Genomic DNA, 57,671 nt, shown 5'->3' on the forward strand with positions numbered 1-57,671 from the left:
ACCGCCTCGACCGGAACCTGTTCGGCTGGCTCATGCCCATGGAGTGGGTCAACTCCATCAACCCGATCTTCATCATCGTGTTCGCCCCGGTGTTCGCCGCGCTGTGGACCAAGCTGGGCACCCGCCAGCCCGCCACCCCGGTGAAGTTCGGCATCGGCATCGTCCTGATCGGCATCGCCTTCCTGCTGTTCATCCCGGTGGCCGACGTCGTCGCCGTGCCGCTGCTGTGGCTGACGCTGATCCTCTTCGTCTGCACCATGGGAGAGCTGCTCGTCTCCCCGGTGGGCCTCTCCCTGGCCACCAAGGTCGCCCCGCGCAGCTTCCCGGTGATGATGGTGTCGCTGTACAACCTGTCCGTCGCCCTGGGCACGGCCCTGGCAGGCTCCCTGGCCGGCTCCTACTCGGAGCAGAACGAGGTGGGCTACTTCGGCACGATCGGTGCGGTCACCCTCGGCGTGGGCCTGCTCGTGCTGGCCATCGCCAAGCCGGTGCGTCGCGGCATGCGCGGCGTGCTCTGAGCGCGCCAGTGGCGCGAATCACGCGCCGCTCGGTAGTCTGCGAGACGACGTCATCACTCCCGACCACGCAAAGGACGCGCACTCCATGAGCTCCATCCCCGAAGGCCTGAAGTACTCCGCCGAGCACGAGTGGATCGCCGAGGCCGGTGCCGCCGGCACGGTCCGCGTGGGCATCACCGACTTCGCCCAGGATGCGCTGGGTGACGTCGTGTACGTGGACCTGCCGGAGGTCGGCACCGAGGTCACCGCGGGCACCGCGGTGGGCGAGGTCGAGTCCACGAAGTCCGTCTCGGACATCTACGCCCCGGTCTCCGGCACCGTGGCCGCCGTCAACGACGAGCTCGACGGCGAGCCCGGCCTGGTCAACTCCGCCCCCTACGAGGGCGGTTGGCTGTTCGAGATCACCCTCGCGGACGAGGCCCAGCTCGAGGGCCTCATGGACGCCGAGGGCTACGCCTCGCACACCAGCTGAGCCCCGTCCGCCGTCGCCCCGCCGCTGGCCGGCGGGGCGACGGCGTCCCCTTCGTCTCTCCCTCCGGCGCCACGGCGCCGGCCCCCGCACAGGAGCACCCCATGAACCAGCCCGGACATGAACCGGACCTGTCCACCTCCGCCATCAACCTCACCGAGCTGGCGCCGCTGGTCTCGGCGGACCTCACCCGTGAGGAGTCGGACGCGATCCGCGCCCTCCCGGCCGGTTCCGCGCTGCTGCTCGCCCACGACGGCCCGGACCAGTCCGCCCGCTTCCTGCTGGACGAGGACGTGGTCTCCGTGGGGCGCCACCCGGACGCGGACATCTTCCTCGACGACGTCACCGTCTCCCGTCGTCACGCGGAGTTCCGGGCCGAGGACGGCGGCCATCGGCTCGTGGACCTGAACTCCCTCAACGGCACCTTCGTGAACCACGACCGGGTGGACGAGATCCTGCTGCGCTCCGGGATGCACGTGCAGATCGGCAAGTACCGGCTCACGTACTACGCCGCACCGGCGCGGGGCTGAGCCGTCATCCTCGTGACCGATCCGCGCCCGCGCCCCGACGCCGTCCCCACCGCCCGCCCTACGGGCCGGCTGGGCATCGGCGAGGTCGTGGCCGCCCTCGAAGCCGAATTCCCCGGCGTCACCGCGTCCAAGGTGCGCTTCCTGGAGGACCGCGGCCTCGTGCTGCCCGAGCGGACCCCCGCCGGCTACCGGCGCTTCCGGCCCGAGGACGTGGACCGGCTCCGGTTCATCCTCGCCCTGCAGCGCGACCACTTCCTGCCGCTCAAGGTGATCGCCGACCACCTGGCCGCGCTGGACCGCGGCGAACGCCCCATCGGCCTGCCCGGAACCGCAGCGGTCCCGGCGTCCTCGGACGCGGAGCGGCTCGGCCGCGAGGTCGCCGGGGACCGCCGGTCGTGGACCCGCGCCGAGCTCGCCGCCGAATCCGGTGCGGGCGAGGAGCTGCTGGCCGAGCTGGACCAGTACTCGCTCCTGCCCGTCGATCCCGACGGCGGCTACCCGAGCCACGCGATGGACGTGGCCCGGGCCGCCGTCGTGCTCGCGGGCCACGGCCTGGAGCCCCGGCACCTGCGCCCGCTGCGGGCCGCCGCCGACCGCGAGCTGGGCCTGGTGGAGCGCGCCGTCGCCCCGCTGCAGGCCCGCCGCGACGCCGGCACCCGCCCCCGCGTGGCCCGCTCGGCACGCGAGATCGCGCAGGCCAGCCTGCGGCTGCATGCGGCCCTCGTGGCCGTGGGGCTGGAGCAGTGGGATGACTGAGCCGCGCCCCGTGCCCGCCGACGACGTGCCGCTCTCCGTGCTCGGCGTGCGCGTCGAACTGCCCGAACAGCACCACGTGATCCTGCTGGTGGATCCGCCCGGCCGCACGATGGTCCCGCTGTGGGTGGGCGCGCCCGAGGCCGTCGCCGCCGCGCTCGCGCTCGAGGGCGTCCGCGCGCCCCGGCCCCTCACCCATGAGCTGCTCCTGGCCGCCGTCGACGCCCTGGGCGCCGAGGTCGTGCGGGTGCGGCTCACCGAGGTCCGGGACGAGGTCGTGCACGCCGAGCTCGTGCTCTCCACGGGCGCCCGGGTCGACGCCCGCGCGTCGGACGCCGTCGTGGTCGCCCTGCGCGCCGACGCCCCCGTGCTCGGCAGCCCCGCCGTGCTCGCGGACGCCGGCATGCCGGCGCGGACGGGGGAGGAGGACGCCGGCCAGGAGCGCGCCGTCGAGGACTTCCGCGACTTCCTGGACACGGTGCGCCCCGAGGACTTCGCCTGAGCGGAGCCGGCGCGACACGGCGCGGTCTCGCCGCCGGCGTCGTTGACCACCCTCGGACCCGCGCGTACCTTCGAGGGGAAGAGGGCCCCGCCACCCGGGGCGCCTCCGTCGTCCTCCCCACGGTCACCGGGGAGCGCCGCCACGGTCACCGGCGGCACATGACGGTCGCGTCCCCTTCCCGCACCGGGGGCCCCGCACCAGGAGGTTCCCCGTGACACCCACTGCAGGTCCTGGCCGGCCCCCCGCGCTCGGCACCCAGGGCACGCTCTTCGACGAGGGCGCGACCCGGGGCGACGACGTCGGCTTCCGCGGACCCACCGCGTGCAAGGCCGCCGGCATCACGTATCGCCAGCTCGACTACTGGGCCCGCACGGACCTCGTGGTCCCCACGGTCCGCAGCGCCTCCGGCTCCGGCTCCCAGCGGCTCTACTCGTTCCGCGACATCCTCGTCCTCAAGGTGGTCAAGCGCCTCCTGGACACTGGCGTCTCGCTCCAGCAGATCCGCACCGCCGTGGGCCACCTGCGCGAGCGGGGCGTCGAGGACCTGGCGCAGATCACCCTGATGAGCGACGGCGCCTCGGTGTACGAGTGCACCTCGGCGGACGAGGTCGTGGACCTCGTCCAGGGCGGCCAGGGCGTCTTCGGGATCGCCGTCGGCCGCGTGTGGCGCGAGGTCGAGGGCAGCCTCGCCGAGCTGCCGCGCGAGAGCGTGGTGGGCGCCCCCGAGCCGGGAGACGAGCTGGCCGGGCGGCGTCGGGCCCGCCGCTCCGCCTGACCCTCCACCGCGGGGCGCCCGCGGCCGACGCCGGCCCCGGCACGAGGCCGGGCCGGCGTCGGCGCCCCACAGCGCCGAACCAGTCATCTTTCGTCTCGCAACGGTGACTGTGCGCGACATGAGGCGGAACTCCGGCGCGGTGTGACACACTCCCAACCATGACCGCACCTGTCGAGAACTTCACCCCTCCAGAGGACGCGGCCGGGTCGACCGGAGCCGGCGCCGTCTTCTCCAAGGTCTTGGTGGCCAACCGCGGCGAGATCGCCGTCCGCGCCTTCCGCGCCTGCTACGAGCTGGGCGCCCGCACCGTCGCCGTCTTCCCCTATGAGGACCGCAATTCGATCCACCGCCAGAAGGCGGACGAGGCCTACCGCATCGGTGACGAGGGCCACCCCGTGCGTGCCTACCTCGACGTGGACGAGATCATCCGCGTGGCCAAGGACGCCGGGGCCGATGCGATCTACCCGGGCTACGGCTTCCTGTCGGAGAACGCCGGCCTGGCCCGCGCCGCGGCCGAGAACGGGATCACCTTCGTCGGCCCGCCCGCCGACGTCCTCGAGCTGACCGGCAACAAGGTCGAAGCCCTGCGCGCGGCCAAGCGCGCGGGCATCCCCACCCTGGCCTCCTCGGACCCGAGCGCCGACGTCGAGTGGCTCCTGGAGCAGGCCGAGGAGATCGGCTTCCCCATCTTCGTCAAGGCCGTCGCCGGCGGCGGCGGCCGCGGCATGCGCCGCGTCGAGCGCCGCGAGGACCTGCGCGGCTCCCTCGAGGCCGCGATGCGCGAGGCGGACACCGCCTTCGGCGACCCCACCGTGTTCCTCGAGCAGGCCGTCCTGCGGCCGCGGCACATCGAGGTGCAGATCCTCGCCGACGGCGAGGGCAACGTCGTGCACCTCTTCGAGCGGGACTGCTCGCTCCAGCGCCGCCACCAGAAGGTCATCGAGATGGCCCCGGCCCCGAACCTGGACGAGGAGATCCGGCAGGCCCTGCACCGGGACGCCGTCGCCTTCGCCAAGGAGATGGGCTACGTCAACGCGGGCACCGTCGAGTTCCTCGTGGACACGGCGGGCGAGCGCGCGGGCCAGCACGTGTTCATCGAGATGAACCCCCGCATCCAGGTGGAGCACACCGTGACGGAGGAGGTCACGGACGTGGACCTGGTGGGCGCGCAGCTGCGCATCGCCGCCGGCGCCACCCTGCCCGAGCTGGGCATCACCCAGGACGCCCTCCAGGTCCGCGGCTTCGCCATCCAGTGCCGCATCACCACCGAGGACCCGGCCAACGGCTTCCGCCCGGACACCGGCACCATCACCGCCTACCGCTCGGCCGGCGGCTCCGGTGTGCGCCTCGACGGCGGCACCATCTACGCCGGTGCGGAGATCAGCCCCCACTTCGACTCCATGCTGGTCAAGCTCACCTGCCGCGGACGTGACTACGCCACGGCCGTGCGCCGCGTGCGCCGCGCCCTGGCCGAGTTCCGCGTGCGCGGCGTGGCCACCAACATCCCGTTCCTGATGAACGTGATGGACGACCCGCAGTTCGTCAGCGGCGACGTCGCCACGGACTTCATCGACAAGCACCCCGAGCTGGCCACGGTGAACCGCTCCCAGGACCGCGGCTCCAAGGCCCTGCAGTACCTCGTGGACGTCACGGTCAACCAGCCGCACGGCCCGCGCATCGAGGGCATCGACCCCCGCGACCGCCTCCCGGAGCACCCGGGCGACAAGCACCAGGAGCCGGACCGCTCGCCCTTCGACGGCCCGAGCCGGAACGAGGACGCGGCGCCCCCGCACGGCTGGCGTCAGGTGCTGCTGGAGCAGGGCCCCGAGGGCTTCGCCCGCACCCTGCGCGAGCAGACCGCGCTGGCCGTCACGGACACCACGTTCCGCGACGCCCACCAGTCCCTGCTGGCCACCCGCGTCCGCACGCGCGACCTGCTGGCCGCCGCGCCCGCCGTCGCGCACACCCTGCCGGGGCTGCTGTCGGTGGAGGCCTGGGGCGGGGCGACGTACGACGTCGCGCTGCGCTTCCTCCACGAGGACCCGTGGCAGCGCCTCGAGCTGCTGCGCGCGGAGCTGCCGAACATCCCGATCCAGATGCTGCTGCGTGGCCGCAACACGGTGGGCTACACGCCGTACCCCACCGAGGTGACGGACGCGTTCGTGACCGAGGCCGCGGCGTCCGGCGTCGACGTGTTCCGCATCTTCGACGCCCTCAACGACGTCGAGCAGATCACCCCGGCCATCGAGGCGGTGCGTGCCACGGGCACCGCCGTGGCCGAGGCGGCCCTGTGCTACACGGGCAACATGACGGATCCGAAGGAGACGCTCTACACGCTCGACTACTACCTGGGCCTCGCCCGCCGGATGGTCGACGCCGGCGCCCACGTCCTGGCGATCAAGGACATGGCCGGCCTGCTGCGGCCCGCCGCCGCGCGCGAGCTCGTCACGGCCCTGCGCGCCGAGTTCGACCTGCCCGTGCACCTGCACACGCACGACACCGCCGGCGGGCAGCTGGCCACCCTGCTCGCGGCGGCGGAGGCCGGCGTGGACGCCGTCGACGCGGCCACCGCGTCCATGGCGGGCACCACGAGCCAGGTGCCGCTGTCCGCCCTGGTCGCGGCGCTCGAGCACACGGAGCGGGACACCGGTCTCGGCCTCGAGGCCGCCACCGCGATGGAGCCCTACTGGGAGTCCGTCCGCTCGGCGTACGCGCCCTTCGAGGCGGGGCTGCCCGCCCCGACCGGCCGTGTGTACCACCACGAGATCCCGGGCGGCCAGCTGTCCAACCTGCGCACGCAGGCGATCGCGCTCGGCCTGGGGGAGCGGTTCGAGGCCATCGAGTCGATGTACGCCGCGGCCGACGACCTGCTCGGCCACCTCGTCAAGGTCACCCCGTCCTCCAAGGTGGTGGGCGACCTGGCGCTCCAGCTGGTCGGTTCCGGCGTGGACCCGAAGGAGTTCGCGGAGCGTCCGCAGGAGTTCGACATCCCGGACTCCGTGATCGGCTTCCTGCGCGGCGAGCTCGGCGACCCGCCCGGCGGCTGGCCGGAGCCCTTCCGGACCAAGGCCCTCCAGGGTCGCCGCGAGGGCGCGGGCATGGTGGAGATCTCCGCGGAGGACTCGACGGCCCTCGCCGAGGCCGGACAGACCCGCCGCGCGGTGCTGAACCGCCTGCTCTTCCCCGGCCCCACGAAGGAGTTCGAGGCGCACCGCGAGGAGTTCGGGGACACCGTCACCCTGCACACCCGCGACTTCCTCTACGGCCTCGTCCCCGGGCGTGAGCACGTCATCTCGCTTGGACGCGGTGTCCGGCTGCTCGCCACCCTCATGTCCGTCTCCGAGCCGGACGAGAAGGGCATGCGCACGGTGATGGTCACCCTGAACGGCCAGCTGCGCCAGATGACCGTCCGGGACCGCTCGATCGAGTCCACCGTGCGGACCGCGGAGAAGGCGGACCCCGGCACCCCCGGCCACGTCGCCGCCCCGTTCGCGGGCTCGGTCACCGTCCAGGTGGCCGAGGGCGACGCCGTCGAGGTCGGCCAGGCGGTGGCCACGATCGAGGCGATGAAGATGGAGGCCACGATCACGGCCCAGGCCGCGGGCACCGTGCGCCGCGTGGTCACGGAGGGCGTCACGCCCGTCAACGGCGGAGACCTGCTGCTCGTGATCGAGTGAGCCCCGCGTGAGCCCGCCGCCGGCGGGCCGCCCCACGGGCCCGGACGCCACCGCGTCCGGGCCCGTGCCTATCCTGGGAGGCATGGCCACCTCTGCGGAACACCACGACCTGCTCATCATCGGCTCCGGATCGGGGAACTCCCTGATCAGCGAACACTGGAAGGGCCGGAGCGTCGTGATCGCCGACTCCGGCACGTTCGGCGGCACCTGCCTGAACGTCGGCTGCATCCCCACCAAGATGTACGCCTACCCGGCCGGCCTGGCCGCGCTGCCCCCCGAGGCTCGGAGCCTCGGGGTGGGGCTGGAGTTCACGGGCGCCGACTTCCCGGCCATCCGGGACCGCATCTTCACGCGCATCGACGGCATCAGCCGCGACGGGCTCCGCTACCGCCGGGACGATCTGGACTACACGAGCGTGATCCAGGAGGAGGTCCGCTTCGTCGGCCCCCGCCGCGTGCGCACCGCCTCGGGCCGGGAGATCACGGCGGACCAGGTGGTGGTCGCCGCGGGGTCGCGGCCCACCCTCCCGGCGATCCCAGGCCTGGACCTGCCGTCGGTGCACACCTCGGACACCGTGATGCGGATGGATCGGCTGCCGCGGCGGCTGCTCGTGGTGGGCGGCGGGTTCATCGCCTGCGAGTTCGCCTCCGTCTTCGCCGGGCTGGGGACCGAGGTCGTCCAGGTCAACCGCGGCCACCGGCTGCTCAAGCAGCACGACATGTCCGTGTCCACGACGTTCACGAAGATCGCTGCCCGACGGTGGGACCTGCGCACGGGGTGGACCCCGGCCGGGATCGAACCGGTCGAGGACGCCGAGCGGGCCGCGGACGGCTGGGTCCGGGTGCGCCTGGATCGCGCTGAGGGCCAGGAGCAGACCGGCATCGTGGAGGAGGCCATCGAGGCGGACGCGGTGCTGATCGCGGTCGGCCGGACGCCGAACACGGACCGCCTCGACCCCGCCGCCGCGGGACTGGACGTCACCGACGACGGCGTCCTGGCCAGCGACCAGCACCAGCGCGCGCTCTCCGACGGTGCGCCGGTGGAGGGGGTCTACGTGCTCGGGGACGTCGCCAACACGTGGCAGCTCAAGCACGTGGCCAACCACGAGGCCCGCGTCGTCGCGCACAACCTGGAGCATCCGGACGACCTGCGCGCCAACACGCTCGGTCCCGTGCCGGCGGCCGTGTTCACCCACCCGCAGGCGGCCTCCGTCGGGCTCACGGTGGAGCAGGCGCTCGCCGACTACGGCGCGGACGCGATCACGGTGAAGACCCAGTCCTTCGGGGACGTCGCCTACGGTTGGGCCATGGAGGACACCGAGGGCGTGTGCACGGTCGTCGCGGAGAAGGCCACGGGACGGATCCTGGGTGGGCACATCCTGGGGCACGAAGCCGCGAACCTCATCCAGCCGCTCGTGACCGGCATGGCGTTCGGCATCGACGCCCACCGGCTCGCGCGGGGCCAGTACTGGCCCCACCCGGCCCTCACCGAGGTCGTCGAGAACGCGCTGCTGGGCCTGGACGTGCCGGACTCCGGTCTGCTCTGACCGGACCCGCGGGGACGACGACGCCCGGCCGCGGGGGCCGGGCGCCGTCGTCGAAGGGGGCGTTCAGTTCTGCGGGGCGGGCTCCCCGTAGATGTCCGCGATCTGCGCGGCGAAGTCCTTCATGATCGCCGACCGGCGCATCTTCAGGGACGGGGTCACATGGCCCTCCTCCAGGGAGAAGTCGCGGTCGAGGATGCGGAACTCCCGGATCCCCTCGGCGCGCGAGACCAGGCTGTTGGCCTTGTCCACGGCCTCCTGGATGTGGCGGCGCACCGCGTCCTCGCGTGCGGCCGCAGCGACGTCGAGGTCCTTCGGCAGCCCGTTCGCGGCGAGCCACGCGGGCAGGGTGTCGGTGTCGAGGGTGACGATCGCCGCGATGAAGGGCTTGCCGTCGCCGACCACCATCACCTGGGAGACGAGCGCGTCGCTGCGGATCGCGTCCTCGAGCATCGCCGGTGCCACGTTCTTGCCGCCGGCCGTCACCAGCAGCTCCTTCTTGCGGCCGGTGATCGTGAGGAAGCCGTCGTCGTCCAGGGCCCCGAGGTCGCCGGTGCGGAACCAGCCGTCCTCGAAGGCCTCCTCGTTCGCCTCCGGCCGGTTGTGGTAGCCGCGCATCAGCGACGTGCCGCGCGTGAGGATCTCGCCGTCCTCGGCGATCCGCACCTGGTTGCCGCCGAGGGGGTGTCCGACCGTGCCGATCTTCAGCCGGTCCGGCCGGCCCACGGTGATGGGGGCCGTCGTCTCGGTGAGGCCGTAGCCCTCGAGGATGGTCACGCCCACGCCGCGGAAGAAGTGCGCCAGGTCGGTGGAGAGGGGGCCGCCGCCGGAGACCGCGTACGCGAGCCGGCCGCCCATGGCCGTCCGGATCCGGCGGTAGACCAGCGCGGAGTAGAACGCGCGCTGCAGCCGCAGGGGCGCCGTCATCCGGCCCGAGTCCAGCGCCCGGGACCAGCGGATCGCCACGTCCGCGCCACGGCGGAAGATCTTCTCCTTGCCGCCGCTCTGCGCGTTGAGCAGCGCCGCGTTGTAGATCTTCTCGAACACGCGCGGCACGGCCAGCACGAAGCTCGGCTGGAAGGTCTGCAACGAGACCGAGAGCCGCTTGATGTCCGAGACGTGCCCGCAGCGTGCGCCCGCGGCGACGGTGAGCACCGAGACGAAGCGCGCGAACACGTGCGCCAGGGGGATGAACAGCACGGTGGAGGTGTCCTGGCGGACGACGTCGCCGAGCGAGGAGGACAGGGTCTGGTTGACGAGCTCCGCGAAGTTCTCGTGCGTGAGCTCGCAGCCCTTGGGCCGGCCCGTGGTGCCGGAGGTGTAGATGATGGTCGCCAGGTCGGCCAGGCCGGCGGAGGACCGGCGCGTCTCGAGCTCCTCATCGGTGACGTCCGCGCCCAGGGCGACGAGCGCCTCAAGGCCGGAGCCGGGGGCGCCGTCGGCCGGGTCCATCGTCCACAGGCCGATCAGCTCCGGCAGGCCCTCGCGCTGCACCGCGTCCCGCACCGTCTTGGCGAGGTCCTCGTTCCCGGTCACGACGGCGCGCACGTTCGCGTCCTCGATGATCCAGGACACCTGGCTGACGGAGGAGGTCTCGTACACGGGCACGGTGACCGCGCCGGCATACCAGATGGCGAAGTCGACCAGGGTCCACTCCAGGCGGGTGGAGGCCAGGAGCCCGACCGTCTCCCCGGGCTGGATCCCGGCGGCGATGAGCCCCTTGGCCAGGGCCCGCACGCGCTCGCGGGCGTCCCGGGCGGAGACGTCCGTCCACTGATCCTGCGCGTCCGCCACCGCGAAGAGGCCGTGGTTGGGACGCTCCGTGGCCTGGCGTTCCAGGAAGTCCGTGATGTTCGCCTTCGGGGACAGGCGGGGCTGGTACGGCTCGCTGATCTCGTGCATGGGACTCCTCGGGCGTTGGGTCGGTTCCGCCGACCGGTGGGCGGCACAACGGAAGTAAGTGTGAGTCGTGTCACGCACACTGTACAACCGGGAGCGGTGGGGTCCGGGGCGCGACTCAGTGCGTCGTCATGGCGGCGACCGCGCTCCGGCCGTGGTCGATCAGCAGCGGCAGGTCGTAGTCGAGCGTGGCGACGTGGCGGCTGCGGGGCAGTCCCACCACCTCCACGGGGGCGTGGCGCAGGCCCCGCACCAGGGCCCGGTGGCTCGAGACGGGCACGACGGCGTCGCGGGCGGACCGGTAGACCGTCACGGGAGCGGTGATCCGCGGCAGGGCGCGGCGGGCGGCCCGCTGGATGCGGCCGAGGGCGGCGACGCCGGCCATCGGCGTGCGGGGGTAGGCGCGCTCGCGCGCCGTCGGGTCCGCGATGTCGTCCGCGATCGGGGCGACCGTGGGGACGAACGGGGCCAGCAGCGGGGCGAAGGGGGCGAGGGGGCTGGCGAAGCGCAGCGCGGGGTTCACCACGAGCACGCCGGCCACGGGTCGGTGGGCCGCGGCGTCGAGCGCGAGGGCGCCGCCCATCGAGATGCCCGCCATGACCACGCGGCCGTGTCGGGCGAGCTCGAGGTCCACGACGGCCCGGACGGCGGCGCGGATCTCGTCCGCACCCGTGGCGGCGAGGTCCTCCCACCGCGTGCCGTGCCCCGGCAGCAGGGGCACGCTCACGGGGGAGCCGCCTGCCGCGAGCCCCTCGGCCCAGGCGCGGACGGAGGCCGGAGTCGAGGTGAACCCGTGCAGGAGCACGACGCAGTGGTCGCGCCGGGCGGGAGCGGCGGGCATGAGACGCAGGGGCAGGTCTTCGGGGGCGACGGCGACGGGGCGGGGCATGGTGCCAGGGTAAGGCAGGCGGACCGTACGATGGGCAGGCACCCGACCGCCCCGACCGGAAGGCCCTCGTGTCCACGTTCTACTGGTCCGCCAAGACGTTCGCCGTGGCTCCGGCCACCCGCCTGCTGTTCCGCCCCTGGGTGAAGGGCCTCGGGAACGTGCCGGCCGAGGGCCCGGCGATCCTGGCCAGCAACCACCTGTCCGTCTCGGACTCGGTGTTCATGCCGGCCATGCTCGACCGCCAGGTGCACTTCCTGGCCAAGCACGAGTACTTCACCGGCCCGGGCGTGAAGGGGTGGGTCACCCGCCGGTTCTTCGAGGCGGCGAACCAGCTGCCCATGGACCGCTCCGGCGGAGAGGCGTCCCTGCGCTCGCTGGACGCGGGCCTCGAGGCGCTGCGGGAGGGCCGGCTGCTCGGGATCTACCCGGAGGGCACCCGCAGCCCGGATGGTCGGCTGCACCGCGGCAAGATCGGCGTGGCCAAGCTCGCGCTGGCCTCGGGCGCGCCCGTGGTGCCCATCGCGATGATCGGCACGGACCGGGTCCAGCCGATCGGCCACGTGCTGCCGCGGATCCGGCGCCTGGGCATGATCTTCGGTGAGCCGCTGGACTTCTCCGACCGTGCCGAGGCCGCCGGCGACCCCCGGGTGCTGCGGGAAGTGACGGACGAGATCATGGAGGCCATCCGGCGTCTGTCGGGCCAGGAGTACGTGGACACCTACGCGGCGGACGTGAAGGCGGGCCGCGTGGCCGCTCCGCCGCGCGCCCGCGACTGAGCGGGGTCCGCGCGTCGTCATCCGGGGACGCTCAGACCGGGGCGCGGCACGCGGCCCCCTAGCCTGGTGTGCATGACTGAAGACCCCCGCGAGAAGATCCTGGCCTTCGGCACCGCCATCTCGGAGGGCGCCGCCGACATCCCCGGCCTGGACCACTGGCGCTCGCTGCCGATCGCCCAGGCGCCGTCCTGGGCGGACGAGGCCGATCACCGCGCCGCCGTCGCCGAGCTGAGCGCCCTGCCCCCGCTCGTCTTCGCGGGCGAGGTCGACCTGCTGCGCGCCCGTCTGGCCGATGTCGCCCAGGGTCGCGCGTTCCTCCTGCAGGGCGGCGACTGCGCCGAGACGTTCGCCGGGTCCACCGCCAACCGGATCAGCGCCCGGGTGAAGACCATCCTGCAGATGGCCGCGGTGCTGACCTACGGCGCCTCCATGCCGGTCGTGAAGATGGGCCGGATCGCCGGCCAGTTCGCCAAGCCGCGGTCCTCGGACACGGAGACCCGCGACGGCGTCACGCTGCCCAGCTTCCGCGGCGAGATCGTGAACGGCTATGAGTTCACCGAGCAGGCACGCCGGCACGACGCCCGACGGATGGTGCAGGCGTACCACACCTCCGCCTCCACCCTGAACCTGGTCCGCGCCTTCACCCAGGGCGGCTTCGCCGATCTGCGCAGCGTGCACCAGTGGAACCAGGGCTTCATGGCCAACCCCGCCTACGCCCAGTACGAGGAGATGGCCGCCGAGATCGACCGCGCGGTCCGCTTCATGAACGCCGCGGGCGTGGACTTCGAGGCCATGCGCCGCACCGAGTTCTATTCAGCCCACGAGGCGCTCCTGCTCGACTACGAGCGCGCCCTGACCCGCGTGGACTCACGCAGCGGCGACCCCTACGCCACGAGCGCCCACTTCCTGTGGATCGGCGAGCGCACCCGCCAGGTGGATGGCGCCCACGTCGACTTCCTCTCCCGGGTCCGCAACCCGATCGGCGTGAAGCTCGGCCCGACCACCACGACCGCGGATGCCCTCGAGCTCGCGGAGCGGCTGGACCCGGAGCGCGAGCCGGGCCGCCTGACCTTCATCACCCGCATGGGCGCGGAGCGGATCCGGGACGTGCTGCCCGGCATCGTCGAGGGCGTCCGTGACGCGGGGCTGGAGCCGGTGTGGGTCACCGACCCCATGCACGGCAACACCGTGACCGCGGCCAACGGCTACAAGACCCGCCGGTTCGAGGACGTGATGGACGAGGTCAGCGGCTTCTTCGAGGTGCACCGCGAGCTCGGCACGCACCCGGGCGGCATGCACGTCGAGCTGACCGGCGACGACGTCGCCGAGTGCCTGGGCGGCTCCGACCCGATCAACGAGGCCGACTTCGACGCCCGCTACGAGACGCTGTGCGACCCGCGGCTGAACCACCAGCAGTCCCTGGAGATGGCGTTCAAGGTCACCGAGGCCCTCTCGCACCCCGAGCGTCGCGCGCCGCGGGCCTGACCGCGCGGCCGGGCACGCCCGGGCTCAGCCGACCCAGACGTGGACCGCGGTGCCCTCCGGCAGCGCGGTCCCGGCGGCGGGGGACTGGTGCAGGACCCGGGACTCGCCCCGGGCGGAGAGCGGCAGCGGCAGGCGATGCACGCGGGCGTCCCAGCCGTCGTCCGCCAGCGTCGTGCGCGCCGTCTCCGGATCCTGCCCGGTCACGTCCGGCACCGGGCGCACGGCGCGGCCCTCGGAGAGCACCACGCGGACCGCGGTGCCCGGCGTCGCCTGCTCGCCGGGGGCCGGGTGCTGCTCGATCACGGCCCCGGCCGGCACCGCGGGATCGGTGCGGCGCTCCGCGACCTCCACGGTGAATCGGGCGTCCCGGGCCACGCCGTGGGCCTGCCGGATCACGACGCCGGTCAGGTCCGGCACCGGCACCGGCGCGGGGCCGGCGGAGACGGTGAGCTCGACGGGGGTGCCGCGCCCCGCCGGCTCCCCGGCCGCGGGCGAGCTGGCGACGACCGTGCCCTCCGTGTGGAGTTCGTCGTGCCGGGCCGTGACCGCCGCGGTGAAGCCCGCGGCGGTCAGCCGTTCCTCCGCCGCCTCCCGGGCCAGCCCGTCGAGGTCGGGGACCACCGCCACGCCACCGACTCCGAGGCCGCCGGAGCCCAGCGTCCAGCCCAGCAGCAGGGCGACGCCGGTGAGCAGCAGGGTCACGGCCGCACCGATCGCGGCGGCCCGGCCGGTGCCCTGGCCGAGGTCGAGCGCGGGGCGGCGGGCCGCCCGACGCAGCCGCCGCCGGGAGCCGCGCCCCGGATGCCGGTCCGCCGGAGCGGGGTCGAGCCCGAGCGGGCCGATCGGCTCCGCCGGGCGCGCGGCGGGCCGCCGGTCGCCCCCGTGCGTCGCCGCACGGGTGTCGATGACGTCGGTCATGTCCTCGTCGAGGTCGGACTCGGTCAGGGCGGGGAGCACGCGCGTCGCGTGGTGGTCGCCGGCGTCGAGGGCCCGGGTCTGCAGGTTCCCGTCCGGGGCTGCGTCCTCGGGGCCATCGGCGGCGGGGGCGGCCACCGCCGGCTGCGCGCCCGGGCCCTCGGCGGGGTGGCGGTCCGGTTCGTCGGGGTCCAGGCCCGCCGCCACGGCGTCGATGCGGTGCAGGAGCTCGCCGGCACCGGCGGGCCGGTCGGCCGGGTCCGGCTCGGTGCACCACAGCACGAGGTCGTCGAGGTCCTCGGGGAGCCCGGGGTGCAGCGTGGACGGCACGGGGACCCGCTCGTGGACGTGCCGGTAGGCGACCTGCAACGCGGTCGCCGCGGTGTACGGCTGGCGGCCCGTGAGCAGCTCGAACAGGATGATGCCCACGGCGTACACGTCGGAGCGGGCGTCGGCGGGCGCCCCGGCGATGTGCTCGGGGGCGAGATAGGCGGGTGTGCCCACGACGGCCTGCCCGGCCATGGTGTGGGCCGTGGCGGCGCGGGACAGGCCGAAGTCCGCGACCGTCACCCGGCCGTCGTCGCGGACGAGCACGTTCTCGGGCTTCACGTCCCGGTGCACCAGTCCGGCGCGGTGCGCGGCGGCCAGGCCGTCGACGAGCGGACGCAGGAACCGCAGCGCCTCCCGGGGCGAGAGCGGTGCACGGTCCCGGATGACGGTGCGCAGCGTGCGGCCGGGCACGTGCTCCATCACGAGGTAGGCCAGCACGTCGCCGTCCTCGGCCTCGGTGTGGCCCTGGTCCAGGACCGCGACGACGTGCGGATGGGACAGCCGCGCCGCCGTCTTGGCCTCCTGCTCGAACCGTCCGACGAGGACGGGGTCCTCCGCCAGGTGCGGGTGCATGACCTTGAGCGCCACCTGGCGGTCGAGACGCTCGTCCACGGCCAGGTAGACGGTGGACATGCCGCCCCGGGCCAGCCGCTCGACGACCCGGTAGCGGCCGTCGACGATGCCCCCCACGAGGGGGTCCCGGCGTGCGCTGCTCATCGTCCCAGGGTAGGACAGGCGGCGGACCCCCTCGGGGCGGTCCGCCGCCGGCGGATCAGAACATCGCCATCGCGGCGCGCACCTTGGCCACGTAGTCCCGTGCCTCCGGGTTCAGGCCGCTGTCCAGCACTCCGCCGAGGCCCTGGTAGTAGGCCCCGATGCCCTCATCGAGGGTGGGGGTGCGGTCCTGCACGTACTTGATGAACGCGACGCCGGCCACCGCGTTGTCGTAGGGGTCCAGCAGGTTCAGTTCGCGGCCCACCAGCTCCGAGGCGAACTCGCCCGTGATCGGGATGACCTGCATCGCCCCCACGGCGTTGCCGGGGGAGACCGAGGCCATGCGGAAGCGGGACTCGGTGTACGCGTGGCCCAGGGCCAGGCGGGGGTCCACACCCATCCGCTCGGCGGTCTCGCGGATGATCTGCTGCATCTGCTCGGGGGTGGGCTGCGGGACGGAGCGCAGCAGGCGCAGGTTCTCGTTCGCCGAGGCCGTCACGTGCGGCGCGTAGGTGCGCCCGAGGAAGGTGTCGCCGACCGCCTGGACGGCGGAGACCGGCTCCACCTCGAGGGTGCCGTCGGAGATCACGAGCACGTCGCCGGGGTGCAGCGTCGAGGCCCGCGTCAGGTCGTTGAGCTCGCGCAGACGGGGGATGGAGACCTCGAACCGCTGGGAGATCCCCCAGAGGGAGTCGCCGGAGACCACGGTGTACCGGACCGTCTCGCCGGCGGCCGCCGGGGCCTTCGAGGCCGGCGCGGGGGCGGGGGTCGTGGTCGGGGCGGGCGACGCGGGGGTCTTCGGTGCGGCGGCCGTGCGCTGCGTGGTCAGGACCATGCCCGGGTGGAGCATGCTCGACGCGCTCATGCCGTTGAGGCGCTGCAGCTGCGCGGCGGAGACGCCGGTGCGGCGGGCGATGACCCACCACCCGTCGTTCGGCTGCACCGTGTAGGTCCCGGCGGCCGGGGCCGGGGCCGCCGCGCCGGTCAGGCGGAGCTCGTCACCCGGGTAGAGCACGGTCTCCAGGCCCAGGCCGTTGAACCGCAGCAGGTCGGCGACGGAGACGCCGCGGGCGGCCGAGATCCGGGTGAGGGTGTCGCCCGGGCGCACGGTGTGCACCGCCGCCTCCTGGGCGTGGGCCTGGGCGGGCAGAGCAGTGAGCAGCAGCAGGGGCACCGCGCCGCCGGTCAGGACGGAGCGCAGGCGGCGGGAGCGGACGGGGGTGTGGGACACGGCAGACCTCGGCATCGGATCGGACGGATGGAACACGACGGGGAAGTGACGGGTGGGACCCGTGGCCCCCCGCGGTCGACCGACGACGTCGGCACCCGACCGTGGAGCCTCGGCGATGTTATCGGAATGTGATCTTCGTGACCATACTGAGATCCATGCCGTCCGGGGCGCGGTGGGCCGGGCCCGTCGGCGGCCACGTAGGCTGGCGCCCGTGAGCACCACATCCTCCGACACCCCGGTCCCCGCTGACGCGATCCCCGCCGAGCTCGACGCCCTCGTGGGCGAGTGGCTCTCCGTGCCCGACGTGGCGGAGCGCCTCGACCAGCGCGTGACCCGCGTCCACAACCTCGTGCATGATCGCCGCCTGCTGGCCGTGCGACGCCCCGAGCCCGCGGTGCGGTCCGTGCCGGCCCTGTTCCTCACCGAGACCGGCGTGCTCGACTCCCTGCAGGGCACGCTCGTGCTGCTGGCCGATGCCGGCTTCTCCGACGAGGAGGCCCTCCGTTGGCTGTTCACCGAGGACGAGTCGTTGCCCGGCCGGCCCATCGACGCGCTCCGGGACGGTCGGAAGACCGAGATCCGGCGCCGCGCCCAGGCCCTGGCCTGGTGAGTCGGCCCCGCGGGCGACGATCCGCCCGCGGGGCCCGTCGCCGCTCAGTGGCGGCGCGACGTGTAGGCGTCGATCAGCCGCGTGAGCTCGGCGCTCACGTCCTCGGGGACGCCGTGCGCGAGCAGGCCCGCCACGGCCCCGGCCGCCTCGTGCGACAGCGCCGCGACCCGCTCTTCGACGGCCCGGCGCGCGCCGCACGCCTCGAGGACGCCCTGCCAGTGGGCCACCCGGTCCGCGCCGAGGTCCGGGTCGCCGAGGTCCGCGTCGAGCGCGGCGGCCTCGTCCGGGGCGAGCAGCTCGACGGCGCGGGCGATGAGCACCGTCTGCTTCCCCTCCCGCAGGTCGTCGCCCGCGGGCTTGCCCGTGGTCGCCGGATCGCCGAACACGCCGAGCAGGTCGTCCCGGTACTGGAAGGCCATGCCGAACGGCAGCGACACCCGGGCGAACGCGGTCACCAGCCCGTCGTCCGCCCCCGCCAGCAGCCCGCCGAGGGCCAGCGGGTGCACCGCCGAATAGCGCGCCGACTTGTGCTCCACCACCGCCTCGGCGGCCGCCTCGGCCTCGCGGGCATCGCGCGACGCCGGGGCCATCTCGGCCACCACGTCGAGGTACTGACCCGCCATCACGCCGAAGCGCATCCGCTCGAGCTCGGCCCGCGCCCGATCCTCCCGGGGCGTGCCGGCGAGGACGCGCGCGAAGGCCGTCTCGCTCATCCCCAGGGCGACGTCGCCGGCGAGGATCGCGGCGGAGACGCCGAAGTGCTCCGCGGCGTGGCGCCAGCCCGCCTCCCGGTGGAGGGACTCGAAGCGGCGGTGCACGCTGGGCATCCCGCGGCGGGTGTCGGAGCGGTCCAGGATGTCGTCGTGGATCAGCGCCGCGGCCTGGAACAGCTCGAACGCCGCGCCCGCCTCGGCGATGCGGGGGTCCTCCGCCTCGCCACCGGCCGCCCGCCAGCCGAGCCAGGCCAGGACGGCGCGCAGGCGCTTGCCGCCCGCGGTCAGGTCCGCGATCGCGTCCACGAGGGGCGCCGTCAGCGGGTGGACGTCCCGGGCGAGTTCGCGGTGCTCCGCCAGCAGGCGGTCGAGGGCGTCGGCGACGGCGGCGCGGAAGCGGTCCTGGTCGGCGGGACGGGGGCGGGGGACGGCGACGTCGGCGGGCATGGCCCCACCCTAGTCGCGCCGCGCGGCGCCTCGCCGGTCCCGGATAGGCTCGGTCCATGTCCGAGACCGCGCCCGCTGCACCCCGCGATGAGGCGACGATCCTCCACGTGGACATGGACGCGTTCTTCCTGTCCGTCGAGCTGCGCGAACGGCCCGACCTCGAGGGGCGTCCCGCCGCCGTCGCCGCCCCGAGCGGCCGGTCCGTGGTGCTCTCCGCCTCGTATGCGGCGCGGGCCTACGGGGTCCGCTCGGCGATGCCCCTGGCACACGCCCGCGCCCTGTGCCCGCCCCTCGTGGTCATCCCGCCGCGCCAGCAGCTCTACCGGGCCGTCTCCGCCGAGGTGATGGCCGTGCTCGCGGACGTGACCCCCGTGATGGAGCAGCTCAGCGTGGACGAGGCATTCCTCGACGTCGCCGGCGCCCGCCGCCGGCTCGGCCCGCCCGAGCACATCGGCCACCTGATCCGGGAGCGCGTCCGCTCCGCGCTGGGGCTGCCGTGCACCGTGGGCGGCTCGGCCGTGAAGTTCGTGGCCAAGACGGCGTCCACCGCGGCCAAGCCCGACGGCCTGCTGATCGTGCCGCCGGAGCGCACCCTGGACTTCCTCCATCCGCTGCCCGTGGGCCGGCTGTGGGGCGTGGGCCCCAAGGCGGCCGAGCGGCTCGCCCGGCGGGGGGTGGCGACCATCGGCGACCTCGCCCGGGTGGACCCCGCGCGGCTGGAGGCGTCGTTCGGGGCCGCCGGCCGGGAGTGGGCGTCGCTCGCCCGGGGCATCGACCCGCGCCCCGTCGCCCCGCGCCCGGCGGCCCGCAGCATCGGCGCGGACCACACCTTCGACGTCGACCCCGTCGACGTCGCGGGCGTCGACCCGGAGGTCCTGCGCCTGTGCCACCGGGTCGCGGCCCGGCTGCGCGCGGAGCAGGTCGCCGCCGGCGCGGTCACGGTCCGCCTCAAGGCGCCGGACGGGTCGGTCCGCAGCCGCACCGCCCGCCTCGCCCGGCCGACCGCCACGGGCCACGACCTCCTCGGCCCGGTGCGGCGGCTCGTCCGCGAGCTGCACGCCGAACGGCCGCATCCGATCCGGCTCGTGGGCGTGCGCGCCGAGCGCCTCGGGGACGAGGCCGATCAGCCCCCGGCCCAGGAGGCGCTCTTCGGCGGTCCCGCCTGGGGGGCGGAGGGCGAGGCGTCGCAGGCGGGCGACTGGGCCGGCGCCGAGGCCGCCCTGGACGCCGTCGCCCGGCGCTTCCCGACGGCGGCCGTGCGGCCGGCGTCCCTGCTGGGACGCCGCGAGGCCCGCGCCGACGCCCGCCGGGACGCGCCGCGGCCGGGCATCAAAGGCCCGGACCGGGAGTGAGGGGTTCCGGGGTCGGCGACGTCGCCACCTGGCTGGGGTGGGGCGGCAGGTCCTATCCTGGAGGGCAAGTCGGACGCGCGGGCGTCCCCTCCCGGTCCCGGAGGTGTCGGAGGCCGCGTTCGAAGGAGTCGCCATGCCCCTCTCAGAGCATGAGCAGCGGATGCTGGACCAGCTGGAGCAGCAACTGCGCACCGAGGACCCCCGGCTGGCCACCCAGATGGCGGACACGGGGCGGCATCGGCTGCCCGTGGGTCGCGTCGTGGCCGGGGCCGTCCTCGCGGTGGTCGGGCTGCTCGTCGTGGTCCTCGGGGTCGCCAACCACGCGATCCTCCTGGGTGTGCTCGGCGTCGTCGTCATCGGGGCCGGCATCTTCCTGCTGACCACGCGGCCGCGCGCCGTCGCCTCCGAGGCCTCGGGACCCGTGGCCCGACGGTCGGGCGCACCGCGACGGCAGGGGGGCGGCGACCTCATGGGCCGCCTCGAGCGGCGCTGGGACGAGCGGCGCGCCCGAGGCGACTGAGCGCCGGGCCCGCCGGGCCCCCACCCTCCTCCACTCCAGGCCCCGATCCGCTCCGGATCGGGGCCTTTCCGCTGCCCGGGGCTCCGTCGTCACCGCTGCCCTCCACCGGGGGCCCACCGGTCCTCCACTTCCCACCACGGCGACGCCGGCCCCGGGACCCGCGGGATGGTGCGCCGGACGCGGGGGGCCTCGACACGCCCGTGGCGCCGGGACCCGCGTTCCTGGGTTGATGGTGGAGGGAAGTGGGGTAATGTGGAGGGAAGGAGAGAGCATGGGTCCCGACCTTGGTCGGGAGGGACCGCTCGACGAGTCAGGGGGTGTGCCGTGTTCTTGGGCACGTACACCCCCCGGCTCGACGAGAAGTCCCGGCTGATCCTCCCCGCCAAGTTCCGCGAGGAGCTGGCGGAGGGGCTGGTCCTGACCCGGGGTCAGGAGCGCTGCATCTACGTGTTCAGCGCTCGTGAGTTCGAGCGGGTCCACGAGCAGATGAGGTCGGCTCCACTGTCCTCCCGCCAGGCCCGTGACTACATCCGCGTCTTCCTCTCGGGGGCGTCGGACGAGGTCCCGGACAAGCAGGGTCGGGTGACCGTGCCGGCGCCGCTGCGGCAGTACGCGGGGCTGGACCGGGACGTGACCGTGATCGGCGCGGGGACGCGAGTGGAGATCTGGGACTCGGAGTCCTGGAACACCTACCTCGCCGAGCAGGAAGCCGCCTTCTCCGAGACCGACGAGGACGTCCTGCCCGGCGTCTTCTGACCGTGACCACCCGACCTCGAGCGAGACCTCCAGCCGACGCCGCCGCACCTGACCCGTCTTCCCCTGGGCCAGGCGCGGCGGCGGACGGATGGGGATCCCGCCCGAGGTCCGCCAGGACCGCGATGTGAGCAGGAGGTCGAGAGTGGACGCAGGCCAGCCGCGCCCCGAGGACCGCCACCTGCCCGTGATGCGGGACCGCGTCGTCGACCTCCTCGCCCCCGCCGTCCAGGCCGCGCTCGAGGCCGGCCGCAGGCCCGTCGCCGTCGACGGCACGCTGGGCATGGGCGGGCACACCGAGGCCCTGCTGACCCGGTTCCCCCACCTGCGCGTCATCGGCATCGACCGCGACGTCCACGCCCAGGCCATGGCCGCCGAGCGTCTCGGCCCCCTCGCCGACCGTCTGATCCCCTTCCACGGCACCTACGACCGGGTACCCGAGGCCATGGCCGCCGCGGGCGTCACGAAGGTCGACGCAGCGCTCTACGACCTCGGCGTGTCCTCCTATCAGCTGGACGACCGGGAACGCGGCTTCGCCTACTCCTACGACGCTCCGCTGGACATGCGCATGGACGACACCGCCGAGCGCTCCGCCGCGACGCTCGTGGCGGAGCTGGACGAGCAGGAGCTGCGCCGCATCATCCGTCGCGACGGCGAGGAGCGCTTCGCCGGCCCCATCGCACGGGCCATCGTCCGAGCCCGCGACGAGGCCCCCATCGAGACCACCGGCCGCCTCGTCGAGGTGATCCGCTCGGCCGTCCCCGTCGCCGCGGGGGCCACCGGCGGGCACCCGGCCAAGCGCACCTTCCAGGCGCTGCGCATCGCCGTGAACGAGGAGCTCGACATCCTCGACGCCGCCGTGCCCGCCATCCTCGACGCCCTCCACGTGGGCGGCCGCCTCGTGGTGATGAGCTACCACTCCCTCGAGGACCGCATCACGAAGCGGCACCTGAGCGCGTGGGCCACGTCCACGGCGCCCCCGGGGTTCCCGGTGGTGCTGGAGGAGCACGAACCCGTGGTGCGGGTGCTCACCCGCGGCACCGAGAAGCCCACCGAAGAAGAGATCTCTGAGAACCGTCGCGCCTCCTCCGCGAAAGTGCGTGCGGTTGAGAAGATCAGGACGTCCAGGACCACGGCATGACGCTGCACGAGGAGATGAGCATGGCCGCACACGCACGGATCGCAGAGTCGCTGCGCCCCGGGTCGACCCCCGTCGCCCCCGCGCGGCCGGCTCCGCAGGAGCGCACGCCGCTCTCGGTGGTGCCCGCCCCGCTGCCCCGATCCCGCTCCGGCGTGACCGTGCTGTGCGTCCTCGTGGTGCTCGCCGCGCTCGCGGCGGTCCTCGTCATGAACATCACCATGTCCAACCGGCAGTACGCCCTTCTGGACCTGCGCCAGGAGCAGCAGGCCGTCACCGAGACCAATGAGCGGCTGGCCGAGCAGGTGGGCCACCTCGAGGCGCCGCAGAACCTGGCCGCGCGCGCCGACGCCCTCGGGATGGTCGCCCCCGCCGGCACCGCCTCCGTGGACGCGGGCACGGGCCAGTTCGGCGGCGAGGCCCAGGCGGCCCAGGACGGCGACATCTCCGCCACCTACGTCGCGCCGCCGGCGGACGCGGACGCGGTCCGCCAGGGGGCGTCCGACGACGGCCAGGACGAGATCGAGGGACCGCGCACCTTCAGCGGCGCGGACGCCTCCGCCGCCGCCGACCAGGACGCCGCCGACCGTTGATCGACCGTCCCGCCTCGCACCTTCCCCGCGGCGGATCGACGGTCGGGCCCGCTCCCGGGCACCCTGCCGTGCGCACCCGCATCCTGCTGCTGCTCGTCTTCGTCCTGCTTGGCGGGCTGGCGCTGCGGCTCGTCTACGTGCAGGGCATCGACCCCACGGGGCAGGCCGCGGCGGCCATGGATCAGCGCCTGACCCACCAGGAGACCCTGCCGCAGCGCGGGTCCATCCTGGACCGTGACGGCGACGTGCTGGCCGCCAGCGTGCGCCGATACGACATCGTCGTGGACCAGCGCCTCGTCAAGGACTTCAACGAATGGGACCGCGAGGCCCGGGAGACCGTGCTCGTGGACGTGGACTCCCGCCTGGCCAGCCTGGCCGAGGTGCTCGGCATGTCGGAGGAGGAGGTGCGCGAGGCCACCATCGGCTCCCGCCCGTACGCCGTGGTGCGTCGATCCGTGACCCCGGAGGTGCGGGACAAGGCCATGGCGCTCAACGTGCCGGGCCTGCTCTCCGAGGCGGTGGACCGCCGCACCTACCCGAACGGGTCGGTCGCCGGCAGCATCATCGGCTTCATGGGCGGTGACGGCACCGCCCTCGAAGGCCTCGAGCTCAGCCAGGACGACGTCATGACCGGCACTCCGGGCACCCGCACGTTCGAGGTGGGCGCGGACGGCATCCGCATCCCCAACGCCCCGCTCGAGGAGGTTCCGGCCGTGGACGGCGCCGACCTGCGCCTGACCGTGGACAAGGACGCCCAGTGGTTCGCGCAGGAGACCCTCGGCGCCCTCGCCGCCGAGTACGACGCGGAGTGGGCGAACGCCGTCGTGATGGACGTGAAGACGGGCGACGTGATCGTCATGGCGGACTCCACCACGGTGGACCCCGCCGACCCCGACGCCACCGAGGGGAACTTCCGCACCTCCACCGTGATGAGCACCCCGTACGAGCCGGGCTCCACGGGCAAGGCGCTGCCGATCGCGGCCGCCGTCGACGCCGGGAAGGTCACCGCCACGGACGGCTTCACCGTCCCCAGCAGCCAGGACTTCGACGGGCAGACCATCCGGGACTTCTCCCCGCACCCGACGTTCGACATGACCGCCGCGGGCATCTACGCGCGCTCCTACAACACGGGCACGGTGCAGATCGCCGAGAAGATCACGGACGAGCAGCGCTACGAGTACATGCGCTCCTTCGGGGTCGGCCAGCCCATCGACCTCGGCCTGCCGCAGCAGGCGGGCAGCGTCCTCGTCCCGCCCGAGCAGTGGGACGGCCGCCAGCGCCTGACCACGGCCTTCGGCCAGGGCTACACCCAGACCACCCTGCACACCGCCCAGATGTACCAGGCCCTCGCCAACGGCGGCATGCTGATCCCGGCCCGGCTGATCGACGCCACGGTGGACGGCGACGGCGCGGAGAAGCGCTGGGAGTCGTCCGCCGAGCCCCACCGCGTGGTCTCCGAGGAGACGGCGGCGCAGATGCTCCGCATGATGGAGACCGTCGTGACGCAGGGCACCAGCAAGGCGGCCGCGATCCCCGGGTATCGCGTGGGCGGCAAGTCCTCCACCGCCGAGGCCGCGAGCGACACCGGCACGTACGACGGCTACAACTTCGGCTTCACCGCCGTCGCCCCGCTCGACGACCCCCGCTTCGTGGTGTCCGTGTCCATGCATCGGCCGCCGTCGAAGCAGGGCTCCCGGGACGTGTCCATCGCGGCCGCCACGATCATGGAGTACATGCTCCGCCAGGCGGACGTGCCCGCCACCGGAGCCGAGCCGAACGACTACCGCGTCTTCGTGGACGATCCGCAGGACCGGCCGTGGTGACCCACGCCTCCAGCCCCGAGCACCCCAGGAGCACCCCCATGACCACCCCGAGCGACCCCCCTGCTCCGCTGACCCCGGCCCAGCAGGACGCCGCCTTCCGGCCCTCCGACACCCCCGCCACGCCCTGGCCCGTCCTCGCGCAGGCGCTGGCCGAGGCGGGGATCGCGGCCCATGTCCACGGCGCGGCCCCGGCCGACGGCGTCACGGGGGTCAGCCTCGACTCGCGTGTCGTGAGACCGGGCGACCTCTACGTCGCCGTCCCGGGGGCACACGCCCACGGTGCCGCGTTCGCGGCCACGGCGCTGGAGGCCGGCGCCGTCGGCGTCCTGACGGACGCGGCGGGCCGCGCGCTCCTGGCGGGGCAGGGCCTGGCCGACGCCCCGGTGCTCGAGGTCGACGCCGTGCGCACCGCCGCCGGCACCGTGGCGGCCCGCGTCTACGGCGGCGGGCGCGACGCCGGCCCGCGCCTGGTCGGCGTGACCGGCACCAACGGCAAGACCACCACGAGCTTCCTCGCCGCCGCCCTGCTCGAGGCCCTGGGGCGCCGGTCGGGCATCGTGGGCACGATCCTGATCCGCGCGGGGGAGCGGGAGGTCCCCTCCACGCTCACCACGCCCGAGGCCACCCAGCTGCACGCCCTCATGGCGCTCATGCGCGAGGAGGAGGTGGACACCGCCGTCATGGAGGTCTCCTCCCACGCCGTGGCGTATCAGCGGATCGCCGGCCTGCGCTACGCGGTGGCCGGGTTCACCAACCTGACCCAGGACCACCTGGACATGCACGGCTCGATGCAGGAGTACTTCGCGGCCAAGGCCGGTCTGTTCGACCCCGCCCGCACCGACCACGCCGTCATCACGCTCGACGGCGGCGAGGGACCCCGCTGGGGCGTCGCCATGGCCCGGGCCGCCGGCGCTCCCGTCACCACGCTCGCCCTCGGGCCGGCCGCGCCGACGCCGGGCGCCCTGGCCGACCACGACCCCGGCCTCCGGGCGGACTGGGAGGTCGCCGAGCTCGCGCCGGACGGCCTCGGCCACCGCTTCACGCTGCGCCACGCGGCCACGGGCCGGGAGCTGCGGGCCTCCGTCGGTCTGCCGGGCCGCTTCAACGTGGCCAACGCGGCCCTCGCGGTCCTGCTCGTGCTGCACGCCGTGGGGGAGGAGCACCTGGACGCGCTCGCCGCCGTCCTGGACGTGCCCGCGGGCGAGGGCCCCCTGGCCGCCGCCGTCCCGGGGCGGATGGAGGTCGTGGGCCGCGAGCCGGACGCCGTCGTCGACTTCGCGCACAACCCGGACGGCATGGTCCAGGCGTTGCGCTCCCTCGCCGACGCCCGGGCGGCGGCCGGGACGCACGGCCGCACCCTGATCGTGTTCGGCTCCGCCGGGGACCGTGACCGTGACAAGCGGCCCGTGATGGGCGCGATCGCGGCCCGGGCGGCGGATGTGGTGATCGTCACCGACGACACCCCCCACTCGGAGGACCCGGCCCCGATCCGCGCCCACATCCTCGCCGGCGCCCGCGCCGAGGCCGACCGCATCGCGCGGGAGGAGGGCCGCACGGTCGTGATCGAGGAGGTGGCCGACCGTGCCGCGGCCATCCGCCGCGCCGTGGAGCTGGCGGGGCCGCAGGACGGCATCCTCCTGGCCGGCCGCGGGCACGAGACCACGATGGACTACGACGGCGAGCTCGTCCCGCTGGACGACCGGGTGGCCCTGCGCGAGGCCCTGGCCGCCGGTGCCGCTGTGGTCTCCGCCTCGGGCTCCGGCCCAGCCCGCGAGGGTAAGGTCATCGAGTCATGATCGCTCTCACCGCAGCCCAGATCGCCGAGGCCGTGTCCGGCACCCTCTCGGCCACCCTCGACCCCGCCACCGTGCTGGTGCATGCCACCCCCGACTCGCGGGAGGTCACCGCCGAGGGCACGCTCTACGTGGCGAAGCCGGGGGAGCGCGCCGACGGCCACGACTTCATCGACGCCGCGCTGGGCGCCGGCGCCGCCGCCGTGCTCGCCGAACGCCCCACGCACGCCCCCGACGGCGCCGCGCACCCGGCGATCATCGTGGAGGACGCCGTGCTCGCGATGGGCGCGCTCGCCCGCGAGATCGTGCGCCGCGTCCGGGAGCACTCCCCGACCACCGTCATCGGCATCACCGGCTCGGCCGGCAAGACCACCACGAAGGACCTGCTCGCCGCCCTGCTGGCCACCCAGGGCCCCACCGTCGCACCGGTCGGCTCGTACAACGGCGAGGTCGGCGTGCCGCTCACGGTGTTCCGGGCGGAGCTGGACACGCGCTTCCTCGTGGTCGAGATGGGCGCGGACCACGTCGGCAACATCGCGTACCTCTGCGACATCGTGCGCCCGGACATCGGCGTCGTGCTCATGGTGGGCACCGCCCACGCGGGCAGCTTCGGCGGCGTGGCGAACATCGCGCGCACCAAGGGCGAGCTCGTGGAGGCCCTCGGCCCCGACGGCGTCGCCGTCCTCAACCTCGACGACGAGCGTGTCGCCGGCATGGCGGCGCGGACCGCCGCCCCGATCACCTGGTTCACCGCGGACGAGCGGGGCGTCGCCCGCGCGGCCGAGGACGTGGCCGCCGGCCGTGCGTCGGGCCTCGTCGCCGCACGGGACGTGCGAGCTGACGACCAGGAGCGCCCCGTGTTCGACCTGCAGGTCGGGACGGATGAGGCCGCCGTGCGGCATCCGGTCGCCTCCGGACTGACCGGCCTGCACCACGTGCACAACGTGCTGGCCGCCGCGGCGGCCGCCCACGCCGCCGGCATGGACCCGGCCGAGATCGCCCGTGGTCTCGACGGGCTCGGGCCCGCCAGCCGCTTCCGGATGGAGCGCACCGACCGCGCGGACGGCGTCACGATCATCAACGACGCGTACAACGCCAACCCCGAGTCCATGCGCGCCGCGCTGCGGACGCTGGCCACCCTCGGCCGCTCCAGCGGCCGCCGCACCTGGGCCGTCCTGGGGGAGATGCTCGAACTCGGCGATGCCCGCGTCCGTGAGCACACCCTCGTGGGCGAGTCCGTGGTGCGCCTGAACATCGCCCAGCTGCTGGTGGTGGGCGCCGGGGCCCGGCCGCTCTACATCGGCGCCCTCAACGAGGGCAGCTGGGGCGAGGAGGCGCACTTCGTCGACGACGCCGCGCAGGCCGAGGCGTTCCTCACCGAGCACCTGCGCCCCGGCGACCTCGTCCTCGTCAAGTCCTCCAACGGCGTCGGGCTCGCGGCCCTCGGCGAGCGCCTCGCCACGGCCGACGCCGTCGCCGTCCCCTCCGCCTCCCCGAAGGAGTCCCGACCGTGATCGGACTGCTCATCGGCGGCGTGCTCGGCCTGGTCCTCTCGGCCGCCGGCACCCCGCTGTTCATCCGGTTCCTCGTCAAGCGCGGATACGGCCAGTTCGTCCGCGACGACGGCCCGACCACCCACAAGACCAAGCGCGGCACGCCCACGATGGGCGGCGCGGTCATCATCGGCTCCCTGGTGCTGGCGTACCTGATCACCCACGGGCTGCTCGCGGTGCTCGGCGTCGACTTCGGCGGGCCCACGGCCTCCGGCCTGATCCTCCTGCTGCTCACCGTGGGCATGGCCTTCGTCGGCTTCGTGGACGACTTCACGAAGATCACGAAGCAGCGCTCGCTCGGCCTGACGCCGCGCGGCAAGATCATCCTCCAGGCCCTGATCGGCACCGCCTTCGCCGTCCTCGCCCTGAACTTCCCGGACGAGCGGGGCCAGACCCCCGCCTCGACGGCGATCTCCTTCGCCCGGGACATCCCGTGGCTCGACCTGGCCTTCGCCGGACCCGCGATCGGCGTCATCCTGTTCGTGATCTGGTCGAACCTCATCACCACCGCCACCACGAACGCCGTGAACCTCACGGACGGCCTCGACGGGCTCGCCACGGGCGCCACCGCCATGATCACGGGCGCCTACGTCCTGATGTCGCTCTTCCAGTCGAGCCAGTCCTGCGCGCTCGAGGGCACCCGCGGCTGCTACGAGGTCCGCGACCCCATGGACCTCGCCCTGCTCGCGGCGATCCTCACGGGCAGCCTGCTGGGCTTCCTCTGGTGGAACACCTCTCCGGCCAAGATCTTCATGGGGGACACCGGCTCCCTGGGCCTGGGCGGCGCCCTGGCCGGCTTCGCGATCTTCACGCGCACCGAGATCCTGGTGGCCGTGCTGGCCGGCCTCATGGTCGCGATCACCCTCTCCGTCATCATCCAGGTGGGCTGGTTCAAGGTCTCCGGCGGCAAGCGCGTGTTCCTCATGGCGCCGCTGCAGCACCACTTCGAGCTCAAGGGCTGGGCCGAGGTGACCGTCGTGGTCCGCTTCTGGCTGCTGTCCCTGATGTGCGTCACCGTGGGGCTCGCGATCTTCTACGGCGACTGGCTCATCCGCCAGGGCGGCCTCGCGGGGGTGACCCCGTGACCGGCACCGCGCACGCACCGGTGCGCCGGCCCCGCGCCGACACCGCCCGCACCGCCGACCTCACGTCCTGGGACGCCCCGGGGTGGGCCGGCCTGCGCGTCGTCGTCACGGGTCTGGGCGTCACCGGCTTCTCCGTGGCCGACACCCTGGCCGAGCTGGGCGCCGCCGTCGTGGTGGTGGACGGCGACGACGGTCCCGAGAACCGGGCGCGCGCCGAGACCCTGCGGATCGTGGGGGTCCGCGAGGTCCTGCTCGACCGGGCGGCCACGCAGGTGCTGCCCGAGGTCGACGGCGCCGCCGCGGACCTCGTCGTGACCTCCCCGGGCTGGCGGCCGGACCAGCCGCTGCTGATGGCCGCCCACGCGGCGGGCCTGCCGATCTGGTCCGACGTCGAACTGGCCTGGCGGCTGCGCGAGCGCGCCGGCCGGAAGACCGCCGACTGGGTCTGCCTGACGGGCACGAACGGCAAGACGACGACCGTGACGATGGTCGAGGCCATCCTGCGGGCGGACGGCCGTCGGGCGGTGGCCTGCGGCAACGTCGGCACCCCCGTGCTGGACGCGATCCGCGACCCGCAGGGCTTCGACGTGCTGGCCCTCGAGCTCTCCAGCTTCCAGCTGCACTGGACGCACGGCCTGGCCCCGGCGTCGTCGGCGGTGCTGAACCTGGCCGAGGACCACGTGGACTGGCACGGCTCGATGGAGGAGTACGCCGCCGCCAAGGGCAAGGTGTACGCGAACACGCGGGTGGCCTGCGTGTTCAACGAGCAGGACCCGGTGACCCGCACCCTCGTGGAGCGCGCGGACGTCCAGGAGGGCTGCCGCGCGATCGGCTTCACCACGGACACCCCGGGCCTGTCCGACATCGGCGTCGTGGACGGGATCCTCGTGGACCGTGCGTTCCTGGACAACCGGCGCCACGAGGCGATCGCCCTGGCCGAGCGCGCCGACCTGGGCCCGGTGGCGCCGCGCCACACCGTGGCCAACGCGGCCGCCGCGGCGGCGCTGACCCGGGCCGTCGGGGTGAGCCCCGCGGCCGTGGCCGAGGGCCTGCGCTCCTATGACCGCGGGGAGCACCGCATCCAACTCGTGGCCACCTCCCGCGACATCATGTGGGTCAACGACTCCAAGGCGACGAACCCGCACGCCGCGGACGCGTCGCTGGCGGCGTTCAGCTCCGTGGTGTGGCTGGCCGGCGGCCTGCCCAAGGGCGTGACCTATCACGAGCTGGTGGCCGCGCACGCCCACCGGCTCCGCGCGGTGGTGCTCCTGGGCAGGGACACCTCCGCCCTGCGCGCTGCCCTGGCCGCGCACGCCCCCGAGGTCCCCGTCCACGCCCCCCTCGCCGCGGCCGACGGCACCGGCCCCGCCGACGGCGCGGCCGTGATGGCCGAGGCGGTGCGCGTGGCCGACGGCCTGGCCCGCCCCGGCGACACCGTGCTCATGGCGCCCGCCGCGGCGTCGATGGATCAGTTCCGCTCCTACGCGGCCCGCGGCGACGCGTTCATCGAGGCCGTCGCCGGGCTGATGCGCGAGCACGGCTGGGACGTGCCCGACGACGCCGCGCCCGACGCCGACTGACCCGCCGCCCACCCGACCGTCTCGCTTCCCCCGTGAGGAGGGCCATGTCCCCGATCGAGCTCCGCCCGGTCCGTCCCCGCGCGGACGACGACGCCCCCGAGCACCGGGAGCGGCTCCTGCGCCGGATGTGGCGGGTCCTCGAGGGCCGCCGCGCCCTCGACCTGTCGGTCCTGCTCATCAGCGGCTGCACCGCCCTGCTGACCGTGCTGGGCCTCGTCATGGTGCTCTCCTCGTCCTCCGTCGAGGCGATCGGCACCGGCGGCGGCTCGTACGCGCTGTTCCTGCGCCAGAGCGCCTGGGCGGTGGCGGGCGTGGCGGCCCTGCTCGTGTTCTCGCGCCTGCCGGTGCGCGTCCTCAAGGCGATGGCCTGGCCGGCGTTCGGCGTGGCCGTGATCCTGCTCGCGCTGGTCGCGTTCTCCCCGCTCGGCGTCACCGTGGGCGGCAATCGCAACTGGCTGGGCATCGGCGGGTTCCGGATGCAGCCCTCCGAGGCCGCCAAGCTCGCCCTGGCCCTGTGGGCGGCGGCGGTCCTGGAGCGCAAGCACCGCCTCGTCACCCAGGTGCGGCACGCACTGATCCCGGTGCTGCCCGGCGGCCTGCTCCTGCTGGGCCTGGTGATGGCGGGCAGCGACCTCGGGACCGCGATCATCCTCGCGATCGTGCTGGCCACGGTGCTGTACGTGGCCGGCACCCACTGGGGGGTCTTCCTCACCTTCCTGGCGCTGAGCGTGCTGGGCATCCTGGCCCTGACCCTCCTGGCCCCGCACCGCATGGTCCGGGTGCAGGCCTGGATGGGGGACTGCTCCGACGCCACCGACCCCTGCTTCCAGCCGGCGCACGGGATGTACGCCCTGGCCTCGGGCGGCTGGTGGGGCGCGGGCCTCGGCCAGTCCCGCCAGAAGTGGAGCTACATCCCGGAGGCCGAGAACGACTTCATCTTCACCATCCTCGGCGAGGAGCTCGGGCTCGTGGGCACGCTGGTGGTGCTGCTGGCCTACCTCGGCCTGGCGATCGGCATCTACCGCGTCGCCGCCGGGACCACGTCCACGTTCATCCGCCTCTCCACGTGGGGGATCCTGGCCTGGCTGGTGGGCCAGGCGGCCGTCAACATCGCGATGGTCTCCGGGATCATCCCCGTGGTGGGCGTCCCGCTGCCCTTCATCTCCTATGGTGGTTCCGCGCTCACCCTGTCCTTGAGCGCGGTCGGCATCGTGCTGGCCTTCGCCCGCCACGAGCGCCGCCGTGCCGTCCAGCCGGACGCCCGCCCGCAGGCGGACGAGCCGGACACCGACCCCCTCCCCGTGATCCCCACCCCCGCCCTCCAGGAGCCCCGATGACGCAGACCTCTCATCCCTCCGGACCCCTGCGGGTGGTGCTGGCCGGCGGCGGCACCGCCGGCCACATCTCCCCGATGCTCGCGATCGCCCGCGCCCTGGAGGACGACGGCGGCGGTCCCGTCGAGTGCACCATGGTCGGCACCGCCTCCGGCATGGAGACGCGTCTCGTCCCCGAGGCGGGCTACGAGCTCGACCTGATCGACCGGGTCCCGATGCCGCGCCGCCCGTCGATGGACGTCGTCCGCTTCCCGGCCCGCATGCGCGCCGCGGTCGCGACCGCGGCCCGGATCCTGCGGGACCGGCGCGCCGACGTCGTCGTGGGCGTGGGCGGCTACGTCGCCACCCCCGTGTACCTCGCCGCGTTCCGGGCCGGCGTGCCCGTGGTGGTCCACGAGGCCAACGCGCGCCCCGGCCTGGCCAACCGCATCGGGGCCCTGCGGGCCACGCACGTCGGCACCGCCCTGCCGGACACCCGCCTCCGCGGCGCCCGCTGGGTGGGCATGCCGATGCGCCCCGAGATCTCCGGCCTGGACCGGGCGGCCGCCGGCCGTGCCGCCCGCGAGGCCCTCGGCCTCGACCCGGACCGGACCACCGTCGTGGTGACCGGCGGCAGCTCGGGCGCGCTGGCCGTGAACCGCACCGTGCGCGCCGCGCTGGGCGACCTCCTCGAAGCCGGTCTGCAGGTGTTCCACCTGACCGGGCGGGACAAGGCCCTCACCGAGGACGACGGCAGCCTGCTGGTCCGGGACGGCTACGTCCAGCGGGAGTACCTGGTGGGCATGGAGCAGGCCTACGCCGCCGCCGACCTGATCGTCGCCCGCTCGGGCGCCGGCACGGTCTGCGAGGTGTCCGCGGTCGGCCTGCCCGCCGTCTACGTCCCCCTGCCCATCGGCAACGGCGAGCAGGCGCTCAACGCCCGCCCCGTGGTGGAGGCGGAGGGTGCGCTGCTCGTCCGCGACGACGCCTTCGGGCGCGCGTGGGTGCAGCGTCAGCTGATCCCGCTGGCGACCGACCCCGAGCGTCTCGCGCGCATGGGGGAGGCGGCCGCCCGCTTCGGCGTCCGGGACGCGGACGTCACCATGGCCGGCCTCGTGCGCTCGGCCGCCCAGGAAGGAGCCCGGCGATGAGCCGCGACGAGAGCAGCCGTCCCGCGGCCGAGGGCCGCTTCGCCGACCTGGGCCGCGTGCACCTGCTGGGGATCGGCGGTGTCGGCGTGTCGGGGGTCGCCCGCATCCTCCAGGAGCAGGGCGTCGCGGTGTCCGGCTCCGACGCGAAGGACCTGCCCGTGATGCGCGAGCTCGCCGCGGGCGGCGCCCGGATCACGGTCGGCTACGACGCCGCGCACCTGGGCGAGGACGTCACCACGGTGATCGCCTCCTCGATCGCCGGGCCGGGCAACCCGGAGCACGACGCCGCCGTGGCGCGCGGACTGCGCGTGCTGCACCGTTCCGAGGGCCTCGCCCTGGCCATGCGCGGCCACCGGGTGCTGGCCGTCGCCGGCACGCACGGGAAGACCACCACGTCCTCCATGGCCGCCATGGCCTTCTCCGACGCCGGCTGGGACCCCACGTTCGCCGTCGGCGCCGCCGTCGCCGGGCTCGGCACCAACGCCCGGGCGGGCCGGGGCGAGTGGTTCATCGCGGAGGCCGACGAGTCCGACGGCACCCTGGTGAACTACCCGAGCACGATCGGGATCGTCACGACCGTGGAGGCCGACCACCTGGACCACTACGGGACCGAGGAGGCGGTGCACCAGGTCTTCCGGGACTTCGCGGGCGGGCTGCCGGCCGCCGCCCAGGGCGGGGTCCTCGTGACCTGCCTCGACGACGCCGGCGCGGCGGACCTGGCCGCGTGGGCCCGGGACCACGCGGCCGCCGACGTCGTGACCTACGGCACGGCGCCCCGCGACGGCGTGACGCCGGACCTGCTGGTCACCGACCTCGCGGTGGAGCCGGGCGAGACCGGAGTGGGCCAGCGCGCCACGTTCCGGATGGCGGACGGACCGGAGCGCACCCTGCACCTGCAGGTGCCCGGCCGGCACAACGCGCTGAACGCCGCCGCCGTGGTCCTGGCCGCCGTCCGGGCGGGCATGGCCTTCGAGGCCGCCGTGCGGGGCGTCGAGGCCTTCCGGGGCACGGCCCGCCGCTTCGAGTTCCGCGGCGCCGCGCGCGGCGTGCGGGTCTTCGACGACTACGCGCACCATCCCACGGAGGTGACCGCCGCGGTCTCCGCCGGCCGTGCCGTGGCCGGCGACGCCCGCGTGCACGTCCTGTTCCAGCCCCACCTGTTCTCCCGCACCCGGGACTTCGCCGCCGAGTTCGCCGCCGCCCTCTCCGGGGCGGACGCGGTGCGCGTGCTGCCCGTGTACGCGGCTCGGGAGGAGCCGATGCCCGGCGTCGACTCGTCCCTCATCGCCTCCCGCCTCACCACGGGCGCCGCCGAGGACCGTGTCGTCGCCGAGGACCGCGCCGAGGCGGTGCGCTCGCTCGCGGCGGGCGCCACGGCCGGCGACGTCGTCCTGACGATGGGCGCGGGGGACGTGACCACCCTGGGCCCGGACCTGCTGGCCGAGCTCGGCCGGGACGCGGCGCCCGGCGTCGCCCACCCGTGAAGCTCGGCCGCGGGACGCCGCCGGTCGCTCCGGCCGGGGCCGACGCCTCCACCGTGGTCCGATTCCCGGGCCGCACCGCGCGCCGGCGCCGCGCCACGCGCTGGGGTGTGGCGGCCGGGGTGCTCGCGGTGCTGACCGTCCTGGGCTGGGTCGTGTTCTTCTCGCCCGTGCTCGCGGTGGACCGCGTCGAGGTCACCGGCACCCGCCATGTCTCCGCCACCGACGTCCAGGAGCGCCTGGAGCCCGTGTACGGCGTGCCGCTGTCCCGCGTCGGCGCCGGCCGTGTGGACGAGCTGGTCGGTGGTCTGCCCGGAGTGGCCGAGGTCCAGACCGTGCCCCGCCTGCCCACCGGCCTGGAGGTCGCGGTCCGGGAGCACGAGGCGCGGGCCCGGCGGGACGGCGACGACGGCGTGCAGCTGCTGCTCGCGGACGGCACCGTCCTGACGGGAGTGCCGGAGGAACGGCTCGAGGGCGAGGACCTCCCCGCGTTCTCGGAGGAGCTGCCGCAGCGGGCGCAGGAGGAGCGCGCCGAGGTGGCCGAGGTGCTGGCCGCCCTGCCGGAGTCCGTGGCGGATCGTGTCGAGACGGCCGACTCCCGGGGCCCGGGCCAGGTCCGTCTGGCGCTCGAGGGCGGGGTGACCCTGGTCTGGGGCGACGCGCAGGACGCCGGCCTCAAGGGGTCCGTGGCCGAGGCGTTCCTGGCGGACGAGCGGCACGGGTCCGCGGAGGGTGGCGTCGCCGAGATCGACGTCTCCGTGCCCACGCGGCCGATCACGCGCTGAACCGGGGCCACAGGAGTCTCCAGTAGAACGTGAAGGTGAAGGTCGGGGCGCGGGGCCTCGCGCGAGTCCGGGTGCCATCACCGCGGCGGCTGGTCCTTCGAGTCTCACGTGAAGGTTGATGCGGAGGCCGTCTTTTCCGCGTGGACACGCCGTTTTCTTTTGCACGTGACGCGGGCCTCCCAGTACGGTGGACCCGAACGCGCGCGAGGCTCGCTTCACGCTGTGCTTGAAGGTGTCCACCCCGGGTGGCCGCCGATCACCGGGGCGTTGTGCCTCGCGCTGACCTCTCGAGATCTCGAACAAAGGGAACCAACACCGTGGCTGCACCCCAGAACTACCTGGCCGTCATCAAGGTCGTCGGCATCGGCGGCGGCGGCGTGAACGCCGTGAACCGCATGATCGAGGTGGGGCTCCGCGGCGTGGAGTTCATCGCCATCAACACGGACGCCCAGGCGCTGCTGATGTCGGACGCGGACGTGAAGCTGGACGTGGGCCGCGAGCTCACCCGTGGACTCGGCGCGGGCGCGAACCCCGAGGTGGGCCGCCAGGCCGCCGAGGACCACGCGGAGGAGATCGAGGAGGTCCTGCGGGGCGCGGACATGGTGTTCGTGACCGCGGGCGAGGGCGGCGGCACCGGCACCGGCGGGGCGCCCGTCGTGGCCCGCATTGCGCGCTCGCTCGGCGCCCTGACCATCGGCGTCGTGACCCGCCCGTTCACGTTCGAGGGCCGCCGTCGCGCCGGCTCCGCCGAGGCGGGCATCGACGCCCTGCGGGACGAGGTCGACACCCTCATCGTGATCCCGAACGACCGCCTGCTGTCCATCTCGGACCGCAACGTCTCGGTCATGGACGCCTTCCGTCAGGCGGACCAGGTGCTCCTCTCCGGCGTGCAGGGCATCACCGACCTGATCACCACCCCGGGCCTGATCAACCTCGACTTCGCGGACGTGAAGTCCGTGATGCAGGGCGCGGGCTCCGCGCTCATGGGCATCGGCCACGCGCAGGGCGAGGACCGCGCCGTCAAGGCGGCCGAGCTGGCGATCGCCTCGCCGCTGCTCGAGGCCTCCATCGACGGCGCGTACGGCGTGCTGCTCTCCATCCAGGGCGGCTCCGACCTCGGCCTCTTCGAGATCAACGAGGCCGCGCGCCTGGTCCAGGAGGTCGCCCACCCGGAGGCCAACATCATCTTCGGCGCGGTCATCGACGACGCCCTCGGCGACGAGGTGCGCGTGACCGTGATCGCCGCGGGCTTCGACAAGGTGGACGTCACCTCCGCCCCGGCCGCCCCGCAGGCCGTGCAGCAGCAGGCGGCCCCGCAGCGGGCCGCGGCCCCCACGCAGCCGCAGCCCGTCCCCGCCCAGCCGCAGCCCGCCCCGGCCCAGCCGCAGCAGGCCGAGCGTCCCGCCGTGCGCGGCACCGTGCCGCTGGCCCCGCAGGAGCAGCAGCCGCGCCGCCAGCAGGACCTGCCCACCGTGGTGGAGCCGGACCTCGGCGCCGGGTCCTCGGACCTGGACGTCCCGGACTTCCTCAAGTGACGGCCGCGGAGGGGCCGGCCGGGACCGTACGGGTCCCCGCCGGCCCCTTCGTGCACCGCGAGACCGTCCGCACCGCGACGGGCGCCGTGCACGTGGCCTGGACGTCCGTGGCCGCCGGCAACCTCGCGCTGCACGTGGTCCCGCCGGACGAGGCCGAGGGGCTCGCTCGCGTCAGCGCCGCCCGTCGCGCCCTGGAGCGCGTGATGGGGGTTCCCGAGGACGCGACGCTCTATTTGGACCAGGTCCACTCGGCCGACGTCGTGTGGGCGGACGGACCCGGGCGCGGCGGTGCCCCGGCCCCCGTGGCCGACGCCGCCGTGAGCCGCGACGGGTCCCGGCCGCTGGCCGTCATGGTGGCCGACTGCCTCCCCGTGGTCTTCGTCGACGAGACGACCGGCGCGACCGCCGTGGCCCACGCCGGGCGGCGCGGGCTGCTGGACGGCGTCCTGGAGGCGACCGTCGATCGTCTGCTCTCCCTGCGCCCGGAGACCGACCGGACCGGTCCCGGCCTGCGCGCCTGGATCGGTCCCGGCGTGTGCGGCCGCTGCTACGAGGTGCCCGCCGCCATGCGTGCCGAGGCCGCCGCCCGCCTCCCGGCGACCGCGGCCACCACGTCCTGGGGCACCCCCGCCCTCGACCTGCCCGCCGGCGCCGCACAGGTCCTCCGCGCCCGCGGGGTGACCACCGCGACGATCGACGTGTGCACGCGCGAGGACGAACGCCTGTTCTCGCACCGCCGGGCGCCCGGTGAGGGCCGGTTCGCCGGCCTCGTCTGGCGCACCGACCCCGACGCCACCACCCCGAGAGGAGAGGCATGACCGCCCCCGCCACCGCCGGGCCGACCCCGACGGATCCCCGCGCCCGGGAGATCGCCGACGCGCTCGCCGCGGTGCGCGCCCGCATCGCCGACGCCGCGCGGGACGCCGGGCGCGAGGCGGAGCCCGCGCTCGTCGTCGTGACCAAGACCCACCCCGCCGAGGACGTCGTGCGCCTCGCCGCGCTCGGCGTGACCGACGTGGGGGAGAACCGCGACCAGGAGGCCCGGCCCAAGGCCGAGGCCGTCGCCGCGGCCCTGGGGGCGGACGCCCCGCGCTGGCACTTCGTGGGCCAGCTGCAGACCAACAAGGCCAAGTACGTGGTGCGCTACGCGTCCGTGGTGGAGTCGGTGGACCGACCCGAACTGGCCGAGGCGCTCTCGCGAGCGCTCCTGCTGCGGCGCGAGCGCGAGCCCGAGGCCGCGATCCCCGACCTGGAGTGCCTCGTGCAGGTGGACGTCGACGACCGCGCCGACGAGGACCGCCCCGAGGGGATCGGCCCGCGCGGCGGCGCCCGTCCCGAGGACGTCCCCGCCCTCGCGGACGTCATCGCAGGCCTGCCGGGCCTGCGGCTGGGCGGGCTGATGTGCGTGGCGCCGCGCGGCCTGGACCCGGAGGACGCGTTCCGCCGGCTCGCCGCGCTCGGCGCGGGCCTGCGGCAGACGCATCCGGAGGCCACCACGCTGTCCATGGGGATGAGCGCGGACCTCGAGGCGGCCGTGCGCGCCGGGGCGACACAGGTGCGCATCGGCTCCGACGTTCTGGGGGCCCGGGACGCGGTGGGCTAACGTTGACCCCGCGCGTCCCGGCGGGACGCGACAGGACCGCGCGGACGCACGCGCACCGACGACGAACGACGGCGGCCCCCGGGGCCGGAGGACGTGGTGAAGGAAGACTCATGGCTGGCGCCCTGAAGAAGACGATGATCTACCTCGGCCTGGCCGACGGCGACGAGTACGACGAGCAGCCGCGTGCCGCCGAGCGGGAGACCGCGCCCCGACACGAGGTCGTCGAGGCGCGCCGCCCCGCGGAGCCGGACACCGACCCCCACATGGAGGCCGTCCGCCCGGCTGCGGTCCGCGATCCCGAGCCGGCCGAGCGGCCGGAGCCCGTGACCCCGTCCGGCTCCACCGCGGCCGATCCCGTCGAACCCCGGCGTCCGGCGCGTCCCGAGCCGGTCGACCCGGGCTACCGGGCCCCGGTGACCCCCATCAAGCGAGCCGCAGCGTCGTCTGCCGAAGGAGCCTCCGTGCACACCCTGTCCACCGTCCATCCCCGCTCCTACAACGACGCGAAGGCGATCGGCGAGTCCTTCCGCTCCGGCGTCCCCGTGATCATGAACGTCACCGACCTCGGTGAGAACGAGGCCAAGCGCCTCGTGGACTTCGCGGCCGGCCTCGTCTTCGGCCTGCACGGCTCGATCTCCCGCATCACCAGCAAGGTGTTCCTGCTGACCCCGGCCACCGTGGACGTCGTCGGCGCCGAGCAGGGCGAGTCCGGCGAGGCCGACTCCCCGTTCGACGGCGACTGAGGCGCCCATGCAGCTGCTCCTCGCCCTCGCCTACATCGCCCTGACGGTGGTGCTCGCGGCGCTGACCGTGCGGATCGTCCTGGACGTCACCCAGTCGTTCGCCCGCCACTGGCGCCCCACCGGGGCGGCCCTCGTGCTGGCCAGCGGCGTGTACGGGGCCACCGATCCGTTGCTGCGCCCCGTGCGTCGTGCCGTGCCGCCGGTGAACCTGGGCGGCATCGGCCTGGACGTGGCCTTCCTCATCGTGTTCCTCGGCGTCGTCCTGCTGCGGGTCCTGGTGGTGAGCCTGGCCGGCGTGGCCTGACCCGCGGCCCGGGGCGGCTGTCGGCCCCGGTGGTAGTCTTCGCGGCAGGGTCGGCGCCGCCCCTCACCGGCGCGCCGACCGCCGACGCGCCGGGCCGCCCGGCCGTCCTAGAGCACCGAGCAGAGAGCGAGACGGTTCCATGGCGCTGTCCTGGGAAGACGTGGTCAACAAGCAGTTCCAGCCCACGAAGTTCCGCGAGGGCTACGACCAGACCGAGGTGGATGACTTCCTCGACGAGATCGTGGCGGAGTTCAAGCGCCTGATCGCCCTCAACGAGCAGCTCGAGTCCGAGAACGCGGAGCTGCGCGCCGGCGGCGCCGCCCCGGCCGCCGCCCCCGCTGCGGACACCCCGGAGGCCGCCGCGACGCCGTCCCCCGTCGAGGAGCCGGCCCCGGCCGCCGCCCCCGAGGCCGCCGACGCGGCCGCGACCTCCGCCGCCGGCGTCCTGGCCATGGCCCAGCGGCTGCACGACGAGCACGTCGCCGCAGGCGAGCAGCGCAGCACTGAGCTCGTCGCCGAGGCCGAGGCCACCGCGGCCCGGCTCGTCAGCGACGCCGAGGAGCAGAAGGCCCGCACCCTCGAGGCCCTGGCCGAGGAGAAGGCCGGCCTGGAGGGCGAGGTCGAACAGCTGCGCAGCTTCGAGACCGACTACCGCAGCCGCCTCACCTCCTACATCGAGGGCCAGCTGCGCGAGATCCGCGCCCAGAAGCGCGTCGAGCCCCCCATGCCCACGGCGTGAGCCGAGCCGTCGACGCCACGTCGGCCCCGCGATCCCCTCGCGCGGGCCGGCGAGCCGTGCTCACCGCCCTCCTCCTGGCGGTGCTGGCCTACGCCCTCGACCAGCTGACCAAGTACGCGGTCGAGAGCACGATGCAGCTGGGGGACTCCGTCGCGGTGATCCCCGGGGTGCTGCGCTGGCACTACATCCTGAACCCGGGCGCGGCGTTCTCCATCGGCGAGGACCACACCTGGGTGTTCACCGTCATCCAAGCCGTGGTGGCGGTGGCCGCCCTCGTCGGGATCGCCCGCGTGCGCTCGACGCCGTGGGCCCTGGCGCTGGGCGGGCTCGCCGGCGGCGTGCTCGGCAACCTCACGGACCGGCTGTTCCGGCCCCCGGCGTTCGGGCGCGGCCACGTGGTCGACATGATCTCCGTGCCGCACTTCGCGATCTTCAACGTGGCGGACTCGTTCATCGTCTGCTCCGTCATCGGCGTCGCCCTGCTCGTGATGACCGGCCGCCGCCTGGACGGCACACGGGAGGCGTGAGGACATGGGCATGAGACCGGGACTGACCGAACGGCTCGAGGTCACCGAGGCCGAGGCGGGCCGGCGGGTCGACGCGGTGCTCGCCGACGCGTTCGGCGTCTCCCGCTCGCTGCTGGCGGACTGGTTCTCCCGGGGCCTGGTGCGGGCCGAGTCGCGCTCCGGACGCCGGGACCGCGTCCTGGCCAAGTCCGCGAAGGCCGTGGCGGGGGAGACCCTCGCCGTCGACGTCCCCGACGACCCCGACCCCCTGGAAGTGAGGGCAGAGCGCGTGGACGCGCTGAGCATCCTGTACGAGGACGAGGACCTGGTGGCCGTGGACAAGCCCACCGGCGTGGCCGCGCACCCCTCGCCCGGCTGGGTCGGGCCCACCGTGGTGGGCGCCCTGGCCGCCCTCGGCTACGACATCACCACCTCGGGCGCCCCTGAGCGCCAGGGGATCGTGCACCGGCTCGACGTCGGCACCACCGGGGTCATGGTCGTGGCCAAGACCGAGCGCGCCTACACGGCCATGAAGGACCAGTTCCGCGAGCGCGTGCCGGAGAAGGTCTACCACGCCGTGGTCCAGGGCATCCCGGACCCGCTGAGCGGCACCGTGGACGCGCCCATCGGGCGGCATCCCGGCCACCACTGGAAGTTCGCGGTGCTCGACGACGGCCGGCCGTCCGTGACCCACTACGAGACGCTCGAGGTGTTCGGCCGGGCCACCCTGCTCGAGGTCCACCTGGAGACCGGGCGCACCCACCAGATCCGCGTGCACACCTCGGCGCTGCGCCACCCGTGCGTCGGCGACCTCACGTACGGGGCGGATCCGCGCCTGGCGGCCGAGCTCGGGCTCACGCGGCAGTGGCTGCACGCCCACCGGCTGGCGTTCCCACACCCGGTCACGGGGGAGCCGGTGACGATCACCTCCCCGTATCCGGACGACCTCGCCCACGCCCTGGCGGCGCTGCGCGGCGACGAGGACTGACCCGGCGCCGTCGACGTGACCCCCGTCCCGGTCCGGCCCCGCCGCCCGGGCACCACGAGTAGGCTGGTGCGGCCCCGCCGTCCTCCCCGTCGAAAGGCCCACCCCGCATGACCGTGTCCGCCGACGCCCGCCCCGACGCCGTGAAGGACGGCGGCTTCGTCCATCTGCACACGCACACCGAGTACTCCATGCTCGACGGCGCCGCGAAGCTGGACGACCTGTTCGCCGAGGCCCAGCGGCTGGGCATGGACTCGCTGGCCATCACGGACCACGGCTACCTCTTCGGCGCCTACGACTTCTGGTCCAAGGCGAAGGCGGCGGGCGTCAAGCCGATCATCGGGCTCGAGGCCTACGTGGCCCCCGGGCATCAGCACCGCACGGACAAGGAGAAGACCCGCTGGGGCGAGCCCCACCAGCGGGGGGACGACGTGTCCGGCGGCGGTGCCTACACGCACATGACGCTGCTGAGCGAGACCACCGAGGGGATGCACAACCTGTTCCGGATGGGCTCGATCGCCTCGCTGGACTCGGTGTACGCCAAGTGGCCGCGGCTGGACCGGGAGCTGCTGAGCCAGTACTCGAAGGGCCTGATCGCCACCACGGGCTGCCCCTCCGGCGAGGTGCAGACGCGCCTGCGCCTGGGCCAGTACCGGGAGGCGATGCAGGCGGCCTCGGACTTCCGGGACATCTTCGGCAAGGACAACTACTACTGCGAGATCATGCACCACGGCCTCGACATCGAGCGCCGGGTGATGACGGACCTGCGCCGGCTCGCCAAGGACCTGGGCCTGCCGTTCGTGGCCACGAACGACCTGCACTACACCCACGAGCACGACGCCAAGGCGCACGAGGCGCTGCTGGCCCTGCAGTCGGGCTCGAAGCTCAACGAGCCCAGCTACGACCAGGGCGGCTCCCGCTTCGCGTTCTCCGGCACCGAGTACTACCTGAAGTCCCCGCGGCAGATGCGCGAGCTGTTCGCTGAGCTGCCCGAGGCCTGCGACAACACGCTGCTCATCGCCGAGCGGTGCGAGGTCGAGTTCGACACGAAGGCCAACTACATGCCGGTCTTCCCCACGCCGGAGGGCGAGGACGAGACCAGCTGGCTCATCAAGGAGGTCGCCTCCGGCCTGGCGTACCGCTACCCGGACGGCGTGCCGGACCACGTGCGCAAGCAGGCGGACTACGAGCTGGACGTCATCATCTCGATGGGCTTCCCCGGGTACTTCCTCGTGGTGGCCGACTTCATCAACTGGGCCAAGGAGAACGGCATCCGGGTGGGCCCGGGCCGCGGCTCGGGCGCCGGATCGATGGTGGCGTACGCGCTGCGCATCACGGACCTGGACCCGCTCAAGCACGGGCTGATCTTCGAGCGGTTCCTCAACCCGGACCGCGTGTCCATGCCCGACTTCGACGTCGACTTCGACGACCGCCGTCGCTCCGAGGTGATCGACTACGTCACCCGCAAGTACGGCGACGAGCGCGTCACCATGATCGTCACGTACGGGACCATCAAGACCAAGCAGGCCCTGAAGGACTCGGCCCGCGTGATGGACCAGCCCTTCTCGATGGGCGAGTCCCTCACCAAGGCGTTGCCGCCGGCGGTGATGGCCAAGGACATCCCGCTCAAGGACATCGAGGACCCCGCGGCCCCGCGCTACGGGGAGGCCGCGCCCTTCCGCGAGCTGATCGCGACGGACCCGGTGGCGAAGGAGGTCTTCGAGACCGCCAAGGGCCTCGAGGGCCTGAAGCGGCAGTGGGGCGTGCACGCGGCCGGAGTGATCATGTCCTCGGCGCCGGTGATCGACGTCATCCCGATCATGCGCCGTCTCCAGGACGGCCAGGTCATCACCCAGTTCGACTACCCGATGGCGGAGTCCCTGGGTCTGATCAAGATGGACTTCCTGGGGCTGCGCAACCTCACGATCATCTCGGACGCGCTCGAGAACGTGAAGGCGAACCAGGGTGTGGACCTGGACCTGGAGACCCTCGACGTGGACGACCCGGCGGCCTACGAGCTGCTGGCCCGCGGCGACACCCTCGGCGTGTTCCAGCTCGACGGCGGTCCCATGCGCTCGCTGCTGAAGATGATGCGCCCGGACAACTTCGAGGACATCTCGGCGACCATCGCCCTGTACCGCCCCGGCCCCATGGGCGCGAACTCGCACACCAACTACGCGCTGCGCAAGAACGGGCAGCAGGAGATCACCCCGATCCACCCCGAGCTGGAGGAGCCGCTGCGGGAGATCCTGGACACCACCTACGGCCTGATCGTGTATCAGGAGCAGGTCATGGCGATCGCCCAGAAGGTGGCGGGCTACTCGCTCGGCCAGGCCGACATCCTGCGCCGCGCGATGGGCAAGAAGAAGAAGTCGGAGCTGGACAAGCAGTACGAGGCGTTCCACCAGGGCATGCTGGACCGCGGCTACTCGGAGGCCGCGGTGAAGGCCCTGTGGGACATCCTGCTGCCCTTCTCGGACTACGCGTTCAACAAGGCGCACTCGGCCGCCTACGGCCTGGTCTCCTACTGGACGGCCTACCTCAAGGCGCACTACCCGGCGGAGTACATGGCCGCGCTGCTCACCTCGGTGGGCGACGACAAGGACAAGCTGGCCATGTACCTCAACGAGTGCCGCCACATGGGCATCACCGTGCTGCCCCCGGACGTGAACGAGTCCCACCTGACCTTCACCCCCGTCGGCCGGGACATCCGCTTCGGCATGGGCGCCGTCCGCAACGTGGGCGCCAACGTGGTCAAGGGCATGGTCCAGGGGCGCGAGGACAAGGGCTCGTACACGGGCTTCGGCGACTTCCTGGCGAAGGTGCCGCTCGTGGTGTGCAACAAGCGCACCATCGAGTCCATGATCAAGGCCGGCGCCTTCGACTCCCTCGGCTACGCCCGCCGCGCCCTGCTGGCCGTGCACGAGGAGGCCGTGGACGCCACCGTGGCGCAGAAGCGCAAGGAGGACCACGGCGAGTTCACCTTCGACCTGTTCGCGCTCGGCGGCGGCGAGGCGGACGACTCCGACGCCGCGGACGGCGTCGCGGTCCCGGACCTGCCGGAGTGGGCCAAGAAGGAGAAGCTCGCGTTCGAGCGCGAGATGCTGGGCCTGTACGTGTCCGACCATCCGCTGCAGGGCCTCGACGGCGTCCTGGCCCAGCACGCCGACGTCCAGATCACCCGCGTCCTCGACGACGACGGGCCCGCCGACGGCGCGATCGTCACCATCGCGGGCCTGATCACCACGCTCGAGCGCCGCATCGCCAAGTCCTCGGGCAACGCGTACGCGCGCTGCGAGATCGAGGACCTCGGCGGCTCGATGGACGTCATGTTCTTCGGCCAGGTGTACGCGCCCATCGCGATGATGCTGGCCGAGGACCTCGTCGTCGCCGTCAAGGGCAGGGTCCAGCGCCGGGACGACGGGTCGGTGTCCCTGTCCGCGATGGAGCTGACCATCCCGGAGCTCTCGGACGGCCCCGGCGGCCCCGTGCGGATCACGCTGCCGGCGTTCAAGGCCACGGAGCAGGTCATGGGCCAGCTGGCGGACGTGCTGCGCACCCACGAGGGCTCCTCGGAGGTGCGGCTGTCCCTGGTGGGCCAGCGTGCCACGCAGGAATTCCAGCTGGGCCCGCAGTTCCGAGTGAGCCCGAACCCGGCGCTGTTCGGCGACCTCAAGATCCTGCTGGGTCCGGCCTGCCTCGGCTGAGCGGACGTAGCATGGGAGTGCCCCGCCCAGGAGGAGAGAGCTGATGCACTGCCCGTTCTGCCGCCATGAGGACTCGCGCGTGGTCGACTCGCGCTCCCTCGACGACGGCTCCGCCATCCGCCGGCGTCGGCAGTGTCAGGCCTGCGGCAAGCGGTTCACCACCATGGAGACCACCGCCCTGACCGTCGTCAAGCGCTCCGGGGTGGCGGAGCCGTTCGACCGCTCCAAGGTGATCAACGGCGTCCGGAAGGCGTGCCAGGGGCGGCCGGTGACGAGCGACGACCTGGCCATGCTCGCCCAGGAGGTCGAGGAGACGGTCCGCGCCACGGGCAATGCCGAGGTGGACGCCCACGACGTCGGCCTGGCCATCCTCGATCCGCTGCGCCGTCTCGACCAGGTGGCCTTCCTGCGCTTCGCCTCCGTCTACCGGGACTTCGAGTCCCTCAACGACTTCGAGGAGGCCATCGCGGAGCTCCGGGCCGGTGACGGGGACGACCGCGGCCGTCCCGCCGTGCAGCCGCGGCTGTTCACCCGCTGACCGGGCCGATGCGACGGCGCCGCCGGGATCGACGGGGCAGTGGTGCGCACGGCCTCCAGACGCTACAGTGATCCCCGGGCCGACTTCGGTCGGTCCGGCACGACTGCCGAGGGCGGTTCCGGAGGGGAAGCCGGAACCGCCCTCGGTGTCTGCGCCCTCAGTTGCCGTCGGCGAGCGAGCCGTGCGCGGCCAGGGCCGCGCCCACGATGCCGGCGTTGTTCTGCAGCTGGGCCGGGACGATCGGGGTGCGCAGGCGCAGCAGCGGCAGGTAGTCGTCCGGCCGCTTGGAGATGCCGCCGCCGACGATGAACAGGTCGGGCGAGAAGATCCGCTCCACGTGGGAGAAGAAGCGCTGCAGTCGCTCGGCGTACTCGGCCCAGCTGAGCTGATCGCGCTCCCGGGCCTTCGCGGAGGCCCGCGACTCGGCCATCACGCCGTCGAGCTCCAGGGAGCCGACCTCGAAGTTCGGGACGAGCACGCCGTCGTGGACCATCGCGCCGCCGATGCCGGTGCCGAGGGTGATCACGTGCACCAGGCCACGCACGCCCCGCCCGGCCCCGTAGCGGGCCTCCGCGAGGCCGGCGGCGTCGGCGTCGTTGACCACGGTCACGGGGCGGCGCAGGTGCTCCTCGAACGAGCCGCGCAGGTCCGTGCCGATCCACGTGTGGTCGATGTTGTTCGCGGACAGGCACACCCCGTCCTTGACGATCGAGGGGAAGCACACGCCCAGCGGGGCGGAGGGCTTCGGCGCCTTCTCGCGCCCGTCGAGCTCGGCGGTGATGGCCGCCAGGGTCGCCGCCACGGGCTCGGGCATGGCCGGCTGCGGGGTGGGGATGCGGAAGCGGTCCCCGCGCAGGGTGCCCGCCTTCGGCCCTGACCCGAGGCGGACCAGGCCGCCCTTCATGCCGGTCCCCCCGACGTCGATGCCGATCGTCGTGGGGTACTTGGAGGAGCGCTGGGCGGTGCTGGTGTGCGTCGTCACGGTCCCAGCTTAGTGCCGGGTCACGGCAGCGTGAGAATCTCAGCGCCGTCGTCCGTGACGACGATCGTGTGCTCGAACTGCGCGGTGCGGCGGCGGTCGCGGGTCACCACGGTCCAGCCGTCGTCCCACTGGTCCCACTCGATCGTGCCGAGGGTGAGCATCGGCTCGATGGTGAACACCATGCCGGGCACGAGCAGCCGGTCGTGGGCCGGGGCGGCGTCGTAGTGGGGGATCACGAGGCCGGAGTGGAAGTCCACGCCCACGCCGTGGCCGATGAAGTCGCGCACCACGCCGTAGCCGAAGCGCTTGGCGTAGGACTCGATGGCGCGGCCGATCACGTTGACCTGACGGCCGGGCTTCACGGCGCGGATGCCGCGGCGCAGGGCCTCCTCGGTGCGCTCGACGAGCAGCCGGGACTCCTCGTCGACGTCGCCGACCAGGTAGGTGCGGTTGTGGTCCCCGTGGACGCCGTCCAGGTACGCGGTGATGTCCAGGTTGACGATGTCCCCGTCCTCCAGGACGGTGCCGTCCGGGATGCCGTGGCAGATGACCTCGTTGATCGAGGTGCAGATGGACCGCGGGAAGCCGCGGTAGCCCAGGCAGGACGGGTAGGCGCCGCGCTCCACGAGGAAGGCGTGCGCGATCCGGTCCAGCTCGTCCGTGGTGACGCCCGGGCGGATGTGGGCGGCGGTGTGCTCCATGGCCTGCGCGGCCAGGCGGCCGGCGGCGCGGATCCGCTCGACGCCGGCGGCGTCGTAGACGTCCGAGGCGTTGCCCTCGTCCGGGGTGGCCTTGCCGACGTACTCGGGGCGCGGGATCGCGGCCGGCACGGGCGGGGCGGGGGACGGGGCCCCGGGCGTCAGGGTGCCGACGGGGGCGAGCGACCCGGGCTCCGGCACGGCGGGGCCCGCGGGGCGGGGACCGTTGTGGCTGGACGGGGCGGCGGGGTTCTGACGCTGGGACATGTCCTCCAGCCTATCGGCCCGGCTACTGTGGCCCCCATGACCGAGACGAGCGAGTTCTGGTACAACGTCAACACGCATCAGGTGGAGGTGGGCGCCCAGTCGGACTGGTCCCAGCTGCTGGGCCCGTTCGGCACCCGTGAGGAGGCCCAGGCCGCGATGGACCGCGTGCGGGCGAACAACGAGGCCGCCGACGCCGAGGACGAGCGCGACGACGACTGGGACAGCCGCCCCGTCGACGACGCCTCCTGACCACGGCGTCGGACGACACCGGGCCCCCGTCCCTCAGGACGGGGGCCCGGTCGTCTCACGGGGCGGGTTCAGCCCTCGAAGCCGTGCTCCGGGGCCGGGAACGCGCCGTCGAGCACGTCCGCGCGATAGGCCCGGACCGCCTCGCCCACGACCTCGTGCAGGCGGGCGTACTGACGGACGAACCGGGGCACCCGTCCCGCGCGCAGGCCGAGCATGTCCTGCCACACGAGCACCTGGCCCGTGGTGCCCGGGCCCGCGCCGATGCCCACGGTGGGCACCCGCAGCGCGGCGTCGACGGCGGCGGCGACGTCCGAGGGGACCATCTCCATCAGCACGGCGAACGCCCCTGCGGCCTCGAGGGCCCGGGCCGACGCCGTCATCCGCTCGGCCGCCCCCGCGCCGCGGCCCTGCACCCGGTAGCCGCCGAGCACGTGCTCGGACTGGGGGGTGAAGCCGATGTGGGCCATGACCGCGACGCCGGCGGCCGTCATCGCGGCCACGTGCTCGGCGAAGCGCTCGTCGCCCTCCACCTTGACGGCGTGCGCGCCGGACTCCTTCACGAGGCGGACGGCCGACTCGACGGCCTGCCGCGGGGAGGCCTCGTAGGAGCCGAAGGGCAGGTCCGCGACCACGAGGGCACGCTGGGCACCGCGCACCACGGCCTGGGTGAACAGGATCATCTGGTCCAGGGTGACCGGCAGGGTGGTGGGGTGGCCCAGCACGGTGTTGCCCACCGAGTCGCCCACGAGCAGCACCTCGACGCCGGCCTCGTCGAACAGGGCCGCCGTCATCGCGTCGTAGGTGGTGAGCATCGCGAAGCGCCGGCCCTCGTCCTTGGCCCGCTGCAGGTGGACCGTCCGGTACCGGGACGGGGCGGGCGGACCGTAGGGGGCGGCGACGTCGTCGTTCTTCCGGGAGGAGTCGGGAGCGGACATGGCCCGGAGTCTACGCGGCGCGTCTAGAGTGGCCGCATGGATCGACAGCAGGACTACGTGCTCCGCACCATCGAGGACCGGGACGTGAGGTTCGTGCGCCTGTGGTTCACGGACGTCGTCGGGACGCTGAAGTCGGTGGCGCTGTCCCCGGCCGAGGTGGAGAACGCGTTCACCGAGGGGCTGGGCTTCGACGGCTCCTCGATCGACGGCTACACCCGCATCTCCGAGTCGGACATGCTGCTGCAGCCGGACCCGGCCACCTTCCAGATCCTGCCCTGGCGCGGAGACCGCGGGCAGAGCTCGCGCATGTTCTGCGACGTCCTCACCCCGGACGGGCGCCCCGCCCCGGCCGACCCGCGCCACGTGCTGCGCCGCGTGCTGGAGAAGGCCTCGGACATGGGCTTCTCCTGCTTCATGCACCCGGAGATCGAGTTCTACCTGCTCGAGAGCGACCAGCCCGGCCCCGACGGCCGGCCCGTGCCGGTGGACCGCGCCGGCTACTTCGACAACGTGCCCGGCTCCGACGCCGCCGACTTCCGCCGCGACGCCGTGACGCTGCTGGAGAGCATGGGCATCTCCGTGGAGTTCAGCCACCACGAGAACGGCCCGGGCCAGAACGAGATCGACCTGCGCGCCGCCGACGCGCTGACCACCGCGGACAACGTGATGACGTTCCGCACTGTGGTCAAGGAGGTGGCCGCAGCCCAGGGCACCTACGCCACCTTCATGCCCAAGCCGTTCTCCGAGCACCCCGGCTCGGGCATGCACACCCACATCTCCCTCTTCGAGGGCGACTCCAACGCCTTCTACGACCCCGCGGACGAGTTCCGGCTCTCCGTGACGGGCCGCCGGTTCATCGCGGGCCTGCTGCGCCACTCCGTGGAGATCAGCGCCGTCACCCACCAGTTCGTGAACTCCTACAAGCGCCTGTGGGGCGGCGGCGAGGCGCCCTCGTACGTCTCCTGGGGCCACAACAACCGTTCCGCGCTCGTGCGCGTGCCCCTGTACAAGCCGGACAAGGCCGGCTCCGCCCGCATCGAGTACCGCGGCATCGACGCCTCGGCCAACCCGTACCTGGCCTACGCGCTGCTGCTGGCCGCCGGCCTGAAGGGCATCGAGGAGGGCTACGAGCTGCCCGAGTCCGCCGCCGAGGACGTCAGCGCGCTCACCACCCACGAGCGCCGGGTCCTCGGCCACGACCCGCTGCCCGGCACCCTGCACGACGCCCTGCGCGCCGCCGAGGAGTCCGAGTTCGTCGCCTCCGTTCTGGGCGAGCACGTCTTCGACGCCCTGCTGCGCAACAAGCGCCAGGAGTGGGACGACTACCGGGTGGAGGTCACGCCGTACGAGCTGCGGCGCTACCTCTCCGGCCTCTGAGGCGCCGGCCGTGTCCGCCCTGCCCGACGCGGCGACCGCCGACGCCCCGGACCGCCGCGCCCTCGCGCAGGCGGGGGTCGCCGACGCCCGCCGCGTCAGGTCGCTGCTCGCCTCCCCGGAGTTCGAGGGGGCCGACGTCGCCCCCCTCGTGGAGCGGCTCGGCCACGCCGCCGACCCGGACCGCGCCCTGCTGCTCTGGGTGCGCCTCGCCGAGCGCGAGCCCCGCGTCCACCGCGCCCTGCGGGACGCGGAGACCACCGCGCGCCTGCTGCGCCTGCTCGGCGCCTCCGAGGCGCTCGGCGAGTTCCTCATCCGCCGTCCCGAGCACCTCGACCTCGTCCTCGAGCCCGAGTCCGCCGCCGCGACCGCCCCGGCGCTCGCCCAGCCGGACCCCGCGGACGGTGAGGAGTGGGCCGACGAGCCCGCGGCCCTGCGCCGCCTGCTCCTGGAGGCGGTGGAGGCCGACCCCGACGCCGACCGGCCCCGCGCCGGGCTGACCGGCACGGATGCCGCCGTCGCCCTGCGCCGCGCCTACCGACGCCAGCTCGCCGCGATCGCCCTGCGCGACCTCGACTCCGCGGACCCCGCCGCCGTCATGCCCTCCGTCGGCCGCTGGCTCGCCGACCTGGCCGGCGCCGCCGTGGACGCCGCGCTCGCGGTCTCACGGGCCACGCTCGCCGAGCGCGAGGGCCCCGCGGTGGACCGCGTGGATCTGGCCGTGATCGGCATGGGCAAGTGCGGCGCCCGGGAGCTGAACTACATCTCCGACGTGGACGTCGTGTTCGCCCACGCCGTCCGCGAGGCCCCGGACGGCGCGGACCCCGAGACCGAGGTCCCGGACGGGCCGCGCGCCGCCGCGCTCGCGGCCGAGCTGGCCGCGGGCATCGGCCGCGTGATCCAGGGCGCGGCCCCCGAGCCGGGACTGTGGGACGTGGACGCCAACCTGCGTCCCGAGGGCAAGGACGGCGCCCTGAGCCGCACCGTGGAGTCCCACGCCGAGTACTACCGCCGCTGGGCCCACGGCTGGGAGTTCCAGGCCCTGCTCAAGGCCCGCCCGATCGCGGGCTCGCCCCAGCTCGGCGAGCGCTACATCGCGGAGATCTGGCCCCGGGTGTGGGAGTCCTCCTCGCGCGACGGGTTCGTCGAGTCCGTCCGGGCCATGCGCGCCCGGGTCCTGGACACCCTCGCCCCCGCGGAGCGCGAGCGGGAGATCAAGCTCGGACCCGGCGGTCTGCGCGACGTCGAGTTCACGGCCCAGCTGCTCCAGCTCGTGCACGGCCGTGCGGACGAGTCGCTGCGGGTGCGCGGCACGCTCGACGCGGTGCGGGCGCTGCACGCCGCCTCCTACGTCACCACGCGCGACGCACGGGCGTTCGACGAGCACTACCGGTGGCTGCGCACCCTCGAGCACCGCATCCAGCTCGTGCACCTGCGGCGCACCCACCTGATGCCGGTCAAGGAGGAGGCCCGCCGCGTCGTCGCCCGGTCGATGCGCGGCGCCGCCGACCGGGGTCCCGCCACCGGCGAGGACCTCCAGGCCGCGTTCACGCGCGTGCGCCGCGCCGTGCGCGGTCTCCACGAGACCGTGTTCTACCGGCCGCTGCTGTCGACGACGGCCGCCCTGTCCGCCGAGGACGTGCGGCTGTCCGCGGAGGCTGTCCGCGACCGCCTGGCGGCGCTGGGCTACCGCGACCCGCAGGGCGCCCTGCGGCACATCGAGGCCCTCACCCAGGGCGTCTCGCGCCGGGCCGCGGTCCAGCGGCAGCTGCTGCCGGCCATGCTCGGCTGGTTCGCCCGGGGCGCCGACCCCGACGGCGGCCTGCTCGCCTTCCGCCGGCTCTCCGAGTCGCTGGGCGGCACGGCCTGGTATCTGCGGATGCTCCGCGACTCCTCGGACGCCGCCCGGCGGCTGTGCCTGGTCCTGTCCGGCTCCCGGTTCGTGGGGGGCCTGCTCGAGCACTCGCCCGAGGCCGTGGCCTGGGTGGGCGACGACCGGGAGCTCGACCCCCGGGGCGCCATCCAGCTGTGGCGCCAGGTCGACGCGCGGCTCGACCGCCGCGTGGCCGCGGAGGAGGCCCCCGCGGCCGTGCGCCACGTGCGGCAGGTGCGGCGCAGCGAGACGCTGCGTGTCGCCCTGGCCGACATGTCCGGCCTGCTGGACCTGGAAGCCGTCTGCGGCGCGCTCGCGGACATCGACCAGGTGACGGTGGTCGGCGCCCTGCGGGTCGCGTGGCGGGCTGTCGTCGCGGATGCCGAGCCCCTCACCGACGTGCTCGTGGTGGCCATGGGCCGCCAGGGCGGGCGGGAGATCACCTACGGCTCGGACCTGGACGCCCTGTTCGTGCATCGGCCCCGCCCCGGCGCGGACGAGGAGCGAGCGCACGAGCAGGCCGAGGAGGTCGTCCGCACGCTCATGGCCCTCCTGCAGAAGCCCGCCGCGCCGCCGCTGCCCGGGGAGCGGCGGCTCGAGGTGGACGCCGACCTGCGCCCCGAGGGACGCCAGGGGCCCCTGGTGCGCACCCTGGACTCGTACCGGGAGTACTACGGCCGCTGGGCCGAGGTGTGGGAGCGGCAGGCGCTGCTGCGCGCCCGCCCCCTGGCCGGCGACGACGACCTGGCCACCGACTTCCGCCGCTGGGCCGACGGCGTCCGCTATGCGCAGGACCTCTCGGCCGCCGACGCCCGGGAGATCCGCCGGATCAAGGCCCGCGTGGAGGCCGAGCGGCTGCCCCGGGGGGCGGACCCGGCGCGCCACGTCAAGCTCGGGCGCGGGGGGCTCTCGGACGTCGAGTGGCTCGTGCAGTCGCTGCAGCTCAAGCACGCCGGTCAGATCGAGGACCTGCGCGTGACCGGCACACTGCCGGCGCTGCGGGCGATCGCCCGGCACGACCTGCTGCCCGAGTCCGAGGTCGCCGTCCTCGAGGAGGCCTGGCTGCTGGCCACCCGGATCCGCGCCGCCCTGCTGCTGTGGACGGGCAAGGTCTCGGACGTGCTGCCCACGAACATGCGCGACCTCGAGGCCGTGGCTCGCCTCAGCGGGGTGGGCACGGCCGGCGGGGAGCTCGAGGAGCGCTACCTGCGGGTGACCCGCCTGGCCCGTCGGGTGTTCGAGACCCGGTTCTACGGGCTCTGAACGACGCCGGCCCGCCACCCCGACGGGGTGGCGGGCCGGCCGTGCTCCGGTGCCGCGAGCTCCGGCTCAGGCGCGCACGACGTGCTCCCCGAGCAGCTCGAGGGTGCGACGTCGCACGGCGGGGTCCTGCGCGGCCGTGGTCACGATCAGCTCGTCCGCCTGGACCCGCGCCGCGAAGTCGTGCAGCCAGGCCGCCGTCGTCGGGCCGGTGCCCACGGCCGTGCACTCGAGCATCCCGAGCACCTGCTGGCCGGCGGGGGAGTGCAGCAGCATCTCGACCTCGTCGTCGGTGAGGGTGCGGCCCCGGCCGAGCATCATCCGGATGCGCGCCCGCTGCGCGGCCTGCCACTCCCGTTCGGCCTCCTCCCGCGTGTCCGCGGCGATCACGTTGGCCGCCGCGATGAAGTGCGGCTCCGCGAGGGCCTCGGACGGCTCGAAGTGCTCCCGGTACAGGCGCGCCGCATGCTCGAGCATCTGGGGTGCGAAGTGGCTCGCGAACGCGTAGCCGAGGCCGAGCTGCGCGGCCAGCTGGGCGCCGAACGCCGAGGAGCCGAGGATGTACAGCGGCACGTCGGTGCCCTTGCCGGGGTAGGCGTCGATGCCGGGGATCCGGCTCTGGCCGGTGAGGTAGCCCTGCAGCTCGAGCACGTCCTGCGGGAAGCGCTCGGCGGCCGACGGCTCCCGGCGCAGCGCCTGCAGCGTCCGCTGGTCGGTGCCGGGGGCGCGGCCCAGGCCCAGGTCGATGCGGCCGGGGTGCAGCTCGGCCAGGGTGCCGAACTGCTCGGCGATCACCAGCGGCGAGTGGTTGGGCAGCATGACGCCGCCGGAGCCGAGGCGGATCGAGTCGGTGTGTGCGGCCACGTGCGCGATGAGCACGGCCGTGGCCGAGGAGGCGATGGAGGGCATGTTGTGGTGCTCCGCGTACCAGACGCGCCGGAAGCCGGCGGCCTCGGCGACGCGTGCCTGCTCCACGGATTCGGCGAAGGCCTCACCCATCGGGGCGCCGTCGCGGACGAGGGCGAGGTCCAGCAGGGACAACGGCAGGGGGGTGGGGGCGGTGTGCTCGGTCATGGTGCTCCTGGTCTGCGGGGCCGCCCGGCCGGCCGGGCGGAGGTCTCCACAGATCCAGCGCCGACCGGCCCCGGACTATTCCGCGGCCGGGCACGACGACGGCCGCCCGCCTCCGACGTGGGAGACGGGCGGCCGTCGTGGGGTCCGCGGCGGGGTCAGACCGAGTAGTAGAGCTCGAACTCGTAGGGGTTCGGGCGCAGGGCCAGCGGGGCGATCTCCACCTCGCGCTTGTACGCGATCCAGGTCTCGATCAGCTCCTCGGTGAACACGTCGCCGGCCAGGAGAAACTCGTGGTCCTCCTCGAGGGCGTTCAGGGCCTCGTCCAGGGTGGCGGGTGCCTTCTGGATGTCGGCGGCCTCCTCGGCCGGCAGCTCGTAGAGGTCCTTGTCGATCGGCTCGGCCGGCTCGATGCGGTTGCGGATGCCGTCCAGGCCGGCCATCAGCTGCGCGGCGAACGCGAGGTACGGGTTGCCCGAGGCGTCCGGGGCGCGGAACTCGATGCGCTTGGCCTTCGGGTTGGAGCCGGTGATCGGGATGCGGATGCCCGCCGAGCGGTTGCCCTGCGAGTAGACCATGTTCACGGGGGCCTCGAAGCCCGGCACCAGGCGGCGGTAGGAGTTCACCGTGGGGTTGGTGAAGGCCAGGACCGCGGAGGCGTGCTTCAGCAGGCCGCCGATGTACCAGCGGGCGGTGTCCGAGAGGTTCGCGTAGCCCTTCTCGTCGAAGAACAGCGGCTCGCCGCCGTTCCACAGGGACTGGTGGCAGTGCATGCCGGAGCCGTTGTCGCCGAAGACGGGCTTCGGCATGAAGGTGGCCGTCTTGCCGAACTGCTCGGCGACGTTCTTGACGACGTACTTGAACTTCTGCAGGTCGTCCGCCGAGTGGGTCAGCGTGTTGAAGCGGTAGTTGATCTCCGCCTGGCCCGCGGCGGCCACCTCGTGGTGGGAGCGCTCGACCTCGAGGCCGACCTCGGCCAGGACCGCGCAGATCTCGTCGCGCAGGTCGGCCTGCTTGTCCGTGGGGGTGACGGGGAAGTAGCCGCCCTTGAGGCCGGTCTTGTGGCTCAGGTTGCCGCCCTCGTCCTCGCGGGAGGCGTTCCACCAGGCCTCGTCCGAGTCCACGGCGTAGAACGAGCCGCGGGGGGAGGACTCGTAGCGGACGTCCTCGAAGATGAAGAACTCGGCCTCGGGGGCGAAGAACGCCGTGTCCGCGATGCCGGAGGAGCTCAGGTAGGCCTCCGCGCGCTGGGCCACGCCGCGCGGGTCGCGCAGGTAGGGCTCGCCGGTGCGGGGGTTCACGATGGAGAAGTTCATCGTGAGGGTCTTGCGGACCCGGAAGGGGTCCACGAAGGCCGTCGCGACGTCCGGGATGAGCTGCATGTCGGACTCGGCGATGCCGGCGAAGCCCCGGATGGAGGAGCCGTCGAACAGCTGACCCGTGGTGAAGAAGTCCTCGTCGACCGTGGACGCGGGCACGTTGAAGTGGTGCTGCATGCCGGGGAGGTCGGTGAAGCGGATGTCGACGAACTCGACCCCCTCTTCCTTGATGTACGCGAGGACGTCCGCGGGGGAGGTGAACATGGTGCGCTCCTGTGGTCGTGACGATGGTGGCATGTCCGGCACGGCGGCGCTGGCGTGGCGGGTGTCACCACCCTACTTGCCCGGCGGCCCCCGTGGGCGTCGGTGACGCCCCACGGCGAGCCTCGAGGTTCCGCGCCGGTAGGCTGGGCCGGTGGCACGCAGAGCACCCGACCCCGCACACGAGCCCGAACCGACCCGCCGTGACGAGCCGCTGATCACCCGGCGCGACCTCGCCGGCTGGGTGGACGGTCCGGGCGGCGGCCTGGCCGGCGGGCGCTGGCCGGGGGACCTCCTGGGCCTGCCGGAGCACGGCCCCACCTCGATGGCCACCGCGGCCCGCCGCGCCGTCGCCCTCGTGATCGACTGGTTCCTGGCCCTGGGCGTGTCCTGGCTGCTCTTCGACTCCGACGCGATCGCCACCCTCCTCGTGTTCGCGGCGATGCATGTCCTCGGGCTCACCCTGCTGGCCACCACGGTGGGCAAGGCCGTGTGCCGCATCCAGGTCGTCCGTGTCGGCGGCCGCCCGGCGGGCCTGCCCCGGATCCTGCTGCGCACGGCGCTGCTGTGCCTCGTGCTGCCGGCCGTCGTCGTCGGGCCGGACGGGCGCGGCATGCACGACAAGCTCGCAGACACCGTCGAGATCCGCATGTGACCGTCCCGCCCGCACACGACAGGGGCGCCCCGCCGTGCGTCGGCGGGGCGCCCCTGTCGTCTGCGGCCGGTTCAGCGGCCGCGCATCGCGCGGCGGCTCGGGCGCACCTTGTTCGGGTCGACGCCCTTGGGGATGGGCAGCCGGTTGGTGTTGAGCGCGGTCAGACGCTTGTCCACGGCCTGGACCTCTTGCGCCGTGAGGGCCTTCTTCATCCCCTTGAGCGTGCCGGGCAGCTCGTGCAGCGGGACCTGGCCCTGACCGTTGCCGGACTCCACCACGGTGACGGGCACGCCGGGCAGGAAGCGGCGCATGGCCTTCTCCTCCTTGCCCACCAGCGCGGCGACGCGGGGGGAGGGGCCCTCCGTCACCAG

At 74.0% G+C, this 57,671-nt stretch carries 50 protein-coding genes (2 of these 50 only partly in view); 39 read left to right on the top strand and 11 right to left on the bottom strand.

The features are described 5' to 3' along the window. The 8 genes from AC0VX4_RS04205 to AC0VX4_RS04240 form a co-directional block, all read left to right on the top strand. Window positions 1-518, top strand: the final stretch of a protein-coding gene (locus tag AC0VX4_RS04205) for a peptide MFS transporter (protein WP_475464674.1). The gene continues 958 nt to the left of window position 1, outside the view; only the last 518 of its 1,476 coding nucleotides appear in the window; the start codon falls outside the window, past its left edge; its stop codon occupies window positions 516-518. 85 nt (window positions 519-603) lie between these two features. Next, the gene (gcvH, locus tag AC0VX4_RS04210) at window positions 604-990 is read left to right on the top strand and encodes a glycine cleavage system protein GcvH (protein WP_002854607.1); all 387 of its coding nucleotides are present in this window, start codon (window positions 604-606) and stop codon (window positions 988-990) included. Window positions 991-1,091: 101 nt separating this feature from the next. Beyond that, window positions 1,092-1,517: an FHA domain-containing protein gene (locus tag AC0VX4_RS04215; RefSeq protein ID WP_475464637.1), complete on the top strand. Its 426-nt coding sequence runs from the start codon at window positions 1,092-1,094 to the stop codon at window positions 1,515-1,517. A 12-nt stretch (window positions 1,518-1,529) separates the two neighbouring features. Further along, on the top strand, window positions 1,530-2,273 hold the full coding sequence (gene ftsR / locus AC0VX4_RS04220; RefSeq protein ID WP_475464638.1) for a transcriptional regulator FtsR: 744 nt from the start codon (window positions 1,530-1,532) through the stop codon (window positions 2,271-2,273). Then, on the top strand, window positions 2,266-2,772 hold the full coding sequence (locus tag AC0VX4_RS04225) for a bifunctional nuclease family protein (protein WP_475464639.1): 507 nt from the start codon (window positions 2,266-2,268) through the stop codon (window positions 2,770-2,772). The genes ftsR and AC0VX4_RS04225 overlap by 8 nt, the downstream gene beginning before the upstream one ends. A 211-nt stretch (window positions 2,773-2,983) precedes the next feature. Continuing rightward, entirely contained in the window at window positions 2,984-3,547 is a 564-nt protein-coding gene (locus AC0VX4_RS04230; RefSeq protein ID WP_036384587.1) for a MerR family transcriptional regulator, read from the top strand. A 158-nt stretch (window positions 3,548-3,705) separates the two neighbouring features. Then, a complete protein-coding gene (locus AC0VX4_RS04235) occupies window positions 3,706-7,224 on the top strand; it encodes a pyruvate carboxylase (RefSeq protein WP_475464640.1) in 3,519 nt (1,172 codons plus the stop codon). 82 nt (window positions 7,225-7,306) lie between these two features. Beyond that, complete coding sequence (locus tag AC0VX4_RS04240; protein ID WP_144823914.1) at window positions 7,307-8,770, top strand: mycothione reductase; 1,464 nt, start codon at window positions 7,307-7,309, stop codon at window positions 8,768-8,770. Between the two features lie 63 nt (window positions 8,771-8,833). Here AC0VX4_RS04240 and AC0VX4_RS04245 read toward each other — a convergent pair whose 3' ends face one another. Together AC0VX4_RS04245 and AC0VX4_RS04250 are read right to left on the bottom strand one after the other, a co-directional pair. Then, window positions 8,834-10,669, bottom strand: coding sequence for an AMP-dependent synthetase/ligase (locus AC0VX4_RS04245; RefSeq protein ID WP_144823915.1), 1,836 nt, complete (start codon window positions 10,667-10,669; stop codon window positions 8,834-8,836). Window positions 10,670-10,784: 115 nt separating this feature from the next. Continuing rightward, on the bottom strand, window positions 10,785-11,555 hold the full coding sequence (locus tag AC0VX4_RS04250) for an alpha/beta hydrolase (protein WP_044659487.1): 771 nt from the start codon (window positions 11,553-11,555) through the stop codon (window positions 10,785-10,787). Between the two features lie 68 nt (window positions 11,556-11,623). On the opposite strand from AC0VX4_RS04250, the gene AC0VX4_RS04255 reads away from it, so the two are divergent. Then, window positions 11,624-12,331, top strand: a complete 708-nt coding sequence (locus AC0VX4_RS04255) for a lysophospholipid acyltransferase family protein (RefSeq protein WP_002854595.1) — start codon at window positions 11,624-11,626, stop codon at window positions 12,329-12,331. Window positions 12,332-12,403: 72 nt separating this feature from the next. Continuing rightward, the gene (locus tag AC0VX4_RS04260; RefSeq protein WP_002854593.1) at window positions 12,404-13,816 is read left to right on the top strand and encodes a class II 3-deoxy-7-phosphoheptulonate synthase; all 1,413 of its coding nucleotides are present in this window, start codon (window positions 12,404-12,406) and stop codon (window positions 13,814-13,816) included. A 24-nt stretch (window positions 13,817-13,840) separates the two neighbouring features. Here the strand turns inward: AC0VX4_RS04260 and pknB are convergent, their stop codons facing one another. Then, window positions 13,841-15,778 carry a Stk1 family PASTA domain-containing Ser/Thr kinase gene (gene pknB / locus AC0VX4_RS04265; RefSeq protein WP_475464641.1) on the bottom strand — a complete coding sequence of 646 codons (1,938 nt, stop codon included), beginning with the start codon at window positions 15,776-15,778 and terminating at the stop codon, window positions 13,841-13,843. Window positions 15,779-15,833: 55 nt separating this feature from the next. Next, window positions 15,834-17,006: a LysM peptidoglycan-binding domain-containing protein gene (locus AC0VX4_RS04270; protein ID WP_144823916.1), complete on the bottom strand. Its 1,173-nt coding sequence runs from the start codon at window positions 17,004-17,006 to the stop codon at window positions 15,834-15,836. A gap of 211 nt (window positions 17,007-17,217) precedes the next feature. Between AC0VX4_RS04270 and AC0VX4_RS04275 the strand changes: the two genes are divergently transcribed. Continuing rightward, on the top strand, window positions 17,218-17,616 hold the full coding sequence (locus AC0VX4_RS04275; RefSeq protein WP_049158988.1) for an Rv2175c family DNA-binding protein: 399 nt from the start codon (window positions 17,218-17,220) through the stop codon (window positions 17,614-17,616). 44 nt (window positions 17,617-17,660) lie between these two features. Here the strand turns inward: AC0VX4_RS04275 and AC0VX4_RS04280 are convergent, their stop codons facing one another. Continuing rightward, on the bottom strand, window positions 17,661-18,776 hold the full coding sequence (locus AC0VX4_RS04280; protein WP_144823917.1) for a polyprenyl synthetase family protein: 1,116 nt from the start codon (window positions 18,774-18,776) through the stop codon (window positions 17,661-17,663). 56 nt (window positions 18,777-18,832) lie between these two features. On the opposite strand from AC0VX4_RS04280, the gene dinB reads away from it, so the two are divergent. The 24 genes from dinB (at window position 18,833) to nrdR (ending at window position 46,356) form a co-directional block, all read left to right on the top strand. Further along, window positions 18,833-20,128: a DNA polymerase IV gene (gene dinB, locus AC0VX4_RS04285; RefSeq protein WP_144823918.1), complete on the top strand. Its 1,296-nt coding sequence runs from the start codon at window positions 18,833-18,835 to the stop codon at window positions 20,126-20,128. Between the two features lie 133 nt (window positions 20,129-20,261). Next, window positions 20,262-20,648 (top strand): DUF3040 domain-containing protein, encoded by a 387-nt coding sequence (locus tag AC0VX4_RS04290; RefSeq protein ID WP_144823919.1) that lies wholly within the window; start codon window positions 20,262-20,264, stop codon window positions 20,646-20,648. A 324-nt stretch (window positions 20,649-20,972) separates the two neighbouring features. Beyond that, window positions 20,973-21,404 (top strand): division/cell wall cluster transcriptional repressor MraZ, encoded by a 432-nt coding sequence (gene mraZ, locus AC0VX4_RS04295; RefSeq protein WP_002854575.1) that lies wholly within the window; start codon window positions 20,973-20,975, stop codon window positions 21,402-21,404. Between the two features lie 142 nt (window positions 21,405-21,546). After that, a complete protein-coding gene (gene rsmH, locus AC0VX4_RS04300) occupies window positions 21,547-22,542 on the top strand; it encodes a 16S rRNA (cytosine(1402)-N(4))-methyltransferase RsmH (RefSeq protein ID WP_144823920.1) in 996 nt (331 codons plus the stop codon). Window positions 22,543-22,562: 20 nt separating this feature from the next. Then, on the top strand, window positions 22,563-23,132 hold the full coding sequence (gene ftsL / locus AC0VX4_RS04305) for a cell division protein FtsL (protein WP_223246409.1): 570 nt from the start codon (window positions 22,563-22,565) through the stop codon (window positions 23,130-23,132). Between the two features lie 68 nt (window positions 23,133-23,200). After that, the gene (locus tag AC0VX4_RS04310; protein ID WP_475464642.1) at window positions 23,201-24,955 is read left to right on the top strand and encodes a peptidoglycan D,D-transpeptidase FtsI family protein; all 1,755 of its coding nucleotides are present in this window, start codon (window positions 23,201-23,203) and stop codon (window positions 24,953-24,955) included. 38 nt (window positions 24,956-24,993) lie between these two features. Then, entirely contained in the window at window positions 24,994-26,751 is a 1,758-nt protein-coding gene (locus AC0VX4_RS04315) for a Mur ligase family protein (protein WP_475464643.1), read from the top strand. After that, window positions 26,748-28,262, top strand: a complete 1,515-nt coding sequence (locus tag AC0VX4_RS04320; protein ID WP_475464644.1) for a UDP-N-acetylmuramoyl-tripeptide--D-alanyl-D-alanine ligase — start codon at window positions 26,748-26,750, stop codon at window positions 28,260-28,262. Before AC0VX4_RS04315 ends, AC0VX4_RS04320 begins: the two co-directional genes overlap by 4 nt. After that, complete coding sequence (gene mraY, locus AC0VX4_RS04325) at window positions 28,259-29,386, top strand: phospho-N-acetylmuramoyl-pentapeptide-transferase (RefSeq protein ID WP_136940924.1); 1,128 nt, start codon at window positions 28,259-28,261, stop codon at window positions 29,384-29,386. The genes AC0VX4_RS04320 and mraY overlap by 4 nt, the downstream gene beginning before the upstream one ends. Further along, window positions 29,383-30,966, top strand: a complete 1,584-nt coding sequence (gene murD / locus AC0VX4_RS04330; RefSeq protein ID WP_144823923.1) for a UDP-N-acetylmuramoyl-L-alanine--D-glutamate ligase — start codon at window positions 29,383-29,385, stop codon at window positions 30,964-30,966. The genes mraY and murD overlap by 4 nt, the downstream gene beginning before the upstream one ends. Window positions 30,967-31,010: 44 nt before the next feature. Then, window positions 31,011-32,303, top strand: coding sequence for a putative lipid II flippase FtsW (gene ftsW / locus AC0VX4_RS04335; RefSeq protein WP_049158969.1), 1,293 nt, complete (start codon window positions 31,011-31,013; stop codon window positions 32,301-32,303). Next, entirely contained in the window at window positions 32,300-33,430 is a 1,131-nt protein-coding gene (gene murG, locus AC0VX4_RS04340; protein ID WP_144823924.1) for an undecaprenyldiphospho-muramoylpentapeptide beta-N-acetylglucosaminyltransferase, read from the top strand. The genes ftsW and murG overlap by 4 nt, the downstream gene beginning before the upstream one ends. Beyond that, entirely contained in the window at window positions 33,427-34,914 is a 1,488-nt protein-coding gene (murC, locus tag AC0VX4_RS04345) for a UDP-N-acetylmuramate--L-alanine ligase (protein WP_144823925.1), read from the top strand. The genes murG and murC overlap by 4 nt, the downstream gene beginning before the upstream one ends. Before the next feature lie 53 nt (window positions 34,915-34,967). Further along, window positions 34,968-35,696, top strand: coding sequence for a cell division protein FtsQ/DivIB (locus tag AC0VX4_RS04350; RefSeq protein ID WP_060774681.1), 729 nt, complete (start codon window positions 34,968-34,970; stop codon window positions 35,694-35,696). A 317-nt stretch (window positions 35,697-36,013) separates the two neighbouring features. Further along, window positions 36,014-37,231, top strand: a complete 1,218-nt coding sequence (ftsZ, locus tag AC0VX4_RS04355; protein ID WP_060774656.1) for a cell division protein FtsZ — start codon at window positions 36,014-36,016, stop codon at window positions 37,229-37,231. Then, window positions 37,228-38,049 (top strand): purine nucleoside phosphorylase YfiH/LACC1 family protein, encoded by an 822-nt coding sequence (locus tag AC0VX4_RS04360; RefSeq protein WP_144823926.1) that lies wholly within the window; start codon window positions 37,228-37,230, stop codon window positions 38,047-38,049. Before ftsZ ends, AC0VX4_RS04360 begins: the two co-directional genes overlap by 4 nt. Then, a complete protein-coding gene (locus AC0VX4_RS04365) occupies window positions 38,046-38,834 on the top strand; it encodes a YggS family pyridoxal phosphate-dependent enzyme (RefSeq protein WP_136940919.1) in 789 nt (262 codons plus the stop codon). The genes AC0VX4_RS04360 and AC0VX4_RS04365 overlap by 4 nt, the downstream gene beginning before the upstream one ends. A gap of 110 nt (window positions 38,835-38,944) precedes the next feature. Then, entirely contained in the window at window positions 38,945-39,577 is a 633-nt protein-coding gene (locus AC0VX4_RS04370; RefSeq protein WP_060774653.1) for a cell division protein SepF, read from the top strand. A 7-nt stretch (window positions 39,578-39,584) separates the two neighbouring features. After that, window positions 39,585-39,881 (top strand): YggT family protein, encoded by a 297-nt coding sequence (locus tag AC0VX4_RS04375; RefSeq protein ID WP_002855852.1) that lies wholly within the window; start codon window positions 39,585-39,587, stop codon window positions 39,879-39,881. 139 nt (window positions 39,882-40,020) lie between these two features. Beyond that, window positions 40,021-40,620, top strand: a complete 600-nt coding sequence (locus AC0VX4_RS04380) for a DivIVA domain-containing protein (protein ID WP_144823927.1) — start codon at window positions 40,021-40,023, stop codon at window positions 40,618-40,620. A gap of 56 nt (window positions 40,621-40,676) precedes the next feature. Then, entirely contained in the window at window positions 40,677-41,147 is a 471-nt protein-coding gene (lspA, locus tag AC0VX4_RS04385) for a signal peptidase II (RefSeq protein WP_144823928.1), read from the top strand. Window positions 41,148-41,151: 4 nt separating this feature from the next. Continuing rightward, window positions 41,152-42,114: an RluA family pseudouridine synthase gene (locus tag AC0VX4_RS04390; protein ID WP_095694680.1), complete on the top strand. Its 963-nt coding sequence runs from the start codon at window positions 41,152-41,154 to the stop codon at window positions 42,112-42,114. 107 nt (window positions 42,115-42,221) lie between these two features. Further along, window positions 42,222-45,818 carry a DNA polymerase III subunit alpha gene (dnaE, locus tag AC0VX4_RS04395; RefSeq protein ID WP_144823929.1) on the top strand — a complete coding sequence of 1,199 codons (3,597 nt, stop codon included), beginning with the start codon at window positions 42,222-42,224 and terminating at the stop codon, window positions 45,816-45,818. Between the two features lie 43 nt (window positions 45,819-45,861). After that, the gene (nrdR, locus tag AC0VX4_RS04400; RefSeq protein ID WP_144823930.1) at window positions 45,862-46,356 is read left to right on the top strand and encodes a transcriptional regulator NrdR; all 495 of its coding nucleotides are present in this window, start codon (window positions 45,862-45,864) and stop codon (window positions 46,354-46,356) included. 157 nt (window positions 46,357-46,513) lie between these two features. Here the strand turns inward: nrdR and ppgK are convergent, their stop codons facing one another. Both ppgK and map read right to left on the bottom strand, forming a co-directional pair. Next, complete coding sequence (gene ppgK, locus AC0VX4_RS04405) at window positions 46,514-47,338, bottom strand: polyphosphate--glucose phosphotransferase (protein ID WP_144823931.1); 825 nt, start codon at window positions 47,336-47,338, stop codon at window positions 46,514-46,516. 20 nt (window positions 47,339-47,358) lie between these two features. Continuing rightward, a complete protein-coding gene (map, locus tag AC0VX4_RS04410) occupies window positions 47,359-48,303 on the bottom strand; it encodes a type I methionyl aminopeptidase (RefSeq protein WP_264480740.1) in 945 nt (314 codons plus the stop codon). 36 nt (window positions 48,304-48,339) lie between these two features. Here map and AC0VX4_RS04415 point away from each other — a divergent pair, with 36 nt between their 5' ends. Next, on the top strand, window positions 48,340-48,552 hold the full coding sequence (locus tag AC0VX4_RS04415) for an SPOR domain-containing protein (protein WP_010078516.1): 213 nt from the start codon (window positions 48,340-48,342) through the stop codon (window positions 48,550-48,552). A 68-nt stretch (window positions 48,553-48,620) separates the two neighbouring features. On the opposite strand, the gene panB is transcribed toward AC0VX4_RS04415, so the two are convergent. Beyond that, window positions 48,621-49,487 carry a 3-methyl-2-oxobutanoate hydroxymethyltransferase gene (gene panB, locus AC0VX4_RS04420; RefSeq protein ID WP_144823932.1) on the bottom strand — a complete coding sequence of 289 codons (867 nt, stop codon included), beginning with the start codon at window positions 49,485-49,487 and terminating at the stop codon, window positions 48,621-48,623. Between the two features lie 36 nt (window positions 49,488-49,523). On the opposite strand from panB, the gene glnA (AC0VX4_RS04425) reads away from it, so the two are divergent. Together glnA (AC0VX4_RS04425) and AC0VX4_RS04430 are read left to right on the top strand one after the other, a co-directional pair. Then, the gene (glnA, locus tag AC0VX4_RS04425; protein WP_144823933.1) at window positions 49,524-50,864 is read left to right on the top strand and encodes a type I glutamate--ammonia ligase; all 1,341 of its coding nucleotides are present in this window, start codon (window positions 49,524-49,526) and stop codon (window positions 50,862-50,864) included. Window positions 50,865-50,874: 10 nt separating this feature from the next. Continuing rightward, window positions 50,875-53,997: a bifunctional [glutamine synthetase] adenylyltransferase/[glutamine synthetase]-adenylyl-L-tyrosine phosphorylase gene (locus AC0VX4_RS04430; RefSeq protein WP_144823934.1), complete on the top strand. Its 3,123-nt coding sequence runs from the start codon at window positions 50,875-50,877 to the stop codon at window positions 53,995-53,997. A 66-nt stretch (window positions 53,998-54,063) separates the two neighbouring features. Here the strand turns inward: AC0VX4_RS04430 and AC0VX4_RS04435 are convergent, their stop codons facing one another. Together AC0VX4_RS04435 and glnA (AC0VX4_RS04440) are read right to left on the bottom strand one after the other, a co-directional pair. After that, entirely contained in the window at window positions 54,064-55,068 is a 1,005-nt protein-coding gene (locus AC0VX4_RS04435) for an LLM class flavin-dependent oxidoreductase (RefSeq protein WP_144823935.1), read from the bottom strand. 155 nt (window positions 55,069-55,223) lie between these two features. Next, on the bottom strand, window positions 55,224-56,648 hold the full coding sequence (gene glnA / locus AC0VX4_RS04440) for a type I glutamate--ammonia ligase (RefSeq protein WP_002854839.1): 1,425 nt from the start codon (window positions 56,646-56,648) through the stop codon (window positions 55,224-55,226). Between the two features lie 151 nt (window positions 56,649-56,799). Here glnA (AC0VX4_RS04440) and AC0VX4_RS04445 point away from each other — a divergent pair, with 151 nt between their 5' ends. Next, window positions 56,800-57,300 (top strand): RDD family protein, encoded by a 501-nt coding sequence (locus AC0VX4_RS04445; RefSeq protein ID WP_049161036.1) that lies wholly within the window; start codon window positions 56,800-56,802, stop codon window positions 57,298-57,300. A gap of 71 nt (window positions 57,301-57,371) precedes the next feature. Here the strand turns inward: AC0VX4_RS04445 and AC0VX4_RS04450 are convergent, their stop codons facing one another. After that, a protein-coding gene (locus tag AC0VX4_RS04450; RefSeq protein WP_049161034.1) for a DUF4191 domain-containing protein crosses the window boundary here: on the bottom strand, window positions 57,372-57,671 show its 3' portion. The gene runs 513 nt beyond the window's last position; 300 of the gene's 813 nt are visible here — the last part of the coding sequence; its start codon lies beyond the right edge, outside the window — the gene reads right to left on this strand; its stop codon occupies window positions 57,372-57,374.

The organism is Micrococcus sp. 63XJN7_8_ISO-PGPR-S23-253, from assembly GCF_056173425.1.

Excerpts from the sequence above, each read along its gene's own strand:
- gcvH (WP_002854607.1), top strand. The coding sequence starts at position 604 with ATGAGCTCCATCCCCGAAGGCCTGAAGTACTCCGCCGAGCACGAGTGG.
- AC0VX4_RS04215 (WP_475464637.1), top strand. The coding sequence starts at position 1,092 with ATGAACCAGCCCGGACATGAACCGGACCTGTCCACCTCCGCCATCAAC.
- AC0VX4_RS04225 (WP_475464639.1), top strand. The coding sequence starts at position 2,266 with ATGACTGAGCCGCGCCCCGTGCCCGCCGACGACGTGCCGCTCTCCGTG.
- AC0VX4_RS04235 (WP_475464640.1), top strand. The coding sequence starts at position 3,706 with ATGACCGCACCTGTCGAGAACTTCACCCCTCCAGAGGACGCGGCCGGG.
- AC0VX4_RS04240 (WP_144823914.1), top strand. The coding sequence starts at position 7,307 with ATGGCCACCTCTGCGGAACACCACGACCTGCTCATCATCGGCTCCGGA.
- AC0VX4_RS04245 (WP_144823915.1), bottom strand. The coding sequence starts at position 10,669 with ATGCACGAGATCAGCGAGCCGTACCAGCCCCGCCTGTCCCCGAAGGCG.
- AC0VX4_RS04250 (WP_044659487.1), bottom strand. The coding sequence starts at position 11,555 with ATGCCCCGCCCCGTCGCCGTCGCCCCCGAAGACCTGCCCCTGCGTCTC.
- AC0VX4_RS04260 (WP_002854593.1), top strand. The coding sequence starts at position 12,404 with ATGACTGAAGACCCCCGCGAGAAGATCCTGGCCTTCGGCACCGCCATC.
- pknB (WP_475464641.1), bottom strand. The coding sequence starts at position 15,778 with ATGAGCAGCGCACGCCGGGACCCCCTCGTGGGGGGCATCGTCGACGGC.
- AC0VX4_RS04280 (WP_144823917.1), bottom strand. The coding sequence starts at position 18,776 with ATGCCCGCCGACGTCGCCGTCCCCCGCCCCCGTCCCGCCGACCAGGAC.
- dinB (WP_144823918.1), top strand. The coding sequence starts at position 18,833 with ATGTCCGAGACCGCGCCCGCTGCACCCCGCGATGAGGCGACGATCCTC.
- AC0VX4_RS04290 (WP_144823919.1), top strand. The coding sequence starts at position 20,262 with ATGCCCCTCTCAGAGCATGAGCAGCGGATGCTGGACCAGCTGGAGCAG.
- ftsL (WP_223246409.1), top strand. The coding sequence starts at position 22,563 with ATGGCCGCACACGCACGGATCGCAGAGTCGCTGCGCCCCGGGTCGACC.
- AC0VX4_RS04315 (WP_475464643.1), top strand. The coding sequence starts at position 24,994 with ATGACCACCCCGAGCGACCCCCCTGCTCCGCTGACCCCGGCCCAGCAG.
- AC0VX4_RS04320 (WP_475464644.1), top strand. The coding sequence starts at position 26,748 with ATGATCGCTCTCACCGCAGCCCAGATCGCCGAGGCCGTGTCCGGCACC.
- ftsW (WP_049158969.1), top strand. The coding sequence starts at position 31,011 with ATGTCCCCGATCGAGCTCCGCCCGGTCCGTCCCCGCGCGGACGACGAC.
- murG (WP_144823924.1), top strand. The coding sequence starts at position 32,300 with ATGACGCAGACCTCTCATCCCTCCGGACCCCTGCGGGTGGTGCTGGCC.
- murC (WP_144823925.1), top strand. The coding sequence starts at position 33,427 with ATGAGCCGCGACGAGAGCAGCCGTCCCGCGGCCGAGGGCCGCTTCGCC.
- AC0VX4_RS04365 (WP_136940919.1), top strand. The coding sequence starts at position 38,046 with ATGACCGCCCCCGCCACCGCCGGGCCGACCCCGACGGATCCCCGCGCC.
- AC0VX4_RS04370 (WP_060774653.1), top strand. The coding sequence starts at position 38,945 with ATGGCTGGCGCCCTGAAGAAGACGATGATCTACCTCGGCCTGGCCGAC.
- AC0VX4_RS04375 (WP_002855852.1), top strand. The coding sequence starts at position 39,585 with ATGCAGCTGCTCCTCGCCCTCGCCTACATCGCCCTGACGGTGGTGCTC.
- AC0VX4_RS04380 (WP_144823927.1), top strand. The coding sequence starts at position 40,021 with ATGGCGCTGTCCTGGGAAGACGTGGTCAACAAGCAGTTCCAGCCCACG.
- AC0VX4_RS04390 (WP_095694680.1), top strand. The coding sequence starts at position 41,152 with ATGGGCATGAGACCGGGACTGACCGAACGGCTCGAGGTCACCGAGGCC.
- dnaE (WP_144823929.1), top strand. The coding sequence starts at position 42,222 with ATGACCGTGTCCGCCGACGCCCGCCCCGACGCCGTGAAGGACGGCGGC.
- nrdR (WP_144823930.1), top strand. The coding sequence starts at position 45,862 with ATGCACTGCCCGTTCTGCCGCCATGAGGACTCGCGCGTGGTCGACTCG.
- map (WP_264480740.1), bottom strand. The coding sequence starts at position 48,303 with ATGTCCCAGCGTCAGAACCCCGCCGCCCCGTCCAGCCACAACGGTCCC.
- AC0VX4_RS04415 (WP_010078516.1), top strand. The coding sequence starts at position 48,340 with ATGACCGAGACGAGCGAGTTCTGGTACAACGTCAACACGCATCAGGTG.
- panB (WP_144823932.1), bottom strand. The coding sequence starts at position 49,487 with ATGTCCGCTCCCGACTCCTCCCGGAAGAACGACGACGTCGCCGCCCCC.
- glnA (WP_144823933.1), top strand. The coding sequence starts at position 49,524 with ATGGATCGACAGCAGGACTACGTGCTCCGCACCATCGAGGACCGGGAC.
- AC0VX4_RS04435 (WP_144823935.1), bottom strand. The coding sequence starts at position 55,068 with ATGACCGAGCACACCGCCCCCACCCCCCTGCCGTTGTCCCTGCTGGAC.
- glnA (WP_002854839.1), bottom strand. The coding sequence starts at position 56,648 with ATGTTCACCTCCCCCGCGGACGTCCTCGCGTACATCAAGGAAGAGGGG.